This is a genomic window from Paenibacillus spongiae (assembly GCF_024734895.1).
GTDB lineage: Bacteria > Bacillota > Bacilli > Paenibacillales > Paenibacillaceae > Paenibacillus_Z > Paenibacillus_Z spongiae.
In genome coordinates this window covers 4,537,523-4,595,193 of record NZ_CP091430.1, presented here as the reverse complement: position 1 = coordinate 4,595,193, position 57,671 = coordinate 4,537,523, and the positions used below count along the sequence as shown (strand labels likewise).

At 53.2% G+C, this 57,671-nt stretch carries 52 protein-coding genes and 1 other annotated feature (2 of these 53 running past the window's edge); of the genes, 43 read left to right on the top strand and 9 right to left on the bottom strand.

The annotated features are described in order from the left end of the window. The 3 genes from ytxJ to L1F29_RS20780 all read left to right on the top strand — a co-directional run. Positions 1-267: the 3' portion of a bacillithiol system redox-active protein YtxJ gene (gene ytxJ, locus L1F29_RS20790; RefSeq protein WP_258383959.1), read on the top strand. 90 nt of this gene lie to the left of the window's left edge; 267 of the gene's 357 nt are visible here — the last part of the coding sequence; its start codon lies beyond the left edge, outside the window; the stop codon is at positions 265-267. 73 nt (positions 268-340) lie between these two features. Beyond that, positions 341-1,345: a catabolite control protein A gene (ccpA, locus tag L1F29_RS20785; protein ID WP_258383958.1), complete on the top strand. Its 1,005-nt coding sequence runs from the start codon at positions 341-343 to the stop codon at positions 1,343-1,345. Further along, positions 1,345-2,049, top strand: a complete 705-nt coding sequence (locus L1F29_RS20780) for a 5'-methylthioadenosine/adenosylhomocysteine nucleosidase (RefSeq protein WP_258383957.1) — start codon at positions 1,345-1,347, stop codon at positions 2,047-2,049. The genes ccpA and L1F29_RS20780 overlap by 1 nt, the downstream gene beginning before the upstream one ends. Positions 2,050-2,127: 78 nt before the next feature. Here L1F29_RS20780 and L1F29_RS20775 read toward each other — a convergent pair whose 3' ends face one another. Next, a complete protein-coding gene (locus L1F29_RS20775) occupies positions 2,128-3,306 on the bottom strand; it encodes an acetoin utilization protein AcuC (RefSeq protein ID WP_258383956.1) in 1,179 nt (392 codons plus the stop codon). 22 nt (positions 3,307-3,328) lie between these two features. Continuing rightward, entirely contained in the window at positions 3,329-3,961 is a 633-nt protein-coding gene (locus L1F29_RS20770) for a GNAT family N-acetyltransferase (RefSeq protein WP_309252319.1), read from the bottom strand. Between the two features lie 199 nt (positions 3,962-4,160). Between L1F29_RS20770 and acsA the strand changes: the two genes are divergently transcribed. Beyond that, complete coding sequence (acsA, locus tag L1F29_RS20765; protein ID WP_258383955.1) at positions 4,161-5,885, top strand: acetate--CoA ligase; 1,725 nt, start codon at positions 4,161-4,163, stop codon at positions 5,883-5,885. A gap of 138 nt (positions 5,886-6,023) precedes the next feature. Here acsA and L1F29_RS20760 read toward each other — a convergent pair whose 3' ends face one another. Next, entirely contained in the window at positions 6,024-9,131 is a 3,108-nt protein-coding gene (locus tag L1F29_RS20760) for a transglycosylase domain-containing protein (protein ID WP_258383954.1), read from the bottom strand. 184 nt (positions 9,132-9,315) lie between these two features. Next, positions 9,316-9,595, top strand: a binding site (T-box leader). A 129-nt stretch (positions 9,596-9,724) separates the two neighbouring features. Between L1F29_RS20760 and tyrS the strand changes: the two genes are divergently transcribed. From tyrS to floT, 3 genes are all read left to right on the top strand, one after another. Further along, a complete protein-coding gene (tyrS, locus tag L1F29_RS20755) occupies positions 9,725-10,981 on the top strand; it encodes a tyrosine--tRNA ligase (protein WP_258389758.1) in 1,257 nt (418 codons plus the stop codon). 199 nt (positions 10,982-11,180) lie between these two features. Next, the gene (locus L1F29_RS20750) at positions 11,181-11,708 is read left to right on the top strand and encodes an NfeD family membrane protein (protein WP_258383953.1); all 528 of its coding nucleotides are present in this window, start codon (positions 11,181-11,183) and stop codon (positions 11,706-11,708) included. A gap of 41 nt (positions 11,709-11,749) precedes the next feature. After that, a complete protein-coding gene (gene floT, locus L1F29_RS20745; protein ID WP_309252421.1) occupies positions 11,750-13,282 on the top strand; it encodes a flotillin lipid rafts scaffold protein FloT in 1,533 nt (510 codons plus the stop codon). A 134-nt stretch (positions 13,283-13,416) separates the two neighbouring features. Here floT and rpsD read toward each other — a convergent pair whose 3' ends face one another. Beyond that, a complete protein-coding gene (gene rpsD, locus L1F29_RS20740) occupies positions 13,417-14,016 on the bottom strand; it encodes a 30S ribosomal protein S4 (RefSeq protein ID WP_258383952.1) in 600 nt (199 codons plus the stop codon). 395 nt (positions 14,017-14,411) lie between these two features. Between rpsD and L1F29_RS20735 the strand changes: the two genes are divergently transcribed. The 5 genes from L1F29_RS20735 to L1F29_RS20715 all read left to right on the top strand — a co-directional run bounded on the left by L1F29_RS20735 (position 14,412) and on the right by L1F29_RS20715 (position 19,167). After that, positions 14,412-16,349 carry a sensor domain-containing diguanylate cyclase gene (locus L1F29_RS20735; RefSeq protein WP_258383951.1) on the top strand — a complete coding sequence of 646 codons (1,938 nt, stop codon included), beginning with the start codon at positions 14,412-14,414 and terminating at the stop codon, positions 16,347-16,349. A 153-nt stretch (positions 16,350-16,502) separates the two neighbouring features. Further along, entirely contained in the window at positions 16,503-17,225 is a 723-nt protein-coding gene (locus L1F29_RS20730; protein ID WP_258383950.1) for a hypothetical protein, read from the top strand. Between the two features lie 74 nt (positions 17,226-17,299). Next, positions 17,300-18,415: an aminopeptidase gene (locus L1F29_RS20725; protein WP_258383949.1), complete on the top strand. Its 1,116-nt coding sequence runs from the start codon at positions 17,300-17,302 to the stop codon at positions 18,413-18,415. An 84-nt stretch (positions 18,416-18,499) separates the two neighbouring features. After that, positions 18,500-18,742 (top strand): HPr family phosphocarrier protein, encoded by a 243-nt coding sequence (locus tag L1F29_RS20720; RefSeq protein WP_258383948.1) that lies wholly within the window; start codon positions 18,500-18,502, stop codon positions 18,740-18,742. A gap of 140 nt (positions 18,743-18,882) precedes the next feature. Continuing rightward, positions 18,883-19,167: an Fpa/YlaN family protein gene (locus tag L1F29_RS20715; RefSeq protein WP_258383947.1), complete on the top strand. Its 285-nt coding sequence runs from the start codon at positions 18,883-18,885 to the stop codon at positions 19,165-19,167. A gap of 95 nt (positions 19,168-19,262) precedes the next feature. Here the strand turns inward: L1F29_RS20715 and cax are convergent, their stop codons facing one another. After that, positions 19,263-20,324 carry a calcium/proton exchanger gene (gene cax, locus L1F29_RS20710; protein ID WP_258383946.1) on the bottom strand — a complete coding sequence of 354 codons (1,062 nt, stop codon included), beginning with the start codon at positions 20,322-20,324 and terminating at the stop codon, positions 19,263-19,265. A gap of 165 nt (positions 20,325-20,489) precedes the next feature. On the opposite strand from cax, the gene L1F29_RS20705 reads away from it, so the two are divergent. Beyond that, a complete protein-coding gene (locus L1F29_RS20705; protein ID WP_258383945.1) occupies positions 20,490-20,867 on the top strand; it encodes an Asp23/Gls24 family envelope stress response protein in 378 nt (125 codons plus the stop codon). Between the two features lie 62 nt (positions 20,868-20,929). Here the strand turns inward: L1F29_RS20705 and ftsW are convergent, their stop codons facing one another. Together ftsW and L1F29_RS20695 are read right to left on the bottom strand one after the other, a co-directional pair. Continuing rightward, positions 20,930-22,111: a putative lipid II flippase FtsW gene (ftsW, locus tag L1F29_RS20700; protein ID WP_258383944.1), complete on the bottom strand. Its 1,182-nt coding sequence runs from the start codon at positions 22,109-22,111 to the stop codon at positions 20,930-20,932. Positions 22,112-22,129: 18 nt separating this feature from the next. Further along, the gene (locus L1F29_RS20695) at positions 22,130-22,474 is read right to left on the bottom strand and encodes a YugN family protein (RefSeq protein ID WP_258383943.1); all 345 of its coding nucleotides are present in this window, start codon (positions 22,472-22,474) and stop codon (positions 22,130-22,132) included. Between the two features lie 377 nt (positions 22,475-22,851). On the opposite strand from L1F29_RS20695, the gene L1F29_RS20690 reads away from it, so the two are divergent. From L1F29_RS20690 to L1F29_RS20645, 10 genes are all read left to right on the top strand, one after another. Continuing rightward, positions 22,852-24,045, top strand: coding sequence for a M20 metallopeptidase family protein (locus tag L1F29_RS20690; protein WP_258383942.1), 1,194 nt, complete (start codon positions 22,852-22,854; stop codon positions 24,043-24,045). A gap of 124 nt (positions 24,046-24,169) precedes the next feature. Continuing rightward, positions 24,170-24,919, top strand: a complete 750-nt coding sequence (locus tag L1F29_RS20685) for a thermonuclease family protein (RefSeq protein ID WP_258383941.1) — start codon at positions 24,170-24,172, stop codon at positions 24,917-24,919. A 159-nt stretch (positions 24,920-25,078) separates the two neighbouring features. Further along, on the top strand, positions 25,079-26,827 hold the full coding sequence (locus L1F29_RS20680) for a DNA repair helicase XPB (RefSeq protein WP_258383940.1): 1,749 nt from the start codon (positions 25,079-25,081) through the stop codon (positions 26,825-26,827). Then, entirely contained in the window at positions 26,827-28,476 is a 1,650-nt protein-coding gene (locus L1F29_RS20675; protein ID WP_258383939.1) for a helicase-associated domain-containing protein, read from the top strand. The genes L1F29_RS20680 and L1F29_RS20675 overlap by 1 nt, the downstream gene beginning before the upstream one ends. Before the next feature lie 172 nt (positions 28,477-28,648). Then, the gene (locus L1F29_RS20670) at positions 28,649-29,071 is read left to right on the top strand and encodes a YlbF/YmcA family competence regulator (protein ID WP_258389756.1); all 423 of its coding nucleotides are present in this window, start codon (positions 28,649-28,651) and stop codon (positions 29,069-29,071) included. Positions 29,072-29,095: 24 nt separating this feature from the next. Continuing rightward, positions 29,096-29,359, top strand: a complete 264-nt coding sequence (locus tag L1F29_RS20665) for a YlbG family protein (RefSeq protein WP_258383938.1) — start codon at positions 29,096-29,098, stop codon at positions 29,357-29,359. Positions 29,360-29,543: 184 nt separating this feature from the next. Continuing rightward, the gene (locus L1F29_RS20660) at positions 29,544-29,981 is read left to right on the top strand and encodes a hypothetical protein (RefSeq protein WP_204818390.1); all 438 of its coding nucleotides are present in this window, start codon (positions 29,544-29,546) and stop codon (positions 29,979-29,981) included. 171 nt (positions 29,982-30,152) lie between these two features. Next, positions 30,153-31,064 (top strand): selenium metabolism-associated LysR family transcriptional regulator, encoded by a 912-nt coding sequence (locus L1F29_RS20655; RefSeq protein WP_258383937.1) that lies wholly within the window; start codon positions 30,153-30,155, stop codon positions 31,062-31,064. Next, positions 31,055-31,909 carry a PHP domain-containing protein gene (locus tag L1F29_RS20650; protein WP_258383936.1) on the top strand — a complete coding sequence of 285 codons (855 nt, stop codon included), beginning with the start codon at positions 31,055-31,057 and terminating at the stop codon, positions 31,907-31,909. The genes L1F29_RS20655 and L1F29_RS20650 overlap by 10 nt, the downstream gene beginning before the upstream one ends. Next, on the top strand, positions 31,906-32,853 hold the full coding sequence (locus L1F29_RS20645) for a MerR family transcriptional regulator (protein WP_258383935.1): 948 nt from the start codon (positions 31,906-31,908) through the stop codon (positions 32,851-32,853). Before L1F29_RS20650 ends, L1F29_RS20645 begins: the two co-directional genes overlap by 4 nt. Positions 32,854-32,870: 17 nt before the next feature. Here the strand turns inward: L1F29_RS20645 and L1F29_RS20640 are convergent, their stop codons facing one another. Next, positions 32,871-34,694 (bottom strand): Rqc2 family fibronectin-binding protein, encoded by a 1,824-nt coding sequence (locus tag L1F29_RS20640; RefSeq protein WP_258383934.1) that lies wholly within the window; start codon positions 34,692-34,694, stop codon positions 32,871-32,873. Between the two features lie 160 nt (positions 34,695-34,854). Between L1F29_RS20640 and L1F29_RS20635 the strand changes: the two genes are divergently transcribed. The 18 genes from L1F29_RS20635 to spoVM all read left to right on the top strand — a co-directional run bounded on the left by L1F29_RS20635 (position 34,855) and on the right by spoVM (position 55,134). Continuing rightward, positions 34,855-37,647 carry a calcium-translocating P-type ATPase, SERCA-type gene (locus L1F29_RS20635; RefSeq protein WP_258383933.1) on the top strand — a complete coding sequence of 931 codons (2,793 nt, stop codon included), beginning with the start codon at positions 34,855-34,857 and terminating at the stop codon, positions 37,645-37,647. A gap of 205 nt (positions 37,648-37,852) precedes the next feature. Then, complete coding sequence (dapF, locus tag L1F29_RS20630) at positions 37,853-38,683, top strand: diaminopimelate epimerase (protein ID WP_258383932.1); 831 nt, start codon at positions 37,853-37,855, stop codon at positions 38,681-38,683. A gap of 22 nt (positions 38,684-38,705) precedes the next feature. Further along, a complete protein-coding gene (locus L1F29_RS20625) occupies positions 38,706-40,565 on the top strand; it encodes a bifunctional homocysteine S-methyltransferase/methylenetetrahydrofolate reductase (RefSeq protein WP_258383931.1) in 1,860 nt (619 codons plus the stop codon). Positions 40,566-40,891: 326 nt separating this feature from the next. Next, entirely contained in the window at positions 40,892-41,152 is a 261-nt protein-coding gene (remA, locus tag L1F29_RS20620; protein ID WP_020615370.1) for an extracellular matrix/biofilm regulator RemA, read from the top strand. A gap of 14 nt (positions 41,153-41,166) precedes the next feature. Then, positions 41,167-41,784: a guanylate kinase gene (gene gmk, locus L1F29_RS20615; RefSeq protein WP_258383930.1), complete on the top strand. Its 618-nt coding sequence runs from the start codon at positions 41,167-41,169 to the stop codon at positions 41,782-41,784. An 11-nt stretch (positions 41,785-41,795) separates the two neighbouring features. Continuing rightward, complete coding sequence (gene rpoZ / locus L1F29_RS20610; protein ID WP_258383929.1) at positions 41,796-42,005, top strand: DNA-directed RNA polymerase subunit omega; 210 nt, start codon at positions 41,796-41,798, stop codon at positions 42,003-42,005. Between the two features lie 110 nt (positions 42,006-42,115). Further along, positions 42,116-43,327, top strand: coding sequence for a bifunctional phosphopantothenoylcysteine decarboxylase/phosphopantothenate--cysteine ligase CoaBC (coaBC, locus tag L1F29_RS20605; protein ID WP_258383928.1), 1,212 nt, complete (start codon positions 42,116-42,118; stop codon positions 43,325-43,327). Continuing rightward, the gene (priA, locus tag L1F29_RS20600) at positions 43,324-45,822 is read left to right on the top strand and encodes a primosomal protein N' (protein ID WP_258383927.1); all 2,499 of its coding nucleotides are present in this window, start codon (positions 43,324-43,326) and stop codon (positions 45,820-45,822) included. Before coaBC ends, priA begins: the two co-directional genes overlap by 4 nt. A 36-nt stretch (positions 45,823-45,858) precedes the next feature. Next, positions 45,859-46,344: a peptide deformylase gene (def, locus tag L1F29_RS20595; protein WP_258383926.1), complete on the top strand. Its 486-nt coding sequence runs from the start codon at positions 45,859-45,861 to the stop codon at positions 46,342-46,344. A 4-nt stretch (positions 46,345-46,348) separates the two neighbouring features. After that, positions 46,349-47,299, top strand: a complete 951-nt coding sequence (gene fmt, locus L1F29_RS20590) for a methionyl-tRNA formyltransferase (protein WP_258383925.1) — start codon at positions 46,349-46,351, stop codon at positions 47,297-47,299. Next, positions 47,296-48,807, top strand: a complete 1,512-nt coding sequence (gene rsmB / locus L1F29_RS20585) for a 16S rRNA (cytosine(967)-C(5))-methyltransferase RsmB (RefSeq protein ID WP_258383924.1) — start codon at positions 47,296-47,298, stop codon at positions 48,805-48,807. The genes fmt and rsmB overlap by 4 nt, the downstream gene beginning before the upstream one ends. Positions 48,808-48,922: 115 nt before the next feature. Beyond that, positions 48,923-49,969 (top strand): dual-specificity RNA methyltransferase RlmN, encoded by a 1,047-nt coding sequence (rlmN, locus tag L1F29_RS20580; protein WP_258383923.1) that lies wholly within the window; start codon positions 48,923-48,925, stop codon positions 49,967-49,969. Between the two features lie 8 nt (positions 49,970-49,977). After that, positions 49,978-50,733 (top strand): Stp1/IreP family PP2C-type Ser/Thr phosphatase, encoded by a 756-nt coding sequence (locus tag L1F29_RS20575; RefSeq protein ID WP_258383922.1) that lies wholly within the window; start codon positions 49,978-49,980, stop codon positions 50,731-50,733. A 5-nt stretch (positions 50,734-50,738) separates the two neighbouring features. Beyond that, positions 50,739-52,883, top strand: coding sequence for a Stk1 family PASTA domain-containing Ser/Thr kinase (gene pknB, locus L1F29_RS20570; protein WP_258389755.1), 2,145 nt, complete (start codon positions 50,739-50,741; stop codon positions 52,881-52,883). Then, positions 52,861-53,796 (top strand): ribosome small subunit-dependent GTPase A, encoded by a 936-nt coding sequence (gene rsgA / locus L1F29_RS20565; RefSeq protein ID WP_258383921.1) that lies wholly within the window; start codon positions 52,861-52,863, stop codon positions 53,794-53,796. Before pknB ends, rsgA begins: the two co-directional genes overlap by 23 nt. Positions 53,797-53,798: 2 nt before the next feature. Further along, positions 53,799-54,443: a ribulose-phosphate 3-epimerase gene (gene rpe / locus L1F29_RS20560; protein WP_258383920.1), complete on the top strand. Its 645-nt coding sequence runs from the start codon at positions 53,799-53,801 to the stop codon at positions 54,441-54,443. An 8-nt stretch (positions 54,444-54,451) separates the two neighbouring features. Beyond that, positions 54,452-54,718, top strand: coding sequence for a hypothetical protein (locus L1F29_RS20555; RefSeq protein WP_258383919.1), 267 nt, complete (start codon positions 54,452-54,454; stop codon positions 54,716-54,718). 335 nt (positions 54,719-55,053) lie between these two features. Next, positions 55,054-55,134, top strand: coding sequence for a stage V sporulation protein SpoVM (spoVM, locus tag L1F29_RS20550; protein ID WP_010345573.1), 81 nt, complete (start codon positions 55,054-55,056; stop codon positions 55,132-55,134). A 156-nt stretch (positions 55,135-55,290) separates the two neighbouring features. Here spoVM and rpmB read toward each other — a convergent pair whose 3' ends face one another. Then, a complete protein-coding gene (gene rpmB, locus L1F29_RS20545) occupies positions 55,291-55,479 on the bottom strand; it encodes a 50S ribosomal protein L28 (protein ID WP_258383918.1) in 189 nt (62 codons plus the stop codon). A gap of 201 nt (positions 55,480-55,680) precedes the next feature. Between rpmB and L1F29_RS20540 the strand changes: the two genes are divergently transcribed. Both L1F29_RS20540 and fakA read left to right on the top strand, forming a co-directional pair. Further along, positions 55,681-56,040: an Asp23/Gls24 family envelope stress response protein gene (locus L1F29_RS20540; protein WP_258383917.1), complete on the top strand. Its 360-nt coding sequence runs from the start codon at positions 55,681-55,683 to the stop codon at positions 56,038-56,040. Between the two features lie 12 nt (positions 56,041-56,052). Further along, positions 56,053-57,671 carry the 5' portion of a DAK2 domain-containing protein gene (gene fakA / locus L1F29_RS20535; RefSeq protein WP_258383916.1) on the top strand. Its footprint extends 181 nt past the window's final position, so 1,619 of the gene's 1,800 nt are visible here — the first part of the coding sequence; it begins with the start codon at positions 56,053-56,055; its stop codon lies off the right edge, out of view.

Here is a 57,671-nt window from a genome sequence, read left to right as displayed (position 1 = left end):
AGCACGCATTGTCCAACGAGCGCCGGCGCATTCGAGGAATTGTCGAATTGGGTCGAGGATGCGGAGCAGTCGGCATTGAATTGCGTTCTCGTCCTCGTTGTAGAGAACCGGGTGGTGTCAGAAGCCATTTCTGCGAAATTATCGCTGAAACATGAGTCGCCTCAGACGATTTTGGTGGAGAACGGAAAAGTGGTTTGGCATGCTTCGCATTGGCGCATAACGTACTCGACATTAGACGAACATCTCGGGCATCATTGCGAAAAGTAATATTTTGTCGTATCATTACGATAAAGTAATGCGGAGCGAGACCTGAAAATTTGAGTTAATGGAGAGAAGGACCGTGACGGTAACTATTTATGATGTAGCAAGAGAAGCAGGCGTTTCGATGGCAACGGTTTCCAGGGTCGTGAATAATAACCCGAACGTGAAGCCTCAAACGCGGAAGAAAGTATTCGAAGCGATCGAACGACTGGGCTATCGTCCCAATGCCGTCGCGCGTGGTTTAGCGAGCAAGAAAACAACGACCGTTGGCGTCGTAATTCCTGATATTTCGAATGCGATCTTCGCCGAAGTCGCACGGGGTATCGAAGATATCGCAAACATGTACCACTATAATATTATTCTGTGTAACGCGGACAAGAAGAAGGACAAAGAAATCCGCGTCATCAACACGCTGCTGGAGAAACAGGTAGACGGGCTATTGTTCATGGGCGGAACGGTAACGGAAGAGCATGCGCAAGCTTTCAAAACAGCTAACGTTCCGATTGTGCTCTGTGCAACGACGGATGAGAACGGCGCTATCCCTTCGGTCGATATCGACCACGAAGCGGCTGCATTCGATGCCGTTCAGCTCCTGATCAAGCAAGGACATACCTCGATCGGAATGATTAGCGGAACGCTTCAGGATCCGGCTAACGGCTACGCCCGCTTCCAAGGGTATAAGCGTGCGCTGCAATCGGCAGGTATCCCGTATGACGAGGAGCTTGTACGCATCGGCAATTACCGGTATGAATCCGGCGTAGATGCGATGAAGTACTTCCTGGAGCTGCCTAAGCGCCCAACGGCGGTATTCTCGGCAACGGATGAGATGGCCATCGGCGCCATTCATTGCATTCAAGATTACGGCCTTAAAGTTCCGGAAGATATTTCGGTTATCAGCGTAGATAATAGCCGAATGGCTTCAATGGTGCGTCCGCAGCTTACTGCAGTGGCACAGCCGATGTATGATATCGGTGCGGTCTCCATGCGTCTACTGACGAAACTAATGAAGAAGGAAACGGTCGAACATGCGAAGGTCGTACTTCCGCACGAGGTCGTAACACGCCAATCGGTGGGCAATAAATAATGGCATCGACGTACAACAAGATTGGTATCATCGGTGCGATGGCAGAAGAGATTGACCTGCTCCATAAGCATGTTCAGACGTCGGTATCGTTCGAGAAGGCGGGCATTACGTATGTAGAAGGAACCCTTCACGGGCGTCCGGTTATTTTCTGCAAATCCGGCGTCGGCAAAGTGAACGCGGCGGTTTGTACGCAGCTGATGATTGATGCGGGTGTAGACTGCGTGCTGTTCACAGGCGTGGCAGGCGCAGTAGATCCATCCTTGAATATTGGGGATATCGTCGTTTCGACGACATGCCTTCAGCATGATATGGACTGTACCCCGCTCGGCTTTGCCCGCGGACAAGTTCCGTATCAGGACGTATGGGAATATGAAGCGGATTCCCGTCTAATCGAGCTTGCGCTTGATGCTTGCGATCGGTTGTTTCCCGGGCGGAGCGTACGGGGCAAGGTGCTGTCCGGAGACCAGTTCGTCGCTTCCCGCGAAGCGGTTCGGCTCCTTCATGAAGAGTTGAACGGAGCATGTACGGAAATGGAAGGCGCCGCTCTTGCGCAGGTTTGCGCTATGAACGATACGCCGTTCGTCGTCATTCGCGCGATGTCGGACAAAGCGGACGGTTCCGCGCATGTTAACTTCTCCGAATTTACGGTTGAAGCGGCAGTAAATTCACATCGTATCATTGACGATATGATTCAGCGAATGTAAGATCCTGTTTAATTAGGCTATCTCCAAACAGCCAGCGTTCCTCGCGGACAAGGCTGAAGGGGATAGCCTTTCTTGTGCTTAATGCTCTTGGATGGCCAGATTCGTCGTCTGTCTGTTCTTCTCTTCGATTTCATTGCGCCTTGGCATCGCCGGCCAAGTTGACGTATCGTCGAGCCAATATTCGGGAAGCTCGTCCGGACTCAGTCCGCTCCAATGCGATCTCCACGTTTGGGGCAGCGGTTCGTTAGCGCCTGCTTCAGCGAGCTTAGCCGCCAAGGGATGGTCTGTCATCTCAAGCCAGACCAGCGCCCAGGCGCGCGGAACGACCCGCCACATGTCATAGCCTCCGCCGCCGACGGCAACCCAACGGCCGCCTGCGTGCTTATGGGCAAGCCGATGTATGATGGCCGGCATGGCTTGATAGATCCTCATGCTGCAATAGGTATGAGACAGCGGATCGAATGCATGCGCATCACAGCCATGCTGGCTGACGATGATGTCCGGTTTGAACGCAGCCGTTATTTTCTCGATCGAGGTCTGAAAGCTTTCCAGCCATGAGTCGTCCTCGGTGTACGGCTCTACGGGGACGTTGACCGCGGCTCCGCGTCCATGCTCATTGCCTCGTTCGTATACATAACCGGTCCCGGGAAACAGAAACTTGCCGGTTTCGTGAATGGAATACGTGCAGACGTCCGGGTCATTGTAAAAGGTCCACTGCACGCCGTCCCCGTGATGAACGTCTGTATCGATATAAAGCACCCGAGCCCCGTATCGCTTGCGGATATGTGAAATAGCGATAGCGGCGTCATTATAGACGCAGAAGCCCGAGCCGCGGTCAGGAAACGCGTGGTGAAGGCCTCCAGCCATGTGGTAAGCGTGCAGAGCCTGTCCGGACATAACCAGGTCCGCCGCACATACAGAGCCGCTTACAACGGCCATAGCGGCCTCGTGCATGCCCGGGAAGAAAGGAGTATCCTCGGAGCGCAGTCCATAACGCTCCGCCTGGATCACCCATTCCGGGTCCGGACGGTCGGCGCTTAACTGTTTAACCGCTTTCATATAGTCGTCACGGTGGACGAGTGCGAGCATGCTTTCATCCGCCGGCTCGGGTTCGATACGATCGGCTGCATCCAGCGCGCCCGCGGACTCGAGCAAATCGAGCGTCAGCGTCAGCCTGTGCGGATGAAAGGGATGGTCAACATTGAATTGATACCGGGCAGTTCCCGGATGATGGATAAATACGGCATTAGCCGTCATCGGTCCTCATCGTCCTTCCTCACTAGTACATGAATCGTTGTCTGAATCGTACGCGGTCAAACTGCTCGACAGACGACAGCGGCACGTGCTTGCCAATGCGCACCATTAAGCAGTTAGCGGGATGTGCGCAGATCTCGGGATCGTCTGTCGCAAACCAAACCATGCCGACGGACTGCATCAATTTCTCCATCATGGACCGGTATTCCCATACGTTCATCTTGGTGCCTTCCAAATCCCAATGCCAATAATATTCCGTTGTATACACGATCGCATTCTCCAGCTGATCGCCGGCAAATGCAGTGCGAATCATTCGTTTGCCAAGTCCCAGCGACCGGTAGCTGTCCGCTACTTCTATCGCGCCGAGCTCGATTAAATCGTCCATACCGCCTTCAGACCAGGTCTCCAGCTCGTCCGGATAGTGAAACGTGACATAGCCCACGATCGTCTCTCCGTCCCGTGCTGCAATGATGCGCCCTTCCTCGAGCTCTGCGATCTCGATAAGCGCTTTATGCTGCTCAGCCGGCCTGCGAAAAGCGTCCAGATCCGGATGGAGAGCAAGGCGTGACAGGGCATCCGGAGGAATCGGTCCTTCGATGATGATTTCCCGGCCGTCGTAAGGCAGACGTTCTGCATGCATGATTTTGCGATGTTCCAAGGTCCATGACTCCTTTCGAGGTCTATATTACTTATAGCATTAAAGTGGCTCTATGAAAAGGAATGGATGAAAAGCGGTTAGCTATGATATAATATGTAAGCGTATTCGCTATATATGGTTTATTGCTCCGTGCATGGCCGAGATTTCGCTTGCAGGGGCCAGTAGAGATTGTACATTGGGTAGGAGGATGATGATTATTATGGAAAATATGAATCAAGAACGGTTACCGGCAACGGCTACCGGCTCCAACATGACGAACTACGAAGAAGCGTATAATCAGTTTGACCTCGCTCAGATCGAGCAGCACTTTTCTTGGCATGCAACGGGAAAGGTTAACATGGCTTATGAAGCCATCGACCGTCATGTAGAACAAGGGCGCGGCGATAAAATTGCGCTTTACTATAGTGATAACCAGCGTGACGAATCATACACCTTCGAGCAGATCTCCAAACAATCGAATCGGTTTGCCAATGTACTGCGCAATCGCGGCATCGGGAAGGGCGATCGCGTATTTATTTTTATGCCGCGGACGCCAGAGCTTTATTTCAGCCTTCTCGGCATCGTCAAGGTCGGCGCTATTGTCGGCCCGCTATTCGAAGCATTCATGGAAACGGCCGTCAAGGACCGTCTGCAGGACAGCGGAGCGGTGGCGATCGTAACGACACCGGCACTTCTGCCCCGTATTCTGCGGAGCGAGCTTCCTGAATTGAAGCATATTTTTGTTGTTGGCGACGATGTGCCTCAAGAGGAAGGCATCATCGATTTCAAGGCCGAGATGGAGAGTGTCTCGGATGAAGCCGAGATCGAGTGGCTAGGCCGCGAGGATGGACTGATTATTCACTATACGTCAGGTTCTACCGGCAAGCCTAAAGGTGTCTTCCACGTTCAGAATGCCATGATCCAGCATTACTATACAGGTCGCGTCGTGCTTGACCTGCAGCCTGACGATATCTACTGGTGTACGGCCGATCCAGGATGGGTAACGGGCACCTCGTACGGCATTTTTGCGCCTTGGTTGAATGGGGCTACCAACGTGATCCGCGGCGGCCGGTTTAGCCCTCAGGACTGGTACAATACGCTGCAGAAGTATCGCGTGACGGTCTGGTACAGCGCACCGACAGCCTTCAGGATGTTGATGGGCGCAGGCGACGATGTCGTCAATCAATACGATCTAACCAGCTTGCGGCATGTTCTAAGCGTAGGCGAGCCGCTTAATCCCGAAGTCGTTCGTTGGGGACAGAAAGTGTATAACCAGCGTATTCATGACACATGGTGGATGACGGAGACCGGCGGTCAATTGATCTGTAACTACCCATGTATGGAAATCAAGCCGGGTTCGATGGGGCGTCCCGTACCTGGCGTTCAAGCGACTATTCTTGACGATGCGGGCAACGAGCTTCCCCCATATCGGATGGGCAACTTGGCGATCAAGACGCCGTGGCCGTCCATGATGAGAACCATATGGAATAATCCGGCTAAATACGAAGAGTACTTCGTTATTCCAGGATGGTATATTTCCGGGGATTCGGCTTATAAGGACGAGGAAGGCTACTTCTGGTTCCAGGGCCGCATCGATGATGTCATCAACACCGCCGGCGAACGTGTAGGTCCTTTCGAGGTTGAGAGCAAGCTGGTCGAGCATCCGGCTGTCGCAGAAGCGGGTGTAATCGGGAAGCCCGATCCGATGCGGGGCGAAATCATTAAAGCTTTCGTGGCACTTCGTGAAGGATACACGCCTTCGGACGAGTTGAAAGCCGACATCACGCAATTCGTTAAGGTCGGACTGTCAGCCCATGCCGCTCCTCGCGAGATCGAATTTAAAGATAAGCTGCCTAAGACGCGCAGCGGCAAAATTATGCGCCGTGTTCTGAAGGCATGGGAGCTTAACCTGCCGACAGGGGATCTTTCAACAATCGAAGATTAGTATTTGTTTCGGTAACAGAGCCAACAGGAGCCTCTCCGGTTGGCTCTTAATTCTGTTTAAGAGAAATAAATAAAGGCTTCTGCCCATTTGGTTTCGCGCTAAGCTGCAGCGTGCGTACCGAAGGGCAGAAGCCTTATTTTATTTCAATTCAATTGTGGCGGAGGAACGGGATTCACCGAATTCGTTCACAGCCGTAACGCGGAAGAAACCGCTCGTTATTGGCGATACGTAATCGAACCGGGCCTCTTGCGTTGTTCCCAATAGCTTGAATTTACCTTTGCTTCCTTCACTGTAATAGACCTGATAGCCTGTTACCAGTTCAGAAGCGGCGTTAGCCGTCCAGGATACGCGGATCCCGATGTCGGTACGCTCGGCTGTCACTCCGACTGGAGCAACGGGAGCAGTGGCGCTTACCGCACCGTTATCGCCAGGAGGGGTCGCCGCTCCGTTATCTCCCGAATTTCCAGGCGTCGCATCAGGTCCGGACGGATCCGGCGAAACCATTCTGCCGCTTGATGAGACAATTGCGCTTGGGGCCGATTCACGACCGCCGACATCGACCGCTGTTACATAATAGGTGTACGTGATACCGCCGTTCGTATAGTTGACGAAGCGTGTGTCCTCGCCGGTCAGGACCGGAGAGCCTACATTGGCGTAACCCGATTGATTCAATGAACGATATAAGCGATAACCGACGACATCTTTCTCAGGTGATGACGAGAAGGAGATGCGGTATGCGCTCTGACCGCTTACAGGCTCTATCCGGACGTTGGAAGGTGCCGAAGGCGCCCTGCCATCATCGACGCGGGGGTCGGTCTTGGATGGTGCATCCTTAGAAGCGTCTCTTGGCAAATAGAAGCTGAGCGGCCGTCTGCTCTTGGCAGACATTGAAGACTGTGCTTTCTCGATTTCCTGCATAAGCACATCCAGAGGCTTCTCCCGCTTGATCACGATCTGCTCGCGTACCATATCGGAAGGTGTCGTTGGCTTCGGAATGTAATTGACGCCGTTATAAGGGATGTATGCCATCTTAGCTAACGCGTCGTCGCGTTCCTTCGGCAAGAAGTCCTTGTTGAAAATATCGGTAACCAGCTTGCCCATCTCCCGGGTCAGATCGGTAGGAAGCTTGCCGCTGACGCTGGACACCGTTGCTTTGACAATTCCTTCCGGCTTGGCAAACTCCTTGGTAGGGAACAGCTCAGGCCTCTCAGCGGTTGCTTTGTTCATAATAAGCGTCCAAATATTCCGGGCACGAGTACGGCCATCCTTGGATAATGTATGCGCCTGTTTCTCATAGCCAGCCCATACGCCTAATGTTATATCAGGCGAGTAACCCATGAACCAGACGTCGCCATAGCTGGATGTCGAGCCGGTTTTGCCGACGATAGGGATCTTGCCATAGTTCTTGAATCTCGATGTCAAGGCATGGGCGGTACCGCTCGGATCGGAAATGACGGTCCGCAGCATATCCGTCATCAGATATGCGGTCCGCTCAGAAAAGACGCGAAGCGGCCTGTTCTCATGCTGATAAACGACGTTTCCTTTGGAATCGGTAATTTTACTGATCATGTAGGCATCATTCATAATGCCCTTATTGGCGATCGCGCCGTATGCGTTCGTTAGCTCTTCGACCGTGACGCCGATGCTCAAGCCGCCGATTACGCCGGTTTGAGCATATTCGTCCTCTGGTTTAATGGTGGTGATTCCAAGCTTCCGCGAGAATTTCCAAGCCTCCGAAATCGTAACTTTGTCGTTGTACAACTTGAGCGCCGGCATGTTGAGCGACCGGTTCAACGCTTCCCGGGCAGTGACAAGACCATAGTATTTGTTAGTGGAGTTCTTCGGAATATGGAAGCCCTTCTGACCGTCCTTCAGAACCATCGTCGTGTCGTCCAGGATGCTTCCCGGCTGCACAAGACCTTTCTCAAGTGCCGGCAGATAAGCCGCGATCGGCTTCATCGTCGAGCCAGGCTGGCGGGTCATCTGCGTGGCATGGTTCATCTGCTCCAGATAGAAGTCCCGTCCTTCCAGCATGCCTATGATCGCGCCGGTCTTGTGATCAAGCATAATGGCACCGATCTGCTCCACGCCTTTTTCCTTGCTGTCGGGCGTAAAATTCTCGGGATTCGATCCAATTTCCTGCATCATGTTGTAAATTCTCTTATCAATGGTCGTGTGGATTCGATATCCGCCGCGAAGCAGCTCTTCACGCGCTTCTGCAAGCTTGGCGGAATTCTCCTTGTTGCGCACTTCGGGAAGCGTCATGTTCGGATATTTCTGCAAGACCAGAATTTCCGCCGCCTGCCGCTCTGCTTCCAGCATCAAGAACGGGAAGGTGGAATAGGCTTTCTGCACCGGCTTGGCGAGAGTTGCCCGGATATCGAATTTGATGGCTTCGTCGTACTGTGCAGGCGTGATGCGGTTCGTCTCCAGCATGCGGCCAAGAACAGTCTTCTGCCGGTCCATTGCAAGCTGGAAGCCCTTCTCGTTAAATTTGCCCTTGCTGGTGAAAGCCGTATACGCGGAAGGACGCTGCGGCAATCCTGCCAAATAAGCAGCTTGGGCGATATGAAGCTTGTTCAAATCGGTGATGTTGAAGATGCCTTTGGCTGCCGCCTTAATGCCATACAAGTTATATCCGTTCGCTCCGGTGCCGAATGGCACCTTGTTCAAATAGGCCGTTAAGATCTGATCTTTCGTTAAGAAACGTTCCAATCGCAAGGCCAAAAATATCTCTTTCACCTTACGGCTGTCGGTCTTGTCCAGGTTCAGAAATACGCGCCGGGCCAGCTGCTGCGTCAGCGTGCTGCCGCCGGTCTGGGTATCCTCGTTGAACAGCTTCTGCTTCACGGCACGGCCCAAGCCGTTAATGTCGACACCGATATGTTTGTCGAAGTTGTTGTCCTCCGTGGCCAATACGGCATCGATGACAAAATCGGGCAGATCCTCATATTCGATCAACCTGCGGTCTTCTTCCGTTCGGAGCTGACCCACCGGCGTAATGCCATCGTTAAAATAGACGAAACCGGTGATGGCGTTTTCATTCACTTTTGCTTCTATTTCCGCACTGGAACGAATCGGCTCGTCCTTGACGAAGGAGGCGACATAGCCGGTTACTATCCCTCCTGTCAACAAACCGATCAATAATCCGAAAATAAATAGCCATTTTACGGTTATGAGCGTCACAAGGCCAAATGTCCGCCATCGGCTGTATCCATTTGCGTTCTGCTCACGTTCTTCATCCATAAAGTTATACTCCTCCTCCGATTATCAGAGCTATTATAGCATAAATCGCCAAACGAAAGCAGGCATTACGGCTCAATTTTATGAAACGTGAAGACGGATTTGCCGCTGCCGACTGCCTTTCTCATGAACGTTGACATATCTTCAAGGTCTATGGTATAACGGATCAAAGCAATTATTCATATGTCGAAAAGCTAAGACAGGCATCAGTAAAACTGTCGATTGACGATTCCAGAGAGCCGGTGGTTGGTGCGAACCGGTACGCGCTGCAGTTTGAATTACCGCCTCGAGCTGAACGGACGAACGCTTAACCGGATGAACTTCCGTCTGAGCCAGTAGTCTGATTCCGGATTACAGTCCGTTACATAAATGAAGTGAGAGCTGCCTCCGCTTATCTGCTAATTTTTAACAATAACGGGCTGCTCTAACGAGGGTGGTACCGCGAGCAAATCCTTCTCGTCCCTTGAGGACGAAAGGATTTTTTTGTTTTCTATATAAGCTGAACCTTGGATTGGAACATCCATCATCGTACCTGCTATCTCTTGTAGTATTGGGCTCAACTTATATAAATAATTTAAGGAGTGGATTTTGTTATGGTGAAATTTGAGCAACTGACGCCGGAGCAGCAGCAGGAGGTCGAACGCCAATTGAGCGTAATCCGCCGCGGCGTAGTCGAGATCGTGCCAGAGGATGAGCTAAAAGAGAAAATTGCCAATTCCGTGGCTACGAACAAGCCATTGAATGTGAAGCTGGGACTCGATCCATCCGCACCGGATATTCATATCGGGCATACGGTTGTGCTGCATAAACTGCGTCAATTTCAAGAGCTTGGCCACCAAGTACAGCTAATTATCGGCGATTTTACGGGACGGATCGGAGATCCGACGGGCAAATCCGAAACCCGCAAGCAGCTGAGTGAAGAAGATGTGAAGCGGAATGCAGAGACGTACCAGACTCAAATATACAAGGTTTTGGATAAAGCCCGGACGAAGGTATACTACAATTCCCAGTGGCTGGGAGCGCTGAACTTTGCCGACGTCCTGACTTTGTCCGCCAAAGTCACCGTTGCGCGCATGCTGGAGAGGGATGACTTTAAGAAGAGATATGTATCCGGTTTGCCAATCGGCATTCACGAGTTCTTCTACCCGCTGATGCAGGGATATGACTCGGTAGCACTCGAGACCGATGTGGAGCTCGGCGGAACGGATCAAACCTTCAACTTGCTGATGGGGCGGGTGCTTCAGAAGGAATACGGCAAGTCGCCGCAGGTCGCCATCACGACACCGCTTATTGAAGGTCTGGATGGCGTGCAGAAGATGAGCAAAAGTTTGGGCAACTATATCGGCATCGATGAAGAGCCGAATCAAATTTATGGCAAGGCCATGTCGGTACCAGACGAGCTGATGGTGAAATACTACGAGCTTGCAACCGATTTGTCCAATGAGCAGCTGGAGGACCTTCGTCAAGGGCTTGCGAACGGCACGATGCATCCGCGCGATGCAAAAATGCAGCTGGCCCGCATCTTCGTAAGGATGTACCATGGCGAACAGGCAGCTGAAGAGGCGGAGCAGCACTTCATTACGGTGTTCCAGCAGCGTGCGCTGCCGGAGGATATCGAGGAAGCGGCCGTTCCGGCAGGGGAACTGGATAACGGACGGATTCGCATTGTGAAGCTGCTGACGCTTCTTGATCTGCAGTCTTCGGGAAGCGAAGCGAGACGCAGCATCCAGCAAGGAGCCGTCAAGATTAATGAAGAGAAATTCACCGATCCGAACGCGGAAGTCGTGCCGAATACCGGAGACGTCCTCCAGGTAGGCAAACGAAAGTTCGTTAAACTGAGGGTTGACGCGTAGTTGGCCATCGCTTGCTTGATCAATAAGCCAGGCAGTTGATGTCTGGCTTATTTTAGAGCGGCTGCGGTCCGTCCGCTCATGAGAACGATAATGAACGGGGCAGCAAGTTCAGTCGAGCGAAACTTTTTATTAGCTGGCTACGTATTAAATACCGGTACCGCTTCTAATATCTGGATAACGTTCGGAGGGGGAGGTGGCAATGGAAGCGTTATTTTGGTCTTGTTTGGTCGGAGGCGTTCTGTTCGCGGTCGTAAGCGTCATATTTGGGGATTGGCTAAGCATGGCTTTGGACGGCATGCTCGATTTTCTCTCCTTTGACGGTCATCATTGGCTGCAGCCTATGTCGATTGTCGGCGGCATTACCGTATTCGGTGGAACGGGTCTGCTGTTGCACCGCTACAGTCCGCTGGGCAGCGCTGCAATAATCGTCCTGTCCATCCTTATCGCAATCGCAGCCGCAATTCTCGTCTATTACCTCTACATCAGGCCGATGGAAAGAAGCGAGAACTCGACGGGCTATTCGATGAAGGAACTGACAGGGGCAATCGCAGAGGTTCTCGTGCCGGTGCCGATCGGAGGTTATGGCGAAGTCATGATCAAGGTAGGGGCAGGCCGAACCAATCATATTGCCGCAAGCTATGAAGGCGAGAATATCCCGGCAGGAACGCGTGTTGTCGTCGTGGATGTGAAGGATGGAGCGGTCATGGTGTCGAAGCTCGACATGTAAGATGAAAACGAGAGATCCGAGAGGAGAATGTCATTTTGGAATTGCCTGAGTACTTGTATATCCCTATTATAGTGGTGGGCGTGCTGATCGTACTAGGTTTGGCGTTCTGGGCAAGATACAAGACAGTAGGCCCGGACGAGGCCATGATTGTAACCGGTTCATTCTTGGGCAGCAAGAACGTCGATATTGATGAAACGGGAAGAAAGATAAAGATCGTACGCGGCGGCGGCGCCTTTATCCTTCCGGTCTTTCAGACCTCCGATTTCTTGTCGCTGCTCTCGCATAAGCTGGACGTCTCGACACCCGAAGTTTACACGGAACAGGGTGTTCCGGTCTTGGCGGATGGCGTCGCCATTATTAAAATCGGCGGGGCGGTCGAAGATGTGGCTACTGCGGCGGAGCAGTTTATGGGCAAGCCGACGGAAGCGCTTAAGAGCGAGGCCCAAGAAGTACTGGAAGGTCACCTGAGGGCTATTCTCGGGACGATGACCGTCGAGGAAGTATACCGCAACCGGGATAAATTCGCACAGGAAGTACAGGGCGTGGCAGCCAGAGATTTGAAGAAGATGGGGCTGCAGATCGTTTCGTTCACGATCAAGGACGTTCGTGACAAGCACGGTTATTTGGATGCACTGGGGAAACCGAGAATTGCCGCAGTCAAGCGGGATGCGGAAATTGCGGAAGCGGAAGCGATTCGGGATTCCAGGATTCAGAAAGCACGGGCCGAAGAGGAAGGCCAGAAGGCGGAGCTGCTGCGCGATACGAATATTGCGGAAGCATCCAAGGAAAACCAGTTGAAGGTTGCATCCTTCAAGAAGGATCAAGATATGGCGAAGGCCGAAGCGGACCAGGCGTATGCGATCCATGAAGCGCGCGCCAAGCAATCCGTGGTCGAGGAGCAGATGAAGGTGGAAATCGTCCGCAAGGAGCGGGAGATCGACCTGGAGACCAAAGAGATTCTTCGCCGCGAGAAGCAATATGATTCGGAAGTGAAGAAGAAGGCGGATGCCGACCGGTATGCCGTCGAGCAAGCCGCGGAAGCCGACAAAGCGAAGCGGCTTCGTGAAGCCGATGCGCTGCAGTACCGGATCGAAGCGGAGGCGAAAGGCCATGCGGAGCAGAAGCGGCTGGACGGTCTGGCTATGGCGGATGCCGAGCGGGCTAAAGGTACTGCGGAAGCGGAAGTCATCCGTCTTCGCGGCTTGGCTGAAGCGGAAGCGAAGGAAAAGTTGGCTGAAGCGTTCGAGAAGTTCGGCGAAGCCGCCGTTCTCGATATTATCGTTAAGATGCTGCCTGAGCTTGCCGGCAGAGTGGCTGAACCGATTAAGAATATCGACAAGCTGACTGTAGTCGATACCGGTCATGGAGAGGGAGCGGCCCGGGTGAGCAACTATGTCACATCGTTAATGGCGACCGCGCCCGAGATGTTAAAAGACGTGTCCGGCATCGATTTGACATCGCTTATTAAAGGTCTGACCGGCAATAAAGCGCCAGCGGCGGACGGAACGGTTAAACCGCTGCAGGCACCAGCGAATCCTGCTGTCACACCGACGGTACCTAATATCTCTGAATAAATGTTATCAAATCAAAGAAAGGTTATCCCGACAAGACATGCATGATGTCCGGGATAACCTTTCTGCATTCTTCTTACCATAAAACAAGGCTGTCCGAACATCCGCAGGCAGATGATCCGGACAGCCCCGGTTAATTAACGGCTGTAGAATTCGACGATTTGCTTCTCGTCAATTTCTTGTGGAAGCTCAGCGCGCTCAGGAGTGCGAATGAATTTGCCTTCTACTGCAGATTCGTTGAACTCCAAGTAGTTTGGAAGATAGTTACGGCCTTCCAACGATTCTTTGATCGTTTTGAGACCGCGGCTGCGCTCGCGCAGGCCGATTACATCGCCAACCGAAACCAGGTAAGAAGCGATGTCAACTTTTTTGCCGTTTACAGTCACGTGACCGTGGGAAACGAGTTGACGAGCTCCTGCACGGGAGTTCGAGAAGCCGAGGCGGTATACGAGGTTGTCCAGGCGGCTCTCGAGAAGCGCCATGAAGTTTTCACCCGCGATACCTTTCATTTTGGTAGCTTTGTCAAACAGGTTGCGGAATTGTTTTTCGTTCATTCCGTACATGTGACGCAGCTTTTGTTTTTCTTGCAATTGAATGCCATAGCCGCTCAGTTTCTTGCGTTGCGTTGGGCCGTGTTGACCTGGAGGGAAAGCGCGTTTCAATTCTTTACCCGTTCCGCTAAGGGAGATGCCGAGGCGGCGGCTTAGTTTAAACTTAGGACCTGTATATCGTGACATGTGTCGTAAAACTCCTTCTTCAAATGGGATGTTTGAAAATGGGTGTTTCGCCGAGTGCTGTCTGCGTTCGATCGGTCTTACCGATGAAGCCCTGATAGGCATGTTCAGCCGCAGTCCTGCCAGTGACAGTCTCTTGAGGGTGACACAAAACCGCTCCCAATATTCAAGTATAAATTTTAATGAATCCGTATGGGAAAGTCAAGGAAAACAACTGAGAATATTCAAGATTACCAGGGCTGTGTTCAAGAGAATCATTTCGAAGCTTAGTGGCAGATATTATTATGTGCATTTTGAATCTAAAGACCTAGTAAAATGCTCCTATTATAGTGCAAAACTCGTAGAGTTACGTTATGATAGAGAGAATACGGCAAGACTGGAAAGGTGGTGCTGCGTCCATGCGAAAATCGATGATTATCGGCGAACCGGCAATTGTAGAGAGAACGTCGGATATTCAAAGCAATACGCAGCAGCCAGCGATATGGTTTGTTCATGAGGATGTCCAAGATACAGACGAGCCATATATCATTCCATTGCTGGAGGATAGCTTTCACCAGTGGGTGGAGGAATCCGTACCATCCTCGATGCTTGGCACGAAGATTCTGTTTGACGTAAGCGGACGGCAGCTTGCCATAGGCGGACATCATAAGCCGGACAATGATCAATATGACCGGTTAGGTCAATGGGTGAGCACCGCCTGCGAAACGATGGAATGTTTCCAATCCGATGAAGTTATCATCGTTCCGCTTAAGAAGCGGTCGTCGAGCCAAGCATTCGCAGCGCTAGCCTGGTACGGCGTAAGTTCGAACGAATGGATCCTGGAGTGGCTTAAGACAGCGGCTCTACATTATATATCGATTTTTTATCATCGTTTTGAGCATGTGTTCGTTCGCGATCTGATGCAGCAGCAGCAGTTTTTGGAGAAGGATGCGAGCCGGCGCGATAAATTATATAAAGCCACGAAGCGGTTGCACGATCAGATCGATGTTTCTTCCGTTGTCGGCGAGCTTCTGGATATTATGGAGAAATGCTATCCTTATGCAGCGTTTACTTTATATTTATCCCAGGACTTTGTCGATGTTGACCAGCGGATCAAACCTCTGTTTATCCGCAATAATGCCAATGATTTATACGAGAAGGCTTTTCTTGAGAGCAAACCTAATCTGGAGTTTCTGGAAGACGGCACGTTGCAGCTGGGCATTCCGATGAGCGGCAAGCAAGCCGTGTACGGCGTGTTAGGCATAACCATGAAGCGCGAGCAGTGGGATGAATCGGAGATCGGAGCGTATGTTATGCTAGCCGGCAGCGCGGGTTCAGCCTTCGAGAATGCCAAGCTATACGAACAATCGAATCTCCTGATCGGGGAGCTGCAGCTTATTAATGAATTGACCCAGCGTCTCAATCAATCGCTTCGTCTGGATGAAATCTTTGAGTTCACGACAAAGGAACTGCTGCATATTTTCAAAGCGGATTATTGCTGCGTGCTTCAGCTGAACCGCAAAGATAATCTATTTCAAGTGATGTCCAGCAATTTTCCCGTATTGACGGCCGATCATGTCTCGATTGATTTCGGATATTCGGGAATTGTCTATCAAACCAAGGAACCGGTCATTGTATCCGATTATTGGAGCTCGCGGCTTGTTCAATCACAGATGATGGAATCGACGCGCTCCAGGTCGCTTATCGCCACGCCGATCATGGCGAATTCCGAACTCGTAGGAGTCATTATGGTCGCGCATCAGAGCCCCCATTTCTTTTCTTACGAGAATTACAAGCTGATTCAAGTTCTATCCACTCACATCGGGCTAGCGATTTCCAATGCTTCCCTTCATGCCGAGGTTCGGCGGATGGTGATTACCGACAATCTGACAGGGCTGCATGTACGCCATTATTTGAACGAGAAGATTCAGTCGAGACAGCGGAAGGACCGCAACGGTTCATTAGTACTGGTCGATATCGACCATTTCAAGAAAGTGAATGATACATACGGCCATCAGGTGGGCGACCAAATACTGATAGCCGTGAGCGAAGTCATTCGCTCCGTCATACGCGAGAGCGATATTGCCGCTCGCTGGGGCGGCGAAGAGCTGGCCGTCTATCTGCCGCAAATACGGTCTAAGCAAGCTTATAAGATCGCGGAACGAATCCGTTCCCGCGTTGAAGAATCGACTTCGCCGCGAGTTACGGTATCCTGCGGTTTGTCGGAATGGACTTGTGAAGACGAGAAGATTAGCGTAGAGTCCCTCTTCTATCGAGCGGACATGGCGCTTTATGAAGCGAAGAACGGCGGTCGTAACCAAATCGTCGTTGACGAGAGAACGGACAACGGACGATAGGCAATAACCCTTAGGCAGGCGCAGGAGCAAATCCTGCGCCTTTTTGTGCGTGGAATCTGGATCCCATGTTACCGAATAATGTGCTCCATAGTAACGAACGATAAACGGTGACAACGGAAATGGAAACACATCATCTCACCAGGAGGGTTACCGATGAGAACTTGGAGGAAGGCTGCGCTCCTGATCATAGGGGTTGCGGCCCTATCAGGCTGTCAGTCGACGGTCCGTGATAAGTCGCCGCAAGAAATGTTGTCGCTGACCGTTGCCGGTTTGGCGGCGGTGGACAGATACACCTTCACGGGAACAACATCGATATATGGGGCGGATATGGGAGCGGCCCAGCCCATTACGTTCCAAGGGTCGGTGGAGGATCATAAACGGATTCAAGTGAAGTCGAACAAAGATAACGAAGACATTCAGATTACTCGGCAGCCCTTCAACCTGCTGAAGCATATTGAGGCTACCGCAGCAACGACTGAGCTGGTCGCTGCCAATAGCGGTGAACGGACAGCCGTTCTTCGTATCGTGCCGGATAAAGCGGCATCGCGCCGCACATGGATCAAAAAGCAAAATGAGGCATTCGAGCGTCTGGTCAAGGACGATGAACTTGCTGATGGGGCGGGCCGCAAGCTTTCTTTGAAAGCGGGCAATCGCATGTCTTACGAACAGGAGAGGGCCGATGAGATTAGCCGATCGCGGAAACAGCTTGCCGAGATGCTTAATACGTTGAATGTAGATACGACCTATCAACTTATTATCGACCGAAAACGTCTGCTGCCATTGAAGCTTCACGAGCACACCGTGCTTCAATATAAGGCTGACGGCAAGAATCAGCGTGAAGAACGTAAATCCGAGTTGATCTTTATAACCGAATAATACGGGATCAAGTGCAGCTAATATCGAAACATGTTATGGTTAGTCTGAGAATAAAGAAGAAGGATGTGGCAGTTATGCGTGATCGCCGGTTGCAAACGTTGGCCTCGAATTTGGCTGGGTATTCGATTGACGTACAGCCTGGAGATAATGTGCTTATTGACATGATCGGCTCCGAAAGGGAGCTTGCGAAATGTCTCGTTGAAGAAGTGGCGAAGCGCGGCGGGCGTCCATTCGTGGAAACGAGCGACCGTTCCGTCCTGCGAACGATGCTGATGCATGCGACCAAGGAACAAATCGAATTGTGGGCATCGTTTGATCTGAAGCGGATGGAAGCGATGCAAGGGTATATCGCGATACGCGCAGGAGGGAACGCGAACGAATTGGCGGATGTGCCAAGCGAGAACATGCAGCTCTACGAGCGGCTGTACCGCCATCCGATCCATTCCGAGCGCAGAGTCAAGCATACCAAATGGGTCGTCCTGCGTTATCCGAACGATTCTATGGCACAGCTGGCGAACATGAGCACAGCAGGGTTCGAGGATTTCTATTTTGACGTATGCAATCTGGATTATGCCAAGATGGACCTGGCGATGAATCCGCTTGAAGCGCTTATGAAGCAAACAGATCGCGTCCGCATCGTATCTCCGGGTACGGACCTTACGTTCTCCATCAAGGGCATCGGCGCCAAAAAATGTGCGGGACACCGCAACATACCGGACGGCGAAGTGTTCTCCTGCCCTGTCCGCAACAGCGTCCAAGGCAAGATTACATACAATGCGCCCTCGCTGTATTCAGGCGTCACTTTCGAACAAGTTTCCTTCACCTTCAAGGACGGAAAAATTATCGAGGCGACCTCCAACGATACGAACAAGCTGAACGAAATATTGGATACGGATGAAGGCGCCCGCTATATCGGCGAGTTCAGTCTCGGGTTTAATCCTTACATTCTGCATCCGATGAAAGATATTTTGTTCGATGAGAAAATTGCAGGAAGCTTGCATTTCACGCCGGGCCAGGCTTACGAGGAAACCGATAACGGAAACCGGTCGGCGGTGCATTGGGATCTCGTCCTCATCCAGCGTCCCGAATACGGAGGAGGCGAGATCTATTTCGACGATCGGCTGATCCGGAAGGACGGGCGTTTTGTAATACCGGAGCTTGAGGCGCTAAATCCGGAAAATTTGAAGTAAAATTCCCTTGTACGAGAATCGAATCCGGGGTATGATGGAGGAAAGCATTGCTAGCAGCTTTAACTAATACTGGAGGGATAACTTATGTCCAATAACGCGGCAATCGTAGACATTTCTCAAACAGCCAATAAATTTAGATCGTCCATCGTTCTCCAAGCCGAGAACAAATATATCGACGTCAAAAGTATTCTTGGCCTATTCACCACGTTGGTTGGCGGACACTCCTATGAGCTGCATGTCCATGGACCGGATGCGAATGAAGCGCAAGCCGCAATGGCGGAAGTATTCGCCAAGCACAATCTCGACATTCGAATCGTAGCTGAATAATTGATCTCCAATCATTCGAAGCACTGCACTGTTTTTATAACAGGGCGGTGCTTTGTTGTTTTGTCCTTGTGTATTCGATGCTTTTTGTTTAATATAAAAGGTATAGAAGACGGCGAGCATTACGCACAAGGGGGAGTACGATGTCTTCATCCGAAGTTCTCATCCATTTGAACCAAAAAGCGCTCAATCTCCTTCAGGAAGATGCCTATAAAATCGAAAAGCTGATTGAAGTCCAAATGGAGCATTTGACGACCAGACAATGTCCGCTCTATGAAGAAGTGTTGGACACGCAGATGTACGGCTTCTCAAGAGAAGTTGACTTTGCCGTCCGTGCAGGCCTCGTGTCCGAATCGACGGGCAAAGAAATCATTAGCAAGCTGGAACGCGATTTGGCAAAGCTATACGAAGCGCTGAACAACAAGTAGAAGCCTCATGCATGAGGCTTCTTTTTTTTGCATGAAATAATCAAGGCAATCAGAAGAAGCCGCTCCCTCGGAAGCGGCTTGCAGCCTATCGGACCTTAAACGAAATAAAACGCAAAACCAAGAATAACATAGACCATAACCAGCAAAACGCCTTCATACCAATTCGTTGAGCCATCCTTGGAGATTGACGTTGCGATAAAGACGGATACGGCGATGGCCGCGATTTCGATCGGGGTAAATAAGATGTCCATCGGTTTGCCGAACAGCAAGCTGATGAACACGAGCGCAGGGGCAACGAACAAGGCAATCTGCAGACTGCTGCCGACGGCGATCTCGACCGCTGCCCCGATCTTGTTCTTCATTGCCAGCAAGACCGCTGCGCTGTGCTCTGCGGCGTTACCGACGATTGCGATGACGAAGGCTCCGAGAAATAGCTCACTGAAGCCGAACTCGTTCGTGAACGTATGCAGAGTCCCCACAAGCCATTCACTGACGAAGGCGGTCATGACGGTTGCTACGATCAGGAACAAGATGGAACGTCCCTTGGACCAGGCTGGGGACTCTCCATGCTCTCCAGCTGCCTCTTCAACCTCAGAGAGTAAATTCTTATGCGTCACCATGGAAAAGACGAGCCAGAGCGCATATGCGACGATGAGTATCCCGGCCACAGATAAGCTGAGCAGCTCGCTCTTCTCGGGCGAGAAATGTTGATTCATCACGAACATGGCGGGAACGAACAGTCCGATAACGGCAAGAATCATCAAGGATGAATTGTGGCTTGCCAGCTGAATGTTGAACTTTTGTTCCTTGAATTTCAATCCGCCGAGAAGCACGCTCAGACCAAGCACGAGCAGCAGATTTCCGATAATGGCACCGGTCAGACTCGCCTTGACCATGTCGAATAAACCTTCCTTCACAAGGAAGATCGCAATGATCAGCTCCGCTGCATTGCCGAACGTGGCGTTAAGAAACCCTCCCAGGCGCTGGCCGGCATAGTGAGCCACGCTCTCGGTCGCTTTACCAAGAAACCCGGCAACGAATAAGATTGCTAGGGCGGATAATATGAATTGCGCAATCGGGCTCCAATGGGCAAAATGTGCGATCCCGCTTAGAACGAACAGGACGATTAATGCAGTAAAAAAAAGTTTTTGATTCATTCGGTCGACACCTCATCCATTCCGGGTTAATTGGGCAATTCTGTTAAACAATATAACCAAATAAGCGGTTCATCTAAACTTAAACTCCGGAAAGCAGGGGGAGCCTTGATTCGTTGAGTGCCATCTATTACAATGGAAACATAAGGCGAAAAGGAAGTGTGTGGCATGACAGAAGAACTTCAAACGGGCATTATTCGTATCGCAGATGACGTAGTCGCCACCATTGCGGGACTTGCAGCGCTGGAAACGCCAGGGATCGCAGGGATGTCGGGCGGAATATCGGAAGGACTTGCCAAGCGGTTAAGCGGCAAGAATGTACAGAAGGGCATATCGGTCGAAGTCGGACAGCTAGAAGCCGCAATCGATTTACGTATCATTGTAAAGTATGGCATTCCCATTCAAGAAGTGTGCCGCCTCCTGCAGCAAAATGTACGCGAAGCGGTGGAGAACATGACAGGGCTTCAAGTCGTTGAAGTGAATGTAAAGGTAGAAGGCGTAATGTTCAAGGAAGAGGAACTGGATGACGTGAACCGCGTCAAATAAATCATGTCTGCTATCCAATACTTAATGAAGCATTGAACGATTAAATAAAGAAACAGCGCACCTTAGATGCGCTGTTTCTTTTTGTAGTTGGACGGGGTCTTGTCCTGTTTGTAGTATTCGCGCGATATGCTTAGCAGTACGCCCATGGAAGCGAGCGAGACAAGCAGCGAGGACCCCCCATGACTGATGAACGGAAGCGTAACCCCGGTAAGCGGCATCGCACCCGTCACACCGCCAATGTTAATGACGGTTTGGAGGGCGAACAGGCTGACGATACCGACGCCGACGATCGTCCCGTAGGGATCCTTGCATCGAAGGGCGACAAGCAGCCCTCGCCACAAGAAGAAGAGATAGAACAAGAGGAAGAGCATGCTTCCGATAAAGCCGAATTCTTCTGCAATGACAGCGAAAATAAAGTCGCTGTATGCATACGGCAAATACTTCAGTTTCTGTACGCTGTGACCGAAGCCGGCTCCTGTCAATCCCCCGTGCCCGATCGCTTGCAGTGAACGGGACAGGTGATACGTGCTTCCGAGCTCATCGCTTGTCGGATCCATGAAAGCAGTGAACCGGTCAATCCGGTAATTCCACGCTCCTGGATCTTTCATCATGGAGATGCTGGCCCAGGCAGCCACAATAGATGTCATAATAATGCCTGCAAGGAAAAGCTGCTTCAAATTTGCTCCGCCTGCTACGATAATAATGAGCGCGCATCCGGCGATAACAATACTTGATCCCAAGTCAGGCTGAAGCATAATAAGTCCGCAGATGAATGCAACAATGACGAAAACCGGCAGCAATCCTTTTTTGAAATCCCGAAATTTATCGCCCTTCTTGGAAATAAGCGATCCCAAATATAGAATAAGGCCCAGCTTTGCAAATTCCGTCGGTTGAACGCCGAATGACCCGATGCCGAACCAGCTTTTTGCACCGTTTCTTTCTTCCCCGATGAACGGTACGAGTATGAGCATAATGACAACGGGAATGAAGTAAAGGATGAAGCCCTTCTTGAACTTCGTATAAGGAATATTCATAATTACGAACATCATGCCGATTCCAACGATTGCAAAGAGTAACTGCCGCTTCGTAAAGTAAAGCGCATCGAAGTCGAATTCCTTGGACACGACGGCGGTATTGGAGCTGGCGCTAAATACCATAACGAGGCCGAAGCCGACGAGTAGAAGCGTAAGGACGAGAAGCAAGAAATCCGGCCTGCCGCGCAGGCCGTTCGTCTTTGTTTTCATCTGGGGACCCTCCCCGCTCTAGGCGAGAAGTTTTTTCAATTCTTGCAGCCGTTGTGTCGCAGCGTTAAGGATCGGCTGCGGTACAGGCGACTCATAGTCTAGTCCGTGCGGGAAAGTGGCTCGTCCTATGTATATTGCTTCAACCTGCAGCACGGCATATGCAGACTCCAGTTTACCTTCGATGGCACGGGTATTAATGCGAAGGAAATAATCCTGCTGGTTGGCGCGGTCTTCCAGCTTCAAGTCATACGTTGCGCGGTAATACTCCCACTGCCAACGAACGAATCCGAGTTTCTCGGCTGTATCGTCGAGATGGGCAAGCTCACTAGTCAAGCCGTTCAGGCCTGTATTCTCAATAATCATTAAGGGTCCTCCTAAAAGGTTTGTGTGCAGAACGCGGCCGAAGGAGAGGCATGAACCAAAACTCACAACGGAAGGATCGGCTAAAGTTTGTGTGCAGAGCACGCCTATTGAAGCGTTTAGGATGCACGGTTTCATAGACTGCGAAGCGCAAAGCTGTACGCGGATTCCTAACAGCAACAGACCTAGCATCTAAGCAGGTTTCTTTACCATGATAGTATGTTTCCCCAGCCAGTGCAAGCCTTAGTCAGGCCCCCGTAATGAGTGAAAAGTGACATTTTTACGAAATTGATGGAGGAACGATTGCAATTTACTTTCAGTGGTATGAATCGTTCTGGTACAATGGGGAGAGATGAGGCAAGACGAGGAGGTTTGCGGGCATGAAGGACATGAATGATGAGATTCTGCAATCGCTGCAAACCATCTACCCGGATATGGTGCAGTGGCGCAGGTATTTGCATCGTCATCCCGAGCTTTCATTCCATGAACAGGCTACATCGGAGTGGATTGCGCAGAAATTGAAGGAAATCGGATGCGACGTGCAAGAAGGCGTGGGCGGATATGGATTGATCGCCACTATTCAAGGCACTCGGCCTGGACCGGTCATCGCGCTTCGGGCCGATATCGACGCCCTGCCGATTCAAGATGAGAAAGCGTGCGATTACGCATCCGCCGTGCCTGGCGTGATGCATGCATGCGGCCATGATGCGCATACGGCCACGATGCTCGGAATTGCAGGCTACTACGTCTCGCGGCGTGAGCAGTTTGCCGGGGAGCGGCGGCTTCTGTTCCAGCCTGCCGAAGAAGTAACGCCGGGCGGCGCGGTCGGCATGATTGCCGAAGGTGCGCTGGAGGAAGTCGATGCAATCTATGGCGTCCATCTATGGACTCCGCTTGCGTACGGCAAAGTAGCCACGAAAGGCGGGCCTTTCATGGCGGCGGCGGACGAGTTCTATATCGATATCGTCGGAAAAGGAGGCCATGGCGGCCTTCCGCATGAAACGGTCGATACGATCGTGATCGGCTCAGGGCTGGTGCAATCGCTGCAAACGATTGTAAGCCGCAATATGAACCCGCTTGAGCCTGCGGTCGTTTCCGTCGGTTCGTTTCATGCAGGCTCCACAGCCAATGTTATTGCTGAACGCTGCCGCATCAAGGGCACGGTCAGAACGTTCACGGAAGAAGCCCGGGAACGCATTCGCAAGCGGCTGGAAACGATCGTTACGCACACAGGAGAACTGTATGGAGCAGAGACGGCGCTTGATTACAGGGACGGATACCCGCCTGTGGTTAACGACGAAGCCGAAGCGGAACGGTTTTTCCGCGTTGCGAATGAGCTGTTCGGCGAGGATGCGGTCGAGCAGTCCTCCTATATAATGGCGGGAGAAGATTTCACCTATTATTTGCATAAGGTCAAAGGCTGCTTCATGCTCGTCGGAGCGGGAAATGCAGCCTGTAACGCGGTATACCCGCATCATCATCCGCGATTCGATCTTGATGAGCGTTCGATGCTCATGTCCGCCCGACTGATGATCGCGATGGCGGAAGACTTCGCAAGCAAAGAAAGAAGCTAAGCGATTGACCGATTCATGACGGGATGAGCAAACGGCGGCTAGCTGCAATCATGTTACTGGTAAGGAGCGAACGCGTCCGCATGTCCGGGGCGCGTTCTTTTTCATGAGAGAGAGGGTCTTACATATGAAGAGATTATCCTTTTTGATCGTTGTGGCAGCGGCCATAATGCTGATATCCGGATGTTCGCAGGCAGGCCGGTCTGCAGCGGATCCCGATGTTCAAAAAATGATCGACCGCTATCCGGATTTGGCCGGCAAGCCCTATACGATCGAGCAGGTGGAACGGATCATCGACGGGGACACGTTCGCAACGGCAGAGGGGCATAAAGTCAGGCTGATTGGCGTCAATACGCCGGAAGTAAAGGGAGAAAGCAAGGAGCTCGGATTGAAAGCAAGCGCATATGCGGCCAATCTCCTGAAAGGAAAGCAGGTCGTACTGTTCCCGGATACCGGGGACACCGATAAATACGGACGGCTGCTTCGCTATGTCTTCATTGAGCAAGAAACGACCATGTTCAACGAGCGCTTGCTTACAGATGGATATGCTTCCGTCATGACGATCCAGCCTAACGTAACGTATGCGGATTATTTTGTCGCATTAGAGCGTCAAGCGCGCGCAGCCGGTACGGGGCTATGGGGGAATCCGGATGAATCGGAACCAGAAGAGAAGGCGACGGCAGCGGATAAGGAAAGCAAAGAAGGGACGAAGTCGGCGCCAACCTGCCAAGATCCGCAAATTAAAGGGAACATTCGGGGGAGCAGTAAAATCTATCACATGCCGGGCGGCCAGTCCTATGAGCAAACCAAGGCCGAGCAGATGTTTTGTACAGAGGACGAAGCGGCAGCGGCCGGTTTTCGAAAAGCGGCCCGGTAAAGAATAAAATCGATCCGAATCCTTCATACTGTCTAGAAGACGATAACTGCAGCATTTTCCAGCAGTGATCCGATAGCAGGGCTAATGGAAGATGATCCAGTGCCGATTGCGGCGTGGTTCCCCGACCTTCCAGATCATCGCATAAGGAGCGGATGAAGCATGAAACGGGATGACCGTCCATTAATTGTACAAGCCGATTCCACGGTTCTGCTCGATGACCGGCACGCGGATGCGGAAGCGGCGCGCGAGCGGCTTGCCCAGTTTTCGGATTTGACCAAGAGACCGGGTCATCTGCACACCTACCGGATAACGCCATTGTCGCTTTGGAATGCGGCAGTTTCCGGAGTATCAGCGAATGAAATCATCGATTCCCTTGCCATGTACAGCAGCTATGAGCTGCCGCTGAAGGTTACGTCCCGGATTCGTACGATGATGGAGCGTTACGGAAAGCTGCGTCTGGAGCGTTCAGAAGACGGTTCGTTGACGCTGTACGGGGAAGCATGCTTATTAGAACAGCTTGCGGCGCAATCGGAGCTAAGGGAGATGCTGCACCAGGCACCGAATCATGAATTAGATGCGCGGCGCGTCAAACCGGAGGACCGGGGAATGCTCAAGCAGGAGCTCGCGAGGCAGGGCTATCCCGTAATCGATTTGGCCGGCTACCGGTCAGGCGAAGCGCTGCAAGTGAGGCTGCGCGAGCACGCGGGCAATGTTCAGCCGTTTCAGCTGCGGGATTACCAGAAGCGGGCCGTGGACATGTTTTATTGCGAGGACCGGATGGACGGCGGCAGCGGAGTCCTTGTACTGCCATGCGGAGCGGGGAAGACGGTAATCGGAATTGCGGCGCTGGCCAGGCTTGGCTGCGATACGTTGATTCTGACCTCCAATGTAACGTCGGTGAAGCAATGGAAGCAGGAGTTAATGGACAAGACGACACTGACAGAGCCGTTCATCGGCGAGTACGCCGGGAATTCCAAGCAAGTCAGGCCGGTTACGATCGCCACTTATCAAATCTTGACGAACCGCCGGCATAAAGAAGACGAATATACGCATATGAAGCTGTTCTCGGAGCGGAATTGGGGCTTGATCATATATGATGAGGTGCATCTTCTGCCCGCTCCCGTATTTCGCATGACAGCTGAGCTGCAGGCGACGCGAAGATTGGGGCTGACGGCAACGCTTGTCCGTGAGGATGGCCGGGAAACCGACGTGTTTTCCCTCATTGGCCCGAAGCGGTTCGATCTCCCGTGGAAAACGCTTGAAGCGCGCAATTGGATTGCGACCGTTAAATGTACGGAAATCCGGATCCCGCTGCATAAGTCGGACCGGGAACAGTACGCTGGCGCGGCAGCGAGCGGCAAGTCCCGGATCGCTTCGGAGAACGCCGCCAAGATCGATGCGGTAAAGGCGCTGCTCGATAAGCATCCGGGCAAGCCGGCGCTTGTGATCGGTCAATATTTGCAGCAGCTCCACAAGATTGCGAAGCGGCTCGAAGCGCCTTTGATGACAGGCGAGATGGAGCATGAAGAGCGCGAGCGGCTTTACGCTGCGTTCAAAGCGGGAGAAATTCCCGTTCTCGTCGTCTCGAAGGTGGCCAATTTCGCCGTGGATCTGCCCGATGCAGCCGTAGCGATCCAAGTATCCGGCAGCTTCGGCTCCAGGCAGGAGGAAGCGCAGCGAATCGGACGCATTATAAGGCCGAAGAAAGAGGATAATTCAGCCTGGTTCTACACCTTGGTAACCGAAGGGACGAAGGAGACGGAATACGCGAGAAGACGCCAGGTCTTTCTGCTGGAGCAAGGCTACCGTTACGAAGTCCGCAGCTGGCAGGCCGGTAATGAAGCTGATGGACGGAAGGAAGCTGTTCAGCAGGCTGACACCCCATACAGAGAGGCGGGTGCTCGTTGATGCTGAACGGCCCAATGAGCCATTCCGGGTTTCCTGCCGATTCGTTGTCCGCAATGGCTTTGCATACGTTAGCTATCGCAATGCGCCGCTTCGGTGCGCTTCCGTTTCAAGAAGAGCAGCTTCTTCGGGCAGGGCGAGCCGATTATTCCGGCGCCGAATACCGGATCGCATTCCTCGAGCTGAGGCATGCCGGGTTGATTACAGCGGTTCGCAAAGGGTGGGGGGAGAAGCTGTACAGCATCTCCCCTGTTACTTATTTCTATTGGCACCCGATTCTGTTTCCGGGCTTGCCGCTGCCTGTAGAAGATAACGGTATCGTATATACAGGCGATCATCCGGAGCCATCCCCGCCGCTGGGTCTTCAATTGCTTCACGCCATTGCGGAGCTGGTTAGAACCGGGATGAAGCTGACGGCGAAAGGAATGCTTACGAAGAGAACCGTCGAAAAAAGCACCCGGCATCTTTTCTTAAGAGAAGAAGCTGCGGACTTTTTGTCATTCCCTCACAATGCGGCCGGGTATCCATTCCCGATTGCCGTCATGCTCGATATGGCAGCCCGTATGAACCTGCTGCTGGTGCAAGACAGCCAGCTTGCTTTGAATGAACATGCATTCAGGCAATGGCTGGAGCGGCCCGCTCTGCATAGAGAAGCAGAGCTGATAAGGATGTGGATTGAAGTCTACGCGGCCCGTACCTCGAGGAGTGCAGATGCCGCCGCTCTAATGAGCCGATTGGAGCCAAGCAGCTGGTATCGGCTGGACGACCTGGATCTCCTTCTTGAATGTCACGCTTACGGCATGCAAGATGGCGTTCCAAGTCAGACGCCGGCACGAGCATGGTGTGGAATTATGGTCAGTTTAGGCTGGATGGAGGAGGCTTCGACAATCGATGGCGGCCGGGCTTGCCGCTGGCTTTACCGATGCGCGTTATCAGAGCCTGCAGACGTACAACCGATGGCAACGGAGTCGATCCGTATAACGCCGAATAGCGACATCTATGTACCGCCGCTAGCCGCGACTCGCGATCGCTGGCAGCTGGAGATGGTGGCGGAACGGGTTCAGTGCGACGTGATGACCGTCTATCGGCTGAGTGCGAAGAGCATCTCAGAGGCATGCGGAAGAGGAATTCAATGTAAGGATATCGTATGCTTCCTGGAAACGTCCTCGGGAGAACCGCTGCCGGAAACCGTGCAATATGCAATCGATGGCTGGGGTCAAGGCGCTACAGCAAGCCACACTTCGAGCTCCTTGAGTCCGCATGCAGGCGATGGAAGAACGCTTGATCCTTTATTCTCCGATCCAACGCAGATTAGCCACCTCGATCAATCGAATGAAATGCCGACGGCAGAATCGTTGTTTCAAGGTTTGAATGAAGTTCCTCTGGTCTGGCGCAGCCAAATGAGGGTCTATCATCCTTCGACCCGCAGGGAGCTGCTGGAACGTGCGTTAAACTGGCGTATACCGGTTAATCTAACCGTGTCGGGTTCCGTCGTCCGCTTTATCCCGGAGGGACTTGAAGAAGGGAACGGGGAATGGGCGGTTACAGGGAGGGTACGGCCGCATTCCGGTACTGAGACGGAGCCGGTCAAGCTATCCCCTGACATGTGGGACGAAATGATGCTGGTCATACCAAAGCTGCGTTTACACTGATCTTGCGTCAGACTCTACCTTTCATATACCTTCCTATGGTATGATTATGAGTAAGCCATAGGCAATATACAATTAAGGAGTGGGTGCAGTGCAAACGGTATCAACCGAAGAGGAAAGAGCGGCTACCTGGAGCACATCGTCCGATAATGGCGGCGGTATCCAGACACTCGATATGGCCGCATTGCTCCTCCATGCATATGAGTTAGGCGATATGATTAACCGGTCGGCAGAAGTCGCCGAATACGCATATTGGAAAGCTGTAGTCGATCAGGACGAGCAAGTCCAGCAAGTCGTGAGGCGGTTCGAGAAAGCGAAGGAATTGTTCACGGAAACAGAACGATTCGGAAGGTTCCATCCGGATTACAATGAAGCCAAGGACAAGGTCAGAGCGATTCAGGCGGAGCTTACGACGATCGAATCCGTCAGCCGTTTCAAGCAGGCGGAGGATGCGGTCGACACGCTGCTCTTCGACGTCGCAAGCCAAATTGCAGGTTCCATTTCGGACACGATCAAGGTGCCCAGCAATGCTCCTGTCAAAGGCGGGGGTTGCGGCAGCGGAGGCTCCTGCAGCTGCGGCTCTGGCGGATGCGGTTAACGTAGGGAGAGGCGGGGAAAGAGGATGTTTTCGGAACGTATAGGTTATATCATATGGGTCAGCGATTTGAAAGCTGCCCGCTCTTTAGATAAATATGGAACCGTTCATTACATGTCACGTAAAATGCATTATGTAGTCATGTATATGAATGCCGACCGGGCGGATGAGGTTGTGCGCAACATTCAGCGGCTTCCGTTCGTCAAGAGAATCGAACGCTCGTATCGCAACGAAATTAAAACCGAGTACACCCGGGGAGTGCCAGACAAAACGCGGTTTTACAGCTTGTGATCCGTTGGCTTCCAACCCGGCATAATTGGGGCGGAAGCCTCTTTTATCAGGCGGATCGCATCATCCGAAAGTTCCCCGGTCAGGCAAGTTTTATTTTTATTGAAATCTTGGACAGGCATGCTACAATGAAAGCGTATGTAAAATATAGATAGATAGACCTACATCCTGGGGAGGGGTGGATCGGATGAAAGACAAAATCACGGAAAGATGGGGGACTTACGAATCGTTTCACGTCGTTCTCGGCGACAAGAAAGTTGCAGATATTGTCATCACGAACCACGCCAAGAGCCGATGGGCCGATCGCGTCGAGAGCGAGAAGACCGGATATGACGATATCGCCGACTTTCTATGGCAATGCTTGAAGCAGGGCCGTATCGAGCCCTATTACCGCAATGAAGAAGATGTTTACCTGATTGACGACGACCTTGTTTTTGTCGCTGAATTTGCAACATTGGAGAAAGAAACCGACATTGCGGGCAATCCTCTCCACAAGATGATCGTGGTTACCTTCCTGGGTCGAATGTCCGAGACGATTGAACTGCGCGACTTAAAGTCCTATTACTCCTGGCTGAGACATTCCAGACGAATGACATTGATTAAGAACAGCAGAAAGAGAAAGTGAAAGTGATTTGCGATAATAGATAGAGTAACGATTCAGGGTGTAATCGTTATACGTTATACGTAACAAAGACATGCATGCGTTCGAAAGAGCACATGCATTTTTTGCATGGATGTGCATACTTTGTACAAGGTTTGCTGTATAATGATGGGCATAGAAAGGATGGTCGTTAGCATGGCACTTAATTTCCATCAGCTTCATATCTTTTATACCGTTGCTGAGAAAGGAAGCTTCTCGGCTGCAGCCGGAGCGCTCCATATGACCCAGCCGGCTGTCACGATGCAGGTGCAGTCGCTTGAGGATTATTTCGGTACGAAGCTGCTTCAACGCTCAACCAAGCGGATTGAATTGACGGAAGCGGGCCGTGCACTTATGCCATACGCGCAGCGAAGCATCGATCTGATTCGCGAGACCGATTCGCAAATGTCGAAATTCACAAAACAGCTCAAAGGACGGCTGCAGCTTGGAGCAAGCCTGACAATCGGCGAATACATACTTCCGCGGCTGCTGGGGCCTTTCGGACAGGAGTATCCTCATATATCCATCAGCATGAAAGTGATGAATACCGCGCAAATCATGGAGGACATATTGAATCATCATTTGAACTTCGGTTTAATCGAGGCGCCCGTCAATCATCCGGATATGCATATGGAAGCGGTTCTGAGCGACGAGCTGAAATTGATCGTCGGCAAATCGCATCCGCTTGCCGATGCGCAAGACGTGACGCTTGCCGACGCGCTTCAGTATCAAATCGTGCTGCGCGAGCAGGGCTCCGGCACGAGGCTGGTTATGGAGGAGCAGCTCCGGCAGATGAATATCGATCCGACCGATCTGAACATCATTATGGAGCTTGGAAGCACAGGGGCCGTCAAATCTGCCGTTGAAGCGGGACTGGGCATATCATTCGTATCGGCTTCCTCCGTTAAGCATGAAGTGGCGCTCGGTCTGATCAGGACGATACCGTTAACCGATGTGAAGTTCAAACGGCAATTTTATTCGATGTATTTGAAATCCGCGCTGCTGCCGATTTCCGCGGTCACCTTCCTTACCTTTCTTCGTGAAAAGGACCTGCACCAATGGTTATGAAATTAGCCGATCTTCACACCCATACGACAGCATCCGACGGCTTGCAGCGCCCGTCGGATAACGTTCGCCTCGCCAAAGCGGCAGGCCTTGCCGCGATTGCCATAACCGATCACGATACGGTGGATGGCATCGAAGAAGCCATGCAAGCGGGAGAACGATTGGGAATTACGGTCGTGCCCGGCGTGGAAATCAGCACGGTTGCCGGAGGCAATGATATCCATATCCTGGGTTACTACACGGATTGGCGGAATGAAGATTGGAGAGCGAAGCTCTCCGGCCTCCTGACGGTACGGGACCGGCGCAACGACATGATCCTGGAACGGCTTCGTTCCCTTGGAATCGCGATTTCAATGGACGAGGTGTTGGAAGAAGCGCACCGTCAAGGCAAGGACAGCGGATCAATCGGCAGACCGCACATCGCTGCCGTTCTGCTCGCCAAGGGGACCGTCAGCACGATGCAGGAAGCCTTCGATCGATATTTGGCCTCCGGTGCGCAGGCGTATGCGAATCCCCCTAGACTCCATCCGTTCGAAGCGATCGAGTGGATACGCGAAGCCGGGGGGACCAGCGTCATTGCTCATCCCGGTTTATACGGCGATGACGGCTTAGTGGAACAATTGATCCGGCATGGCGCCGAAGGCATAGAGGTGTTTCATTCGGATCACTCGCCGGAAGATGAAGAGCGATATGGCCGTCTCGCCCGTAAATATAATCTGATCGTAACCGGCGGATCGGATTTTCACGGCGAGCGGCAGGGTGAAATATTTCATGGGCCGATCGGCAGCAGAACCGTAGATGCGGCCGTGCTTAACCAGCTTAACCCCGCCTGGAGGAGGCGGCGATGAACGTAAGGCTGCTCACCATTAAGGAAGTGGCGAAGCGGACCGGGTTGTCCACCCAGCTGATCCGGAAGTGGGAGGAGCGTTATGAAGCCGTTATACCAGAGCGGATGCCGAACGGTTACCGGGGTTATACGAAAGCCGATGTGGAGACGTTATGCTGGCTGAAGCAGCGTGTCGATGACGGCGTGCCGATTGGAATGGCCGTGCTGGAGAAGCGCAATGGAGCGGTAGGGAAAGTGAAAGCTGCGGTGCTCCAGCCACTAGGAAGCACTGATCCGTCGGACAATCTAGTTACGGATTGGAAAGGGCCGGTCGATCGCTTGCTTCAATGCTTCGAACAGGTTGATTTGAACGGTGCGCAGAAGCTGTTCGAGCAACTGTTGTCCCTTCACCGCGTGGAGCATCTGCTCACCCGCATACTGGAGCCTGCGCTCGTGGAGCTGGGCGAGCGTTGGGAACGGGGAGAAATATCCGAATTCCAGGAACACTTCGGCAGCCACTTTATCCGCGATAAGATGCTGTCGATTCGCAATCTGTTCCAGCCCTCCGATACCAGTCCGCTTATCGTCACGGCCTGCGGGCCGGGAGAGCGTCATGAGCTGGGCATTCTATTCTTGGGATTCTTCGCGCTTCAGTACGGCTACAGAGTCATCTATTTAGGAACGTCGCCCTCGGAGAAAGGGCTGCTGGACTGTCTGCGTCAGATGAAGCCGGCTGCATTCACATTCAGCTTCTCGTCGAACGAGAGGCTTAAGAAAGCGCGTCCCTTCCTGATTGAGCTGGACAGGCAAATATCGATGCTGTCTCCGCATACCTACGTGTTCATCGGAGGCCGGATTATCGAAGAGGATGCGCGGATGGAGGGGACAAGCCGGGTATATATGCTGGGCGGAGACGCTTCAGGCGCGATTAACAAAATCGCGTCACGGCTTGCAGGCAGGCCGTGACGCGGTCGATACTCGTATCAATTCTTGATTTGGGAAGGCCATTGTTTAATGCGCTGTTCATCCGGAGTGATGAACAGCGTTTTTTGATGGTCATATATAACAAACCCTGGCTTGGAGCCATTCGGCTTCTTCACGTGACGGATAAGCGTATAATCGACCGGCACTAAGCTTGATGAGCGGGCCTGGCTGTAATGAGCAGCCAGCATGGCGGCTTCTTCAAGCGTCGCGTCGCCGAAATTGCCGGCACGGATGACGACATGCGAGCCTGGAATATCCTTCGTATGCAGCCAGGTATCGTTAGGCCCGGATGTTTTGTTGGTCAGATATTCGTTCTGCGTATTATTTTTGCCGACGTAGATCGGGATGCCTTCGGATGATTGATAGCAAAGCAGCGAAGGCCGCGTCGATTTCCGCTTCTTGGAGCCGCGCTTTGACCGATCGCGAAGGTAACCTTGCTCGACAAGCTCTTCGCGGATTTCGTCGATATCGCTGAGCGATGCCGTTTCGAGCTGCTGTAGCAGCGTGCCTAAATAATCGATTTCCTCACGGGCCAGTTCCATCTGCTGCGCCACGGCGGTCAAGCTTGATTTATGCTTGGCATAACGCTTGAAATAACGCTGCGCATTGTCGGAGGGGTTCAGCTGCGGGTCGAGAGCAATCTTAACGGTCTGCTGCTCCTCATCATAGTAGTTGATAACCTCGACGTATTCGTCCCCGCGTTCGATTTGATGCATATAGGCCGTCAAGAGCTCTCCGAGGATGCGGTACTTGTCCGCGTCCTTGGCGATATCGAGCGTCTCCTGAAGCTTCTCCAGCTTGTTCTCATTCTTGCTGCGCTCGTTGTGCAGGAAGCGGATTAAATCGGAGACGCGCTGCTTGACCGTGTCCCGCTCCGCCTTATCGCCATAGAAAGCCTCTAGACATTCGCTGACGGTCGGATAGGATTGGCGCACGCTATCCGCAGGAAGATGCGTCAAAGCGGTTACGGAGAATGCAGCCTTGCCGCTTCCCGGCGTTACCAGCTGGGGCTCGTATCGGTGCATGCCGAACTCGTTCATCATCTGTTGGAATGATGGCCACAACTCGGAGGCAATGACTTGCGTTTCCGCAGGCAGCGGCGGCACGCCGCTCCGGAAGACAATCTCCTTCGCAAGCAGCGGGCTAATACCGCTAAAGGCCCCAACCAGTTGCTTGTCAGGTGCGATGGCAGCCGGAGGTGCCGGTGATGCTGCTGCATCGCTTGAATCCAATTCGCTTGAATCCGAATTGCTGCGCGAAAGCAGCTCGAGTGCCGATCTAAAGTCGGCTTCGTCCGTGACGGTCATCGGATCGCGCTTGCCTTGCTCCGGCGGGGAGACATACGTCGTACCCGGCATGACGATGCGGTAGCTGCTGATGGCTGGCGTGACATGATGGATGCCGTCATGGATCGTGCCGGAAGCTTCGTCCATGAGGATAATATTGCTGTGACGTCCCATAATTTCAATGACGATCACCTTCACGTTAATATCGCCCAGTTCGTCGCGCTGCCGGATTCTCATATGAATGATACGTTCCGATCCTATTTGAGTGACAGCCTCAATTAAGCCGCCTTCGCAATATTTGCGCAGCAGCATGCAGAACATCGGCGCTTCCATCGGGTTTAGGAACGATTGCTGCGTCCAATGGACGCGCGGATAAGTTGGATTCGCCGAGAGCAGCAGCTTGCCCGGCACGCTGCCTCCTCGGATTTGCAGGACCAAATCGTGCCCGGTAGGTTGATGAATTTTATGAATGCGCGCCCCGACACAAGCCTGCAGCTCATGTACGATGGCACGGGTTACGATTCCATCTAAAGCCATGTTGGTTGAATTCTCCTTTGTTTAGCGACCTTCTTTCCCTATCATGCCATAGTTGGGACAAAAACTTAAGTCTTTCTATGGGATATTTTGCAGTTTGTCCGAATACATTTAGGCAAGGAAGGCCTCAAGGCAGGCGATACGTAACGGGAGGGAGAAGGGGATGGATCAACGTAAGTGGCATCAAATGGAGGTCAATGAGCTTGCTCAGACACTGCAAGCTTCGTTGGATACTGGGCTTTCATCGGCCGAAGCAACGGAACGGCTGATGCGTGACGGGCGCAACGAGCTCTCGGAAGGAAAAAAAGCTTCGCCTCTGACACTGTTCTTGAATCAATTCAAAGATTTCATGGTACTGGTGTTAATCGGAGCAACGCTTATTTCCGGTCTGCTGGGCGAATATTTGGATGCAATTACGATTATCGCCATTATCGTGATCAATGCCATTCTCGGTTTCGTGCAGGAATTCCGGGCTGAGCGGTCGTTGCGGGCGCTGAAGGAGCTTTCCGCCCCTATTGCGAAGGTGTTTCGCGGCGGACAAGTTCTCGCGCTGCCGGCCCGAGATCTCGTTTCGGGCGATATGGTGCTTATCGAGGCCGGGGACCGGGTTCCGGCGGATATGCGGTTAGTTGAAGCAAACAGCTGCTATGCGGAAGAGTCGGCGCTTACCGGGGAATCGCTCCCCGTCGGCAAACATTGCTCGCCTATTCTCTCATCCGATTTGCCGCTGGGCGACCAGCGAAATATGTGCTTTATGGGGACGATGATCACCCGAGGTTCGGCGAAGGGCGTCGTTATTCGAACAGGCATGGGAACCGAGATGGGGAAGATCGCCGATCTGATCCAAAAAACCGAGTCGATGGAGACGCCGCTTCAACACCGCCTCGAGCAGCTCGGCAAGATTTTGATCGTTGTCGCGTTAGGCTTGACCGTTATGGTTGTTCTTGCCGGCATCTTTCATGGACAGCCCGCCTACGATATGTTCCTGGCCGGCGTCAGCCTCGCCGTCGCGGCCATTCCGGAAGGGCTTCCGGCTATTGTTACGATTGCGCTCGCGCTGGGCGTACAGCGGATGATCAAACGAAGGGCGATTGTCCGCAAGCTCCCTTCCGTAGAGACGCTTGGATGCGCTTCGGTCATCTGTTCCGACAAAACAGGCACATTGACGCAGAACAAAATGACGGTAACCCGCCTTTGGATCGGCGGACGGCCGCTTGAAGTGACCGGAGAAGGCTATGAGCCTACAGGAGCGGTGTACGAGGACGGCAATGCGGTTGATGTTAAGAACGACTTGTCTCTGCGCAGAATGCTGCAGGTCGCGGCTCTTTGCAATAATGCTTCGGTAGAAAAGAAAGAAATAGAAGTGGATGTCAAGCGCAAGAAAGGGAAAGACACGATCAAGCAGGAGGAATGGGTTCTCAAGGGGGATCCGACCGAGGGCGCTCTCACCGTTCTGGCCGCGAAGCTCGGAATTACCGCCAAATCCTTGGAAGGACTATATAAACGGGAAAAAGAGTATTCATTCGATTCGGAACGGAAACGGATGTCGGTTATGGTTTCGCATCAGGGCGGACAGTTAATCTGCACGAAGGGCGCTCCGGACGTGCTGATGCAGCAGTGCAGCTATGTCCTCTGGGATGGCAAGGTTGTACCGTTCACGGGCACCTTGAAGAAGAAAGTAACCGATGCTTCGGAATCGATGGCGCAGTCTGCGCTGCGTGTACTCGGCTTCGCATATCGCGACTTGCGGCCTCATGATCATACCGAGACTGAAGCGGAAGTCGAATGTCAATTGGTATTTGTCGGCTTGGCGGGCATGATCGACCCGCCGCGCAAGGAAGTGCGCGACGCTATTGCAACATGTCGGCGCGCAGGCATCAAGACCGTGATGATCACGGGCGATCATCAGCTGACTGCCGAGGCCATAGCCGGCCAGCTTAGCATCATGCCGCGCGGGGGCTTGGCCATTAGCGGCCAGCAGCTGGCCGACATGGACGATGAGCAGCTGGACCGGCTAGTCGATAACATCTATGTCTATGCACGGGTCTCGCCGGAACATAAGCTGCGTATCGTCAAAGCACTTCAGCGCAAAGGCCATGTCGTCGCGATGACCGGCGATGGCGTTAACGATGCGCCGGCTATCAAAGCAGCTGATATTGGCATTGCAATGGGGATTACTGGTACGGACGTTTCCAAGGAAGCATCGTCATTGGTCTTAAGCGACGATAATTTCTCGACCATTGTCGCCGCCATCGAAGAAGGCCGCGGCATCTACGAGAATATCCGCAAATTTATCCGATATCTTCTGGCATCCAACGTCGGCGAGATTTTAACGATGTTTCTGGCTATGCTGGCAGGGCTGCCTCTCCCGCTTGTTCCCATACAGATTCTATGGGTGAACCTGGTTACCGACGGGCTGCCGGCTATGGCGCTCGGCGTCGATCAGGCGGAGAAGGATCTGATGCAGCATAAGCCGAGGTCGGCGCGCGAAAATATCTTCGCCAGGCGGCTCGGCTGGAAAATCATCAGCCGCGGCATTCTCATCGGCCTCTGCACGCTCGGCGCGTTCTGGATTACGCTGCGCAGCAACCCGGGGAGCCCTACTAACTTAATTGAAGCTCAGACCGTTGCATTCGCAACGCTTGTCATGGCCCAGCTCATACATGTGTTCGACTGCCGGAGCTCGCGCTCGATATTTCACCGCAATATTTTCCAGAATAAATATTTGGTGCTGGCCGTCTTATCTTCGCTGCTGCTCATGCTGGGCGTTCTGTATATCGAAGCCTTGCAGCCGATCTTCAAGACCGTGCCGATCGGAATCCGCGAATGGTGTCTCGTTCTGGTGGCCGCGGGAATACCGACCTTCCTTATGGGGATCGGGAGCGTTCTCGGCTCCAATGGGAAGAAGAAAAAAACGAATTGGCCCGTTAGCGGATCCAAGTCGCTCGCCCGTTAAGTAATGAAGAACGTCAGCCTATGCGTTATCGAGGCTGGCGTTTTATTTTTCTTATGAAACGGTATCGAAGGAAGTTAATAATTAGGAAGAAAGTACAAAGATTGATCCGATTTATCAATGTCGTTGCCGCCATGCTTTGAGGTATGCTAGTGAAAAAATTGAACGTGCCTGATGGCGATGGTTCCAGTAAAAGGAGTGCAAGAAAATGAACTTTACAAAAATGCATGGACTAGGTAACGATTTCATAGTAATATCGGGAGAAACCACACTGCCCGATCATGCAGCGGAGCTGGCCATCGAATTGTGCAATCGGTACTTCGGCATTGGCGCAGACGGCTTAGTCTTCATTTTACCGTCCGGGAAAGCGGATTTTCGCATGCGAATCATTAATTCCGACGGCTCCGAAGCGGAGCAGTGCGGCAATGCAATCCGCTGTGTAGCCAAATATGTATACGATAACGGTCTAACCGATAAAGAAAGCATCACGATCGAAACGCTGGGAGCCGGTGTGCAGCAGGTGCAGATCAACAGCATCGACGGCCGGGCGCATACGGTTCGCGTCGATATGGGAGAACCGATTCTGGAGGGGCTGAAGGTGCCGACAACGGTCGACGCCAATCCTGTCCTGAATCATGCCATTGAGGTCGACGGAACCGAATTCCGGTTTACGGCCGTGTCCATGGGCAACCCGCACTGCGTCATCTATGTGGACGATGCGGTCAATTTCGACCTCAACAAGTGGGGCCCCAAGCTTGAAACGCACCCGATGTTTCCGCGTAAAATCAATGTGGAATTCGTCACGGTCCGTTCGCGCGATTATGCCGATATGCGCGTTTGGGAACGGGGAGCGGGACCGACGCTCGCCTGCGGCACCGGAGCGTGCGCAACCGTTGTCGCTTCCGTGCTGAACGGGTACACGGACCGGAAGGCGGTCGTAGCCTTGAAGGGCGGCGAGCTTACGATCGAGTGGAATGAAGCAGACAATCACATCTATATGACAGGCCCGGCGGCAGAAGTATTCCGCGGTTCACTGTAAAGATAAGAAGGAGCAATGCATAATGAAACCCGGTTTGCGCGAAGCGCTTGGCGCTCGCATTTTGACAGGGGATGGCGCGATGGGAACCTATCTGTATCAGATGGGGTTCCCTGTCGGCGTTTCCTACGAAGAATTTAACGTCCTGCGTCCGCATGTCATCGAGGATGTGCACCGCCGTTATTACGAGGCAGGTGCGAGGGTAATCGAGACGAACACCTTCTCTGCGAATAACGAAAGTTTATCCAAGTACGGCCTTGATAACGAAGTCGACGCCATTAACCGGGCCGGCGTCAAGGTGGCGCGCGCTGCTGTCGGCGCCGACGCTTACGTTGTCGGCGCGGTAGGGGCGATCCGGGCCGGCAAACGCAAGAACATCCGCACTGCGCAGCTGAATCAATCGTTCCATCAGCAGATGAGCGCGCTGTTAGATGAGGGTGTAGACGGGTTGCTGCTCGAAACGTTCTACGATCTGGACGAGATGCTTCTTGCGCTCGGCGTTGCTAGGAAGCTGTCGGACGTGCCCGTCATATGCCAATTCGCTGTCGAGAAGGACGCGGTTACACAGGACGGCATCCCGCTTGCCGACGCTTTCGAACGTCTTCGTCAAGAAGGCGCCGATGTCGTCGGTTTTAACTGCCGCAGCGGCCCCAATGGCATCAAGAGAGCCATTGATGCCATTGGAGCGGAAGTCGTCCTTCCATTGTCGGTATACCCGAATGCCGGGCTTCCGGACTATGTGGACGGCAAATATATGTTCACGGCTACGCCGGAATACTTTGCCCAATCGGCACGTAATTTCGTGGATCGGGGTGCTCGTCTGATCGGCGGATGCTGCGGAACGACTCCGGAGCATATAGCGGCGATTGCAGCTGCGCTCGACGGGTATGTCGCCCAGCCGGTACAAGCCGGACCACAGCCGGTTCAGGTTATGGAAAGCGTTTCGGTGAGCGCGGCGGAACCGGCGGCAGTGTCCGTGTCCGACGGGGAAGTCCCTTCCATTGTCGAGACCGTGAAGCAGCGGCATACGGTAATCGTCGAGCTGGACCCGCCGCGCGATCTGGATATTCGCAAGTTTATGGCCGGCGCAGCCGCGCTCAAAGCCGTTCATGCAGATGCCGTTACGATGGCGGATAATTCTCTTGCCGTAACGAGAATGAGCAACCTGGCATTAGCGTCGCTTGTCCAGCAGCAGGTGGGTATTCGTCCTCTCGTTCATATTGCCTGCCGCGACCGCAATCTGATCGGGACCCAGTCGCATATGATGGGTCTGGATGCGCTAGGGATCGATCATGTGTTAGCCGTTACGGGAGATCCTGCCCGGTTCGGCGATCTGCCGGATTCCAAATCGGTATACGATCTGACTTCCTTCGAGATGATCCGCATGATCAAGCAATTGAATCAGGGCGTGGCCTTCTCGGGCAAGCCTCTGAAGCAGCGCGCGAACTTCGTGGTCGGCGCCGCGTTCAATCCGAATGTCAAGATGCTGGACAAAGCGGTGAAGCGGCTCGAGCGCAAAATCGAAACCGGCGCAGACTATTTCATGACGCAGCCGGTCTATGATCCGGAGCTGATCGTTCAGGTCGCGGAAGCGACGAAGCATCTCAAAGTACCGGTGTTTATCGGCATCATGCCGCTGGCCAGCGGACGCAATGCGGAGTACCTGCATAACGAGGTGCCCGGCATTCAGTTGTCCGACGAGGTGCGCAAGCGGATGGCGGGACTCGAGGGCGAGGCCGGCCGCGAGGAAGGCGTGCGCATCGGGAAGGAACTTCTGGATACGGCCTTGAAGCATTTCAACGGTATTTATTTGATTACTCCGTTTATGTTCTACGACATGACTGTGAAATTGACTGAGTATGTATGGGAACAAACGGGCCGCTAAGGTACGGGCTCGTTATTTCTCTTTACTTTGCTTTAACACTTGTTCCGCATCCGAAAATCAATTATTATAGAACAATAGGATACGCTTGCCATGATGACCTTAACCTGTCCAATTGACAAGTACTAATTCCCCCCAGTAACACAGTTTGGAAGCTGCCGGAAGGCCAACGTATGCTCCGGACTTTATTCGTCAAGAATAGTGCAATGGCTCTGTTCCATTATTTTCATCCTAACAGCATTTGCTGCATCCATTATTCTTACGTACATTATATTTCGTGTTCACATTGCAATCATCATGCACGAGAAAGACCGGAGGGGAACCCTGACATGGCCATTAAATTGATTAACATCGGCTTCGGAAACATTGTTTCCGCCAACCGCATCATTTCCATCGTGAGTCCGGAATCGGCGCCGATTAAACGAATCATCCAAGAAGCCCGCGACCGTCATATGCTAATTGATGCAACTTACGGCCGGCGCACGCGCGCGGTAATCATTACCGACAGCGATCACGTTATCCTGTCCGCCGTTCAGCCGGAAACTGTAGCACACAGGCTGTCGACGAAGGATGACGATCACGACGAATAGCGACGGGGAGTATTATGAACAGAGGATTGTTGATTGTATTATCCGGCCCTTCGGGAGTCGGCAAAGGCACCGTATGCGCCCAGCTGCGGCAGAAGAAGACCGATCTGATCTATTCCGTATCGGCCACCACTCGCGCGCCACGGCAGGGAGAGGTTGAAGGCATTAATTATTTCTTTAAATCAAGAGAACAGTTTCAAGACATGATTGCCAGAGACGCTTTATTGGAATACGCGGAATATGTCGGGAATTATTATGGCACCCCGCGCGATTTCGTTGAGCGGATGCTCGATTCCGGCAAGGACGTCATTCTTGAAATTGAAGTGCAGGGCGCGCTGAAAGTGAAAGAGAAGTTCCCGGAAGGCGTATTTATCTTCTTGCTTCCTCCTTCGCTGGACATCTTGAAACAGCGGATAACGGGACGCGGAACCGAAAATTCCGATGTCATCGATAACCGGATGTCCGTCGCGGTGGAAGAGATGAACTTGATCCGTTATTACGACTATGCGGTCGTCAACGATGAGATCGAATCCGCATGTCATCGCATACAAAGTATTATAACGGCTGAACATTGCCGCAAAGAACGGTTTCTGGCCGGTTTTGACGCATTCAAGGCGACGACCGAGAAAGCTTAGGGGTGAAGAGTATGTTGTATCCATCCATTGATGAGATGGTGAAGAAAGTAGACAGCAAATATTCGCTTGTTGTCGCCGCATCGCGCCGCGCGCGCATGCTTCGGGATGGAGTAAAGACAGACCTCCGCTTACCCAAATCTCATAAATTCGTAGGTGTTGCGCTGGAAGAGATTTATAATGATAATGTGCAAGTCGAGAAAGGCAACGAATCCGAAGACTAAAAAGAAGATAGAAACGCCCGATAACAACCCTTGCGGTTGTTATTTTTTTAAAAATAACCAGAGAGTATTATGGTAACCGGCATACTTTTCTGTAATAGGAGTGTGAAGGAATGCTGAAAGGGAAACGAATATTGCTTGGCATATCGGGGGGAATCGCGGCTTATAAGGCGGCTGCGCTTTGCAGTAAATTGGTGCAGGCCGGGGCGGCGGTGAAGGTCATCATGACGGAGTCGGCGACGAAATTCATTACGCCGCTTACGCTGCAGACGCTTTCCCGTCATCCGGTGTATCTCGATACGTTCGACGAGTTCGAACCGGCCGTCGTATCTCACATCGATCTTGCCGACCATGCCGACCTGGTGATCATCGCTCCGGCAACGGCCAATATAATCGCCAAGATGGCGACTGGTCTTGCCGATGATATGCTGAGTACGACACTGCTGGCGACTACGGCACCGATTCTCGTTGCGCCGGCGATGAACGTCCATATGTACGCCCATCCCGCTGTTGATCAGAACATGGCGCTGCTGGCGGAACGGGGCGTCCGCTTCGTCGAGCCCGGTACCGGACAGCTGGCATGCGGATATGTGGGGAAGGGGCGGCTGGCGGAGCCAGAGGATATCGTGAAGGCTGCGGAGCAATGGTTTGCCCAGAGTCAATCCCTGGCAGGGAAGCGTGTGCTTGTAACGGCGGGCGGAACGGTAGAACGGCTTGATCCTGTCCGTTATTTGACGAATGATTCTTCCGGTTTAATGGGATTTGCCATTGCGGAGGCGGCGATGAATCGCGGGGCGGATGTAACGCTTATTGCTGCCAAGACAACCGCGCAGCCGGCGGCCGGACTGCACGTCGTCCGGGTTGAATCGGCTGAGCAGATGCTGCAGGCTGTTCTGGCCAAATATGCGGAGACGGATATTGTCATTAAATCGGCGGCTGTTGCGGATTACCGGCCGGTATCGGTTGCGGCCAGCAAGATCAAGAAGACCGGGGATACCCTCGTTCTGGAGCTTGAACGCACGACCGACATCCTCAAGACGTTAGGCGAGCAAAAGCAAAGCCAATTCCTGGTCGGTTTCGCAGCCGAGACGGATAACGTGATGGCGTATGCCATGGATAAGCTGCAGCGGAAAAATTGTGATTTGGTTGTCGCCAATGACATCACGCGCGAGGGGGCCGGGTTTAACGTCGATACGAACATTGTCGATATTTACGGGCCGGAAGGCTTGGTTGCGTCCCTGCCTCAGTTAACCAAGCGTGAAGTAGCGGACCGTCTATTATCGCTTATCGCCGAACGGATGGAACGTGCGGTGACGCCGGAATGATCGCCAAAGTTATCGTCGATGTGCCGAGCCGCCAAACCGACCGTCCCTTCGATTACGAGGTGCCGAAAGACATGCAAGGCTGGCTGGAAGTCGGCAGCAGAGTCGGAGTTCCCTTTGGCGGACGGGTTGTGCAAGGCTTCGTCGTCGCAGTCGCGGAGACTGCGGCGGTGGACAGCAAGAAGCTGAAGGCCGTTGCAGAGCTGCTCGACCATACGCCGCCGTTATCGCCGGATCTGATTCAGCTGGCGGAATGGATCAGCGACAAATATTGCTGCCCGCTCACGATTGCGCTGCAAGCCATGATCCCTGCGGCTTTGAAAGGGAAAGCGGAAACGACGGTCACGCTCGCCGATGATAGCCGGACGGTGTTTATTGAATCCTCGGAATGGGCGGAATATATGCGCCGCAGCGGCGGTTCCGTAAAGCTGTCGGCGCTGCAGGAGAAATTCCCCTTATCCGCGAATGAGGTGAAGGCTGCTATCCGGGAAGGCGCATTATTGGAACGCGTTGCCATCCGGGACCGGTTATCGGTCAAGAAGATGCTCACGGTCTTCCCGCCGGGCGACCGGAACGAAGCATTGGAGGCATTGGCCGGTCTCCCGGCAAGAGCGGCTAAGCAGCGGGAAGTGCTCCGATACATGATTGATCATGAGCAGCCGATTACGATGCAGGAGCTCGTGGATTTGCTCCAGACGACATCGGGAACGGTCAGAGCGCTGGCCGAGAAGGGATTCGTCGTGATCCGGGAAGTCGAGATGGACCGGGACCCTTACGCCGGACGTGAATTTCAGCGAACCGCTCCTCTTCCCTTAACGGATGAACAGAAAGCCGTTTTCGCTCCAATTGCGGAGGCTATCGACAATCGGGATTCCCGGGTGTTCCTGCTGCATGGGGTGACGGGGAGCGGGAAGACGGAAGTGTATTTGCAAACGATCGAGCATTGCCTGCAGCTTCATAAACAGGCAATCGTGCTCGTTCCCGAGATTGCATTGACACCGCAGATGGTCGAAAGGTTCAAAGGGCGCTTCGGCGATGCCGTAGCCGTTCTTCATAGCCGTCTATCGAACGGGGAGCGCTACGATGAGTGGCGGAAAATACGCGAACGCCGGGCCCGTGTGGCCGTAGGCGCTCGATCTGCGATATTTGCTCCTTTCGACCGGCTGGGACTCATTATTATCGACGAAGAGCATGAATCCTCCTACAAACAGGAGGAAAGCCCGAAATACCATGCAAGAGACGTTGCCGTCCAGCGGGCCAGGCAGCATGGCGCCGCAGTTGTGCTCGGATCGGCGACGCCTTCGCTCGAGAGCTATGCTGCCGCATCGCGAGGCGGCCAAGCTGCCGAGCTGGCAGGCAGAGGGTCGGCGCTGCTGCCGATGCCGGTTCGGGTAGGAGGGAGGCCGATGCCTCCCGTGCATCTCGTCGATATGCGCGAGGAGCTGAAGAACGGGAACCGTTCCATGTTCAGCAGGCAGCTGCACCAGTCGCTTGCATCCCGCTTGGAACGCGGCGAACAGTCGGTGCTGCTGCTCAACCGAAGAGGCTATTCTACGTTTGTCATGTGCCGCTCTTGCGGCTATACCGCGCAGTGTCCGCATTGTGATATATCCCTTACTTACCATCAGAAAGCACGTACGCTCCGCTGTCATTACTGCGGCCATGCCGAAATAACGCCAACAGTCTGCCCGTCCTGCGAAAGCGAGCATATCCGGTTCTTCGGAACAGGAACGCAGCGAGTGGAAGAAGAACTGTCCAAGCTGTTTCCCGGCATCCGTGTCATTCGCATGGATGTGGACACCACGACGGAGAAGGGCTCGCATGAGAAATGGCTGACGATGTTCGGCGAGCGTCAAGCCGATGTGCTGCTTGGGACACAGATGGTAGCCAAAGGACTCGATTTCCCATATGTTACTTTAGTTGGCGTTATCGCTGCGGATACCTCGCTGCATTTGCCCGATTTCAGAGCGGCGGAAAAAACGTTCCAGCTCCTGACCCAGGTTGCGGGCCGTGCAGGCCGTCACGAGCTGCCGGGCGAAGTGGTCATTCAATCCTATAACCCGGAGCATTACGCCATCCAGACGGCTCAGCAGCATCATTATGCTGCCTTTATCCAGGAAGAGCTGCGGCATAGAAGATACATGTCGTATCCGCCATATTGCCGGCTAATTCTCGTAACCTTGTCGCATGAGCAGCTCCCGCTGGTCATCGCAGAAGGCGAGAAGCTGGCCGGATTGCTTCGCCAGGCGGTTTCGGAGGCGGGTTTATCAGCCTCTTCCGAGGAAGGAACGACAAGCCGCTTCATGGATATTCTCGGCCCTGTCGCTTCGCCGATACCGAGAATGAAAGATCGCTATCGTTTTCAATGTATGATAAAATATCGTGGAAATGTTGACGCGGTGGGCATGCTGAAGCGGTCTGTCCGCTCGCTTGCGGGTTCTAACGGCCAGCATCAGGTTCAGATCGGCATCGATGTTGATCCACAGGTCATTCTATAATTTTTCTTGCTGTAAATAACCAAGGAGGGATATTTGTTGGCTATTCGAATTATTGTTAAAGATCCGGATCCCGTCTTGAGGGAGCAAGCGGCACAAGTGACGAAATTTAATTCCAACTTGCATAAGTTGCTTAAGGATATGGCAGATACGATGTACGATGCGGAAGGCGTCGGATTGGCGGCACCTCAGGTCGGCATCTCGAAAAGGGTTATCGTCCTGGATGCCGGGGACGACAATGGGCTGATCGAAATGGTCAACCCCGAAATCGTCGAACGCGACGGAGAACAGACCGGTCCGGAGGGCTGCTTAAGCATACCGAACCTCAATGGCGACGTTCGGCGCTATCAACGAATCAAAGTCAACGGTTTCGACCGCAACGGCAAACCGTTCACGATGGAAGCGACCGATTATTTGGCGCGGATCTTTCAGCATGAAATCGATCATTTGAACGGCGTATTGTTTACGGATATTGCCGAATCCATCTACGACGTGTCTGCAAAGCCGCGCGGACGCGGAGAGTGAGCCTATGCGGATCGTATTTATGGGGACGCCGGAGTTCGCCGTCGCTTCCTTGCAGGCATTGATCGGAGTCGGCCATGAAATTCTGGCCGTCGTTACGCAGCCGGACCGTCCGAAAGGGCGCAAAAAAACGCTGACGCCGCCTCCCGTCAAGGAAGCGGCGATTGCGCACGGTCTGACGGTGCTGCAGCCGGAGCGGCTCAGAGGCTCGGATACGGTAGATGAGATTGCCCGCCTTCAGCCTGATCTGATCGTTACGGCTGCCTATGGACAAATATTGCCTAGAGCGGTACTGGATATCCCGCCGCTGGGCTGCATTAATGTTCATGGTTCGCTGCTGCCGCGCTACCGAGGGGGAGCTCCGATCCAGAGGGTGATCATGAACGGCGAGAACGTGACCGGCGTAACGATCATGTACATGGCGGAAGGGCTGGATACGGGTGACATGATCAGCCGGGTAGAAATCCCTATTCGGGATGAAGACACCTCCGGTACGATATTCGCCAAGCTGGGCGAAGCCGGGGCGAAGCTGCTTATGGAGACGCTGCCTTCCATCGAGTCCGGCACGGTTCAAGCAGAGAAGCAGGATGAAGCGAAAGCGACCTATGCCCCGAATTTATCCCGCGAGGACGAACGCATCGATTGGAGCCGATCTGCACATGCCTTATATAACCAGGTGCGCGGGCTGCTCCCAATGGCAGGCGCATTCACGCTGCTGAACGGGGAAACCTTCAAGGTGTGGGGCTGCAAACCGCTCCAATCGGCTGACGGATATTCCGGGCAACCGGCTGGAACGGTGCTTAAAACAAGCGACAGCGGCATTCTGGTACAGACCGGCGACGGTACGCTCTTGTTGACGGATATACAGCCGGCGGGCAAGAAGGCCATGCCTGCGGCGGAATGGCTGAAGGGCGCGCGGCTTGAGGACGGCATCCGGTTCGGCGGGAGCGGAGAATGAGCGTGCAGGATAAGGGTAAAGATCGGAAATTCCGCAATGGTCATAAGACGGGCGCGGGCAACGGAAAGTCCTCTTCGTCTGGGGCAGCTCCGCGGCAAGGCGGACCGGGTGCTCAGGGCGGGAGAAGTCCACGCAATCCTAAGCCGCAAACCGCTCGCGAAGTCGCATTGAATACGCTGGTTAAAGTAGCCGAATCCGGCGCTTACAGCAATTTGCAGTTGAACCGCGCTCTTCAGGATGCCGGACTATCCCGCCAAGACGCCGGACTCGCTACGGAGCTGGTCTATGGGACCATTCAGCAGCAGCGGCTGATCGATTACCGGCTTGCCGGTCTGGTCGCCAAAGGATTGGACAAGCTGAGCCCTTGGGTGCTGCAGCTGCTTCGTCTGAGCGCCTACCAATTGCTGTGCTTGGACCGGATTCCGGCTCATGCCGCGGTCAATGAAGCGGTTCAAATCGCGAAGAAGAGAGGTCATTCGGGGATATCCGGCATGGTGAACGGCGTACTGCGCAATATGGAACGCCGGCTGCAGGAGCTGAGGGGACCGATAGAAGAGCGTAATCCCGTGTCTCGGATCGGAATTACCTATTCCTACCCGGACTGGCTCGTGGAGCGCTGGATCGACGCATACGGAGAAGCTGTGACCGAAGCGATATGCGCATCGGGGAATGAATCTCCGCATGCCAGCCTGCGCATAAACCGGCTTAGGCTGGCGCAGGATGAAGCGCTGAAGCGCTTGTCGGAAGCCGGCTATCAGGCGAATCCGTCTCCTCTTGCGCCATACGGCATCATCCTTGAGGGCGCAGGAAACTTCGCCCTGACCGACAGCTATGCGGAAGGCTTGTGGACGCTGCAAGACGAGAGCTCTATGCTTGTAGCAGAGGTTTGCGCGCCAATGCCGGGCTGGAGGGTGCTCGACTGCTGCGCGGCTCCCGGCGGCAAGTCAACCCATCTTGCCGAGCTTATGGGCGACAAGGGGCGCGTCATCGCGAACGATGTTCATCCCCATAAGCGTCAGCTGATCGACGAGCATGCGCGCCGGCTTGGTTTAACGGCCATTGAGACAGCTACCGGCGATGCTGCCGAGCTATCCGGGCGATTCCCGGAAGCTTCGTTCGACCTCGTTCTGCTGGATGCTCCTTGCTCGGGATTCGGCGTTATCCGGCGCAAGCCGGAGATTAAGTGGACCAAGAGCCCGGAGGACGTTGACTCCATCGCTGAGCTTCAACGCCGTTTAATATCCGAAGCGGCGAAGCTCGTCCGCCCGGGCGGGACGCTCGTATACAGCACATGCACGATCGAACGCGAAGAGAATGAAGCGCAGATCGCCGCATTTCTTGACGGACATCCTGACTTTGCGGCGGATGCGGATTGGCCGGAGACCGTTCTTCAGCCGCTGCGGGAAGCTGGCGTAGTCGACGGTCAATTTCATGGCTATGCGCAGCTGCTGCCCCAACATTTCGGCAGCGACGGATTCTTTATTGCGAAGCTCAAGCGTCAGCAATAACCCCCATGAACTGGCGCCTATGGCGGCTCTTGTAGCCTGTCATGGGCGTTTGTGGTAAAATAAATCGATGCGGCGGGTTGCCGCACTATTCAATGAAAGAAATAGGTGTGAAACGATGAAACCATTCATCTACGACTATACGTTAGACCAACTGCAAGAATGGATGAAAGAAAATAATGAACCGGCGTTTCGCGGCGCTCAATTATTCGATTGGCTCTATGTGAAGCGAGTCAAAAGTTTTGAGGATATGAGCAATTTGCCGAAGGCGCTGCGTGAGAAGCTGGACGACCAGTTTCAATTTGTGACGCTCAATGAGATTACGCGCTTCGAATCGAAAGACGGAACGGTCAAGTTCTTGTTCGGCTTGCATGACGAGCACGCGATCGAGACGGTTATCATGCGCCACAGCTACGGCAACAGCATATGCGTTACGACGCAGGTCGGCTGCCGGATCGGCTGTACGTTCTGCGCATCGACGCTGGGCGGGCTGAAGCGCAACCTGACGGCTGGCGAAATCGTCGCTCAGGTGGTGACCGCCCAGCAAATTCTCGATGAGACGAATGAGCGGGTATCCAGCATCGTCATCATGGGTTCGGGCGAACCCTTTGAGAACTATGAAGCGACGATGACGTTCCTGCGCACGATGATCCACGAGAAAGGCCTTAATATCGGCCAACGCCATATTACGGTCTCGACCAGCGGCATCGTGCCGAGCATGTACAAGTTCGCGGAGGAGAATACGCAGATCAATCTTGCATTGTCCATCCATGCGCCTAACGATGCGCTCCGCTCCAAGCTGATGCCGGTTAACCGGCGCTTCCCGTTCGAGGAAGTGATGGAGGCTTGCCGCTATTACATTGCGAAGACCGGCCGCAGAATTACGTTCGAGTATGCGCTGATCGGCGGCGTCAACGACCAGAACGAGCATGCGGAAGAGCTTGCTCGGGTTCTGCAAGGGATGCTCTGCCATGTGAACCTCATACCGGTTAACCACGTGCCGGAGCGTAAATACGTTCGGACGCCAAGGGAGCAAATCTTCGAATTTCAACGCATTCTCGAACGCAACAAAGTCAATGCCACAATCCGCAGAGAACAGGGTCATGATATTGCGGCAGCTTGCGGACAGCTACGGGCGAAACATATGGAGTCCACGACGGGGTGATTCGATTAATGAAAATAGCGTATCGCAGCGATATCGGCCGTATCCGGCTTGTGAACGAAGATCGCGCTTGGGCAGAGCAGCAGGATAGCGGGCTCGTCATTGCCATCGTAGCCGATGGCATGGGCGGGCATCAGGCTGGTGATGTGGCCAGCCAATTGGCAGTGGATACATTCCGCGATTCCCTTCAGGGCAAGACAGCCGTATTATCGCTCGATGAGCGCAAAATGCTCATCCGGCAGACGATTTTGCAAGCCAACGAAGTGATATACGATATGGCGTCGCGCAACGACCAATACCATAACATGGGTACGACGGTCGTTGCGGCTTTGATCCAAGCGGATAATGGAGTTATCGGGCACATTGGCGATAGCCGGGCATACATGTGGCGGGACGGCGAGCTTACCCGGCTGACCGAAGATCACACGCTGGTCAACGAGCTGGCTAAGTCCGGACAAATCAGTCCGGAGGAAGCTGCAAACCATCCTCGCAAGAATGTGCTGACAAGAGCTCTCGGTACAGATGCGCAGGTTGAAGTCGATGTGCGCGGGATTTCATGGGCGGAAGGCGATCTGCTGCTTCTATGCAGCGATGGGCTCAGCAATATGGTCACAGATGAACAGCTGCGCGAAACGCTGCAGTCGAATGAGCTCGATCTGGACGGCAAAGCGGATCGGCTCGTTCAATTGGCACTTCAAGCTGGCGGAGACGATAACATTACGGTCGTCCTGCTGCATCATGCCGACGACACGGAGCAAGAGAGGTGAGCGACATGATTGGACATGAATTAGGCGGAAGGTACGAAATCATCACCCGCATCGGCGGGGGCGGCATGGCGCTCGTCTACAAAGCCCATGATATATTATTGAACCGGAAAGTAGCCGTCAAGGTGCTGCGTCAGCAGTTTACGCATGACGAAGACTTTATCCGGCGCTTCCGGCGGGAAGCACAGTCGGCGGCCGCTCTTTCTCACCCGAACGTCGTGAGCATCTACGACGTCGGCCAAGAGGAAGACACGCATTACATTGTGATGGAGTATGTGGAAGGGCACAATTTAAACGAAATCATACAAGAGCGTGCGCCGCTGCAGACCGAAGAAGCGGTACATATCGCAGTTCAGATATGCGATGCGTTGGAACATGCTCATCATAATCAAATCATACATCGCGATATTAAGCCGCATAACATCTTGATCGGCAACAATGGGCGCGTTAAGGTGACCGACTTCGGGATTGCCCGTGCTGTGACGTCCTCAACGATTACACAGACGGGTTCCGTTGTCGGTTCTGTACATTATTTCTCGCCGGAGCATGCCAAGGGCATCAGCACAGGCGAGAAGTCCGATTTGTACTCGCTTGGGATCGTTCTCTATCAAATGCTGACCGGAAGGCTGCCGTTTTTGGGCGAAAGCCCGATCAGCGTTGCGCTCAAGCATCTTCAGGAGACATTTGAGGAGCCTCGCGCAGTCAATCCTTATATCCCGCAAAGCGTGGAGAACATTATTCTGCGGGCCATGCGTAAAAATCCGGATGAGCGTTACTCGTCTGCGGAAGAGATGCTGCACGATCTGGATACATGCCTGCTGCCGGAGCGGCTTACAGAGCCCAAGATTTCGTTCAATACCCATCCGGGCGATATGGACGAGACCCGCATCATGCCTGCGATTCGCGGCGGATCGCTCGAGACGCTGGCCGCTCCTTCATCATCGGCTTCGCGTCCCGAGCGCGCTGAACGGGCCGATGCGGAAGAGAACCAGGATGACAGATGGGAGTCCAACGGGTTATCCGAGGAGCCCAAGCGCCGCCGGTGGGTCAAGCCTGTTATCGCGGTATTCACGACGCTCCTTGTTATTGCCCTTGTTTATTGGGGTGCTATGACGGTGCGGGGATGGTTCGACATCGAGGAGGTCGAGGTTCCTTACGTCGTGAACAAGACCTTTACCGATGCGAAACAGGAATTGGAAAAAGTGGGATTGAGATTAGAAGAACCGACCGTATACATGGACAAAGAAGGCGTCCCGAAAGACATTGTTTACGATCAGTCCAAGCAGAATCAGCGCGTCAAGGTTGGTTCCTGGATCAAGCTGTACGTCAGCACGGGACCGAAGCTGGAGAAGCTGGCCGACTATACGGGCCAATCCTTCAATGATGTGAAGGAAGAGCTGATCAGCTTAGGCGTATCGGAGGAACGTATCAAGTCCGACGGGGAATTCAGTGATGAGAAGCCTGGAACGATCCTTGGTCAGACGCCGGATGCCGGCACGGACTTCGATCCGAAGCAGGCCACGTTTACGTTCACGGTGAGCAAGGGGCAGGAGACGTTCCCGATGCCGACCTTGACGAATAAAACCGAGGCGGAAGCGATCAAGCTGCTGAAATCGCTGGGGCTCACGGTGAACGAGGCGAATACGGTCCGCGAGCCGAGCTACCGCGAAGAAGCAGGCAAAGTTCTCGATCAGCACCCGTTCAAACCGAATGACCTGGTAACGAAAGGGTCCGAAATAACCTTGACCGTCAGCAGCGGGCTGCCGGAGGATGCGATCGAGTATACGTTCAATATCGTCATCTCGCCAGCTTTCGCCGGCAGAACAAGTGAAATCGAAATCAAGTATTCGGATGCCCGCGGCGAGAACCAGAAAGGGGGCAAACGCAAAATTAACAATACGGAGTCTTTCCCTGTCAAAGTTGTGTTAGCCCCGAATACGGAAGCCAGAGTCGAAATATACCGGGATGGCGAATACGTGGACGCGTTCTCCAGATCGTATGACGACATAAAGTCGGGCGCGGATTCGTCTCCGGAAACGGTACCTGGCATTGAACAGCCGGAAGATACACCGGTGCAGACGGAACCGGATAACACAGGCAGCAACAGCAGTAACGACAACGGGGGTAACAATGCCGGACAGCAACCGCAATAAAGCAATGGTCGGTCGGATTGTTAAGGCGCTTAGCGGATATTACTATGTTCTTCCGGATGGAGCGGATAAGCAGAGCGTTCCCGTTACGTGCCGTGCGCGAGGAATCTTCAAGAAGCGCGGGGAATCCCCGTTGGTCGGGGATCTGGTAGAATATGGAGTAACGGAGAATGGGGAAGGTACGGTGGACGCCATCCTTCCCCGTACTTCCGAGCTCATCCGGCCGCCGGTGGCGAATATCGATCTGGCGGTGCTCGTGTTTTCCGTAACGGAGCCTGAGCTTAATTTGCAGCTGCTGGACAAGTTTCTCCTTCATATCGAGCATGCCGGTATACCGGCGATACTATGTTTAAGCAAACAAGATTTGGCCGAAGGCGGACCGGATGCCGATGAAGCCCGCCATATCATTGATGAGGTTCGGAGAATCTATGAACCGATCGGTTATGAGGTCTTCTTAACGAGCTCGCGTCAAGGCGAAGGCACCAGCGCGCTTTATGAGCGCCTGCAGGATCATCTGGCCGTGTTTGCCGGACAATCTGGCGTCGGCAAGTCGTCGCTGCTCAATGCGCTCGTGCCGGGCTTGTCGATTGAGACGAATGAGATCAGCAGCCGGCTCGGAAGAGGGAAGCATACGACCAGGCATGTGGAATTGATTCCTGTCGGGCAAGGCTATGTGGCGGATACGCCCGGCTTCAGCCAGCTGGACTTCGTAGAGCTCGGCATCGAGGAGCTGGGAAGCTGCTTCCGCGAGATGAGTGAGCTGTCCGGCGCCTGCAAATTCCGCGGCTGCACCCACATCCACGAGCCTGGCTGCGCCGTACTCCAAGCGTTGGAGGAAGGCAATATAGCAGCAAGCCGCCATGAGCATTATGCGCTGTTCATGGCGGAGTTGAAAGAGAAAAAGCGGAGGTACTAAATATGTCGATCATCGCACCATCCATTCTGTCAGCGAACTTTGCCGCACTTGCAGATGATATTAAAGACGTAGAACGCGCGGGAGCCGATTGGATACACATTGATGTGATGGACGGCCATTTCGTGCCCAACCTGACGTTTGGTGCGCCCGTTGTACAAGCCATACGACCGGTAACGAAGCTGCCCTTCGATGTGCATCTCATGATTGAGCGGCCCGAGCAGCTCATACCGTCGTTCATCAAAGCAGGCGCTGACCGCATAACCGTACATGCCGAAGCTTGCACGCATCTTCATCGCGTTGTCCACATGATTAAGGAAGCCGGCCTGCCGGCAGGCGTTGCGTTTAATCCGGCGACGCCTATCGCGGCTGTCGAGAATCTTCTGGACGATCTTGATCTCATTCTGATCATGACGGTCAATCCCGGTTTCGGCGGCCAGCAGTTTATTCCGCAATCGCTGCCTAAGCTCCGTCAGCTTCGGACGATGCTGGCAGAGCGCGGGATGTCTCATATCCATATTCAAGTGGATGGGGGCATTAATGCACAGACCTCCGTACTCGTTCGCGAAGCCGGCGCGGATGTGCTGGTGGCCGGCAATGCGGTATTTCTGGAACAAGATCGCGCGGCAGCTATTGCTTCGCTTCGCTAGGGGGATCCATGGGAGAGCGAATAAAGAACAGCTATCTTGTCGTACTTTATAGTTTTGGCGCCGGGCTTATGCTGGCCATATTTCCATTCATCAACAGCCCGGCGAATTTGATTTTCTCCTTGTTGGCTCTGGTCATCGGGATCTATTTCTTCAAGAGATTTCCCGGGATCGGCATGCGCATCATCTTCTTCGTCGTGTCGATTCTGTTCTTCCTGATCATTACCATTATCATCACCATGGTGATGTATGTGAGAACAAATCCGCCTATAGCCTAGATACGGCGTCGGTTGGAATAGGACAATCTAGCATTGCATACTATGGTTACATGAACGAAGGTTCGTGTAGCCTTTTTTTTACCTTATAGAATTCTTTAGTTTCTCATGCACTTATGTTCTATACGGTCTAAGGGAAGAAACCAACTTCGCCGCCAAGAAGGCGCGAGCCGTTTCTTCATGTTTCCGTCTATCGCTCATCCAGAGGCTTCGTTTGTTGGCGCAGCTTATCCAGATGGGTGACGGGAGCCGTTTCGCATGCCTTGATTCAGGTGCAAAGCGACAACGTATGATACATGGACGGTGCGAAGCCGAGCACGTTTAGGAGGGGATGGAGAATGAAATTTTACACAATCAAGCTGCCAAAGTTTTTGGGCGGGTTTGTGAAAGCAATTTTGAATACATTCCAGAAAAACTGATTCGGCCGCCCAGAAGCGTACAACGTGTCGAAGCGTACGGACATAGGTCCGCAGGAAGCCGCCGCAGCAGCGAGGCGGCTGTTTTCTGTGGGGGAATAAGAAAAAGGCACCTGATCGGAATCAGGTGCTCTTTGTTCATCTTTAATTCAAATCCTGTTATACGCGAGTCAATTTGCCCGATTTCAGAGCGCGAGTGCTGACATAAACGCGTTTTGGCTTACCGTCAACGAGAATCCGTACTTTTTGAACGTTAACGCCCCAAGAACGGCGGTTTTTGTTGTTCGCGTGCGAAACGTGATTACCTGTGCCGGGACCTTTGCCCGTAACAAAACATTTGCGAGACATGGAATACACCTCCCTTGAAGAATCCGTGCAAATAAACACACTTGAATATAATAACATAAGTATCACGAGCGATCAAGACAGAGAGAAGCATCGAAAACGGAAGAATTCAGGCGAGATACGTCGGATTGACTTCTATATCTTCGAATTTTATAGTACAATGTTGATTAGTCCATAATATATACGGTAAAGGAGTGAACGACCATGCCACTGCAGCTTGACACAGAACTAGGGAAAGTAATCATTGCAGATCATGTTATCGCTATGCTTGCCGGCTCATCGGCACTTGAGTGTTATGGACTTGTCGGTATGGCTTCACGCAAGCAGTTAAAGGACGGTATTACGGAACTGCTCGGTCGGGACAACTCGTCCCGGGGTGTGGAAGTACGCCGAGAGAACGATCGCTTGCACATCGACTTATACATCATCGTTAGCTATGGCACAAAAATTTCCGAGGTGGCGCACAATATTCAGTCTAAAGTGAAGTATGTGCTGAATGAGGTAGTCGGCCTAAAGGTCGATTACATTCATATTTTTGTCCAAGGCGTACGTGTATCTGGGTAGGAAGGGGAATTAATGTTGAGCAAGCGTTTTATTAGCGGATCGGACTTTACCGGCATGGTGCATAGGGGCGCGGAATGTCTGCAACGTAATGTTGAACGCGTCAATGCACTGAATGTTTTCCCGGTGCCTGACGGCGATACCGGAACGAATATGAATTTAACCATGACCTCTGGGGTACAGGAACTTGTCAACAAACCGTCCCCGGCCATAGGAAAAGTTTCGGAAGCGTTTTCGAAGGGGCTGCTGATGGGCGCGCGAGGGAATTCGGGCGTTATCCTGTCCCAGCTATTCCGCGGCTTCTCCAGAAGCCTGGCAGGTCAAGAAGAGATCAATACGCAGCAGCTTGCAGCGGCTCTTCAGCATGGTGTCGATATGGCCTACAAGGCAGTTGTAAAGCCTGTTGAGGGCACGATTCTTACTGTCGCTAAAGAAGCGGCTAAACATGCCGTGTCCATTGCGCGCCGTACGACCGATGTGGTTGAGATGATGCGCGAGGTGCATGGCAAGGCGTACGAGGCCTTGCAGCGGACGCCGGATATGCTGCCTGTTCTGAAGCAGGTAGGCGTCGTAGACTCCGGTGGACAGGGGCTAGTACATATTTACGAGGGATTCGTTCAAGCGCTCGGCGAACCGGGCTACGCAGCGGATCAGCAAACAGGAACCCGACAAGGCCCGGGTCTGAAGGCAGGGTATACGAGCTTTGCGCCGCAGCAGCCGGCCAGCGCCCAATCGCGTTTATCTACGGAAGCTATTGAATATTTATACGATATGGAGTTTTTCATAAACCGCAAGCTTGCCGGCATAGCCGCGCTTCCCTTCGATGAAGCGGCGTTCAAGAAGGCACTTGCCAAAGACGGCGACTCGATCCTTGTCATTGCCGACGACGAGATCATTAAAGTTCACGTCCACTCCCGCAAACCGGGCGATGTCATGAATTACGCGCTTCCTTACGGCGAGCTGACGGACATTCATATTCTGAATATGCGGGAACAGCATCGCGACCTGCTTCACGATGAATCGACAACGGCCGATCAGCCTAACACGGGTGAAGCGATTACGCGCAGCATCGAAGACGAGGCACTGGGGATGAGCGTGCCTGAAGTACTCACTGGCGCTCCTATCGATTCGGTTCCGGTTGAGCAGGCACACGAGTGGGCGCCGTACGGCATTATCGCCGTTGCGATGGGCGAAGGGATATCGAATATTTTCCTCGACAACAACGTCGATATCGTTTTATCCGGCGGACAAACCATGAACCCCAGCACGGAGGATTTCGTGAAAGCGATCGAATCGCTCCATGCGGAACACATCTACTTGCTGCCGAATAACGGCAATATTATTTTGGCGGCTCAACAAGCAGTCGAGCTATGCGAAAGAAGCATCACCGTAATACCGACCCGGACCGTGCCACAAGGGCTCGCAGCCGTGCTTTCGTTCCGTGAAGAGGAGTCGGCTCAGGTCAATGCCGATGCGATGGAGCAGGCTGCGAAGCAGGTCAGCTCCGGACAAGTCACGCATGCAGTTCGGGACACGTCCATCGACGGGATCGATATTCGTGAAGGTGATTTCATCGGCATATTGGAGAAATCCATTGTCGCTTCTTCGCCGGAGCTTCTCCAGACATGCCGGGA

Coding starts and splice junctions, on each gene's coding strand:
- L1F29_RS20780 (WP_258383957.1), top strand. CDS start 1,345: ATGGCATCGACGTACAACAAGATTGGTATCATCGGTGCGATGGCAGAA.
- L1F29_RS20775 (WP_258383956.1), bottom strand. CDS start 3,306: ATGACGGCTAATGCCGTATTTATCCATCATCCGGGAACTGCCCGGTAT.
- acsA (WP_258383955.1), top strand. CDS start 4,161: ATGGAAAATATGAATCAAGAACGGTTACCGGCAACGGCTACCGGCTCC.
- L1F29_RS20760 (WP_258383954.1), bottom strand. CDS start 9,131: ATGGATGAAGAACGTGAGCAGAACGCAAATGGATACAGCCGATGGCGG.
- L1F29_RS20750 (WP_258383953.1), top strand. CDS start 11,181: ATGGAAGCGTTATTTTGGTCTTGTTTGGTCGGAGGCGTTCTGTTCGCG.
- rpsD (WP_258383952.1), bottom strand. CDS start 14,016: ATGTCACGATATACAGGTCCTAAGTTTAAACTAAGCCGCCGCCTCGGC.
- L1F29_RS20735 (WP_258383951.1), top strand. CDS start 14,412: ATGCGAAAATCGATGATTATCGGCGAACCGGCAATTGTAGAGAGAACG.
- L1F29_RS20730 (WP_258383950.1), top strand. CDS start 16,503: ATGAGAACTTGGAGGAAGGCTGCGCTCCTGATCATAGGGGTTGCGGCC.
- L1F29_RS20725 (WP_258383949.1), top strand. CDS start 17,300: ATGCGTGATCGCCGGTTGCAAACGTTGGCCTCGAATTTGGCTGGGTAT.
- L1F29_RS20720 (WP_258383948.1), top strand. CDS start 18,500: ATGTCCAATAACGCGGCAATCGTAGACATTTCTCAAACAGCCAATAAA.
- L1F29_RS20715 (WP_258383947.1), top strand. CDS start 18,883: ATGTCTTCATCCGAAGTTCTCATCCATTTGAACCAAAAAGCGCTCAAT.
- cax (WP_258383946.1), bottom strand. CDS start 20,324: ATGAATCAAAAACTTTTTTTTACTGCATTAATCGTCCTGTTCGTTCTA.
- L1F29_RS20705 (WP_258383945.1), top strand. CDS start 20,490: ATGACAGAAGAACTTCAAACGGGCATTATTCGTATCGCAGATGACGTA.
- ftsW (WP_258383944.1), bottom strand. CDS start 22,111: ATGAAAACAAAGACGAACGGCCTGCGCGGCAGGCCGGATTTCTTGCTT.
- L1F29_RS20695 (WP_258383943.1), bottom strand. CDS start 22,474: ATGATTATTGAGAATACAGGCCTGAACGGCTTGACTAGTGAGCTTGCC.
- L1F29_RS20690 (WP_258383942.1), top strand. CDS start 22,852: ATGAAGGACATGAATGATGAGATTCTGCAATCGCTGCAAACCATCTAC.
- L1F29_RS20685 (WP_258383941.1), top strand. CDS start 24,170: ATGAAGAGATTATCCTTTTTGATCGTTGTGGCAGCGGCCATAATGCTG.
- L1F29_RS20680 (WP_258383940.1), top strand. CDS start 25,079: ATGAAACGGGATGACCGTCCATTAATTGTACAAGCCGATTCCACGGTT.
- L1F29_RS20675 (WP_258383939.1), top strand. CDS start 26,827: ATGCTGAACGGCCCAATGAGCCATTCCGGGTTTCCTGCCGATTCGTTG.
- L1F29_RS20670 (WP_258389756.1), top strand. CDS start 28,649: ATGGCCGCATTGCTCCTCCATGCATATGAGTTAGGCGATATGATTAAC.
- L1F29_RS20665 (WP_258383938.1), top strand. CDS start 29,096: ATGTTTTCGGAACGTATAGGTTATATCATATGGGTCAGCGATTTGAAA.
- L1F29_RS20660 (WP_204818390.1), top strand. CDS start 29,544: ATGAAAGACAAAATCACGGAAAGATGGGGGACTTACGAATCGTTTCAC.
- L1F29_RS20655 (WP_258383937.1), top strand. CDS start 30,153: ATGGCACTTAATTTCCATCAGCTTCATATCTTTTATACCGTTGCTGAG.
- L1F29_RS20650 (WP_258383936.1), top strand. CDS start 31,055: ATGGTTATGAAATTAGCCGATCTTCACACCCATACGACAGCATCCGAC.
- L1F29_RS20645 (WP_258383935.1), top strand. CDS start 31,906: ATGAACGTAAGGCTGCTCACCATTAAGGAAGTGGCGAAGCGGACCGGG.
- L1F29_RS20640 (WP_258383934.1), bottom strand. CDS start 34,694: ATGGCTTTAGATGGAATCGTAACCCGTGCCATCGTACATGAGCTGCAG.
- L1F29_RS20635 (WP_258383933.1), top strand. CDS start 34,855: ATGGATCAACGTAAGTGGCATCAAATGGAGGTCAATGAGCTTGCTCAG.
- dapF (WP_258383932.1), top strand. CDS start 37,853: ATGAACTTTACAAAAATGCATGGACTAGGTAACGATTTCATAGTAATA.
- L1F29_RS20625 (WP_258383931.1), top strand. CDS start 38,706: ATGAAACCCGGTTTGCGCGAAGCGCTTGGCGCTCGCATTTTGACAGGG.
- remA (WP_020615370.1), top strand. CDS start 40,892: ATGGCCATTAAATTGATTAACATCGGCTTCGGAAACATTGTTTCCGCC.
- gmk (WP_258383930.1), top strand. CDS start 41,167: ATGAACAGAGGATTGTTGATTGTATTATCCGGCCCTTCGGGAGTCGGC.
- rpoZ (WP_258383929.1), top strand. CDS start 41,796: ATGTTGTATCCATCCATTGATGAGATGGTGAAGAAAGTAGACAGCAAA.
- coaBC (WP_258383928.1), top strand. CDS start 42,116: ATGCTGAAAGGGAAACGAATATTGCTTGGCATATCGGGGGGAATCGCG.
- priA (WP_258383927.1), top strand. CDS start 43,324: ATGATCGCCAAAGTTATCGTCGATGTGCCGAGCCGCCAAACCGACCGT.
- fmt (WP_258383925.1), top strand. CDS start 46,349: ATGCGGATCGTATTTATGGGGACGCCGGAGTTCGCCGTCGCTTCCTTG.
- rsmB (WP_258383924.1), top strand. CDS start 47,296: ATGAGCGTGCAGGATAAGGGTAAAGATCGGAAATTCCGCAATGGTCAT.
- rlmN (WP_258383923.1), top strand. CDS start 48,923: ATGAAACCATTCATCTACGACTATACGTTAGACCAACTGCAAGAATGG.
- L1F29_RS20575 (WP_258383922.1), top strand. CDS start 49,978: ATGAAAATAGCGTATCGCAGCGATATCGGCCGTATCCGGCTTGTGAAC.
- pknB (WP_258389755.1), top strand. CDS start 50,739: ATGATTGGACATGAATTAGGCGGAAGGTACGAAATCATCACCCGCATC.
- rsgA (WP_258383921.1), top strand. CDS start 52,861: ATGCCGGACAGCAACCGCAATAAAGCAATGGTCGGTCGGATTGTTAAG.
- rpe (WP_258383920.1), top strand. CDS start 53,799: ATGTCGATCATCGCACCATCCATTCTGTCAGCGAACTTTGCCGCACTT.
- L1F29_RS20555 (WP_258383919.1), top strand. CDS start 54,452: ATGGGAGAGCGAATAAAGAACAGCTATCTTGTCGTACTTTATAGTTTT.
- spoVM (WP_010345573.1), top strand. CDS start 55,054: ATGAAATTTTACACAATCAAGCTGCCAAAGTTTTTGGGCGGGTTTGTG.
- rpmB (WP_258383918.1), bottom strand. CDS start 55,479: ATGTCTCGCAAATGTTTTGTTACGGGCAAAGGTCCCGGCACAGGTAAT.
- L1F29_RS20540 (WP_258383917.1), top strand. CDS start 55,681: ATGCCACTGCAGCTTGACACAGAACTAGGGAAAGTAATCATTGCAGAT.